The sequence below is a fragment of the Streptomyces sp. NPDC058683 genome (assembly GCF_042716195.1).
Lineage (GTDB): Bacteria > Actinomycetota > Actinomycetes > Streptomycetales > Streptomycetaceae > Streptomyces.
Genome location: NZ_JBHXSK010000070.1, coordinates 1 through 56376, shown reverse-complemented (window position 1 = coordinate 56376; position 56376 = coordinate 1). Strand labels below are relative to the sequence as shown.

Annotated in this window: 44 protein-coding genes and 1 pseudogene; 20 read left to right on the top strand and 25 right to left on the bottom strand. The window is 71.5% G+C overall.

Annotation, left to right across the window (positions count from 1 at the left end):
• Window positions 1–170 precede the first annotated feature (170 nt).
• Both ACFWXC_RS47375 and ACFWXC_RS47370 read left to right on the top strand, forming a co-directional pair.
• A complete protein-coding gene (locus tag ACFWXC_RS47375) occupies window positions 171–1076 on the top strand; it encodes an AraC family transcriptional regulator N-terminal domain-containing protein (protein ID WP_384489505.1) in 906 nt (301 codons plus the stop codon).
• A 398-nt stretch (window positions 1077–1474) separates the two neighbouring features.
• Entirely contained in the window at window positions 1475–2890 is a 1416-nt protein-coding gene (locus ACFWXC_RS47370; RefSeq protein ID WP_384489503.1) for an aldehyde dehydrogenase family protein, read from the top strand.
• Between the two features lie 45 nt (window positions 2891–2935).
• Here the strand turns inward: ACFWXC_RS47370 and ACFWXC_RS47365 are convergent.
• The 4 genes and pseudogenes from ACFWXC_RS47365 to ACFWXC_RS47350 all read right to left on the bottom strand — a co-directional run.
• Window positions 2936–3381 (bottom strand): annotated as a pseudogene (locus tag ACFWXC_RS47365) (hypothetical protein); the annotation flags it as partial.
• Window positions 3382–3524: 143 nt separating this feature from the next.
• On the bottom strand, window positions 3525–4202 hold the full coding sequence (locus ACFWXC_RS47360) for an AIM24 family protein (RefSeq protein WP_384489501.1): 678 nt from the start codon (window positions 4200–4202) through the stop codon (window positions 3525–3527).
• 56 nt (window positions 4203–4258) lie between these two features.
• The gene (locus ACFWXC_RS47355; protein WP_384489499.1) at window positions 4259–5602 is read right to left on the bottom strand and encodes a CAP domain-containing protein; all 1344 of its coding nucleotides are present in this window, start codon (window positions 5600–5602) and stop codon (window positions 4259–4261) included.
• A 268-nt stretch (window positions 5603–5870) separates the two neighbouring features.
• Window positions 5871–7097 carry a serine hydrolase domain-containing protein gene (locus ACFWXC_RS47350; protein ID WP_384489497.1) on the bottom strand — a complete coding sequence of 409 codons (1227 nt, stop codon included), beginning with the start codon at window positions 7095–7097 and terminating at the stop codon, window positions 5871–5873.
• A gap of 314 nt (window positions 7098–7411) precedes the next feature.
• On the opposite strand from ACFWXC_RS47350, the gene ACFWXC_RS47345 reads away from it, so the two are divergent.
• The 5 genes from ACFWXC_RS47345 to ACFWXC_RS47325 all read left to right on the top strand — a co-directional run bounded on the left by ACFWXC_RS47345 (window position 7412) and on the right by ACFWXC_RS47325 (window position 16113).
• On the top strand, window positions 7412–9193 hold the full coding sequence (locus tag ACFWXC_RS47345; protein WP_384489495.1) for a M4 family metallopeptidase: 1782 nt from the start codon (window positions 7412–7414) through the stop codon (window positions 9191–9193).
• A gap of 216 nt (window positions 9194–9409) precedes the next feature.
• The gene (locus tag ACFWXC_RS47340; protein WP_384489493.1) at window positions 9410–10600 is read left to right on the top strand and encodes an ROK family protein; all 1191 of its coding nucleotides are present in this window, start codon (window positions 9410–9412) and stop codon (window positions 10598–10600) included.
• 31 nt (window positions 10601–10631) lie between these two features.
• Complete coding sequence (locus ACFWXC_RS47335) at window positions 10632–12428, top strand: alpha-galactosidase D (RefSeq protein WP_384489491.1); 1797 nt, start codon at window positions 10632–10634, stop codon at window positions 12426–12428.
• Window positions 12429–12541: 113 nt separating this feature from the next.
• On the top strand, window positions 12542–14887 hold the full coding sequence (locus ACFWXC_RS47330) for a glycoside hydrolase N-terminal domain-containing protein (protein WP_384489489.1): 2346 nt from the start codon (window positions 12542–12544) through the stop codon (window positions 14885–14887).
• Window positions 14884–16113 carry an SGNH/GDSL hydrolase family protein gene (locus tag ACFWXC_RS47325; RefSeq protein ID WP_384489487.1) on the top strand — a complete coding sequence of 410 codons (1230 nt, stop codon included), beginning with the start codon at window positions 14884–14886 and terminating at the stop codon, window positions 16111–16113. Before ACFWXC_RS47330 ends, ACFWXC_RS47325 begins: the two co-directional genes overlap by 4 nt.
• An 18-nt stretch (window positions 16114–16131) precedes the next feature.
• Here ACFWXC_RS47325 and ACFWXC_RS47320 read toward each other — a convergent pair whose 3' ends face one another.
• From ACFWXC_RS47320 to ACFWXC_RS47305, 4 genes are all read right to left on the bottom strand, one after another.
• A complete protein-coding gene (locus tag ACFWXC_RS47320; RefSeq protein WP_384489485.1) occupies window positions 16132–18999 on the bottom strand; it encodes an AAA family ATPase in 2868 nt (955 codons plus the stop codon).
• A 141-nt stretch (window positions 19000–19140) separates the two neighbouring features.
• The gene (locus tag ACFWXC_RS47315; protein WP_351737568.1) at window positions 19141–19494 is read right to left on the bottom strand and encodes a UBP-type zinc finger domain-containing protein; all 354 of its coding nucleotides are present in this window, start codon (window positions 19492–19494) and stop codon (window positions 19141–19143) included.
• A complete protein-coding gene (locus ACFWXC_RS47310) occupies window positions 19491–20969 on the bottom strand; it encodes an ATP-binding protein (RefSeq protein WP_384489483.1) in 1479 nt (492 codons plus the stop codon). The genes ACFWXC_RS47315 and ACFWXC_RS47310 overlap by 4 nt, the downstream gene beginning before the upstream one ends.
• Entirely contained in the window at window positions 20966–22642 is a 1677-nt protein-coding gene (locus tag ACFWXC_RS47305; RefSeq protein ID WP_384489481.1) for an FAD-dependent oxidoreductase, read from the bottom strand. Before ACFWXC_RS47305 ends, ACFWXC_RS47310 begins: the two co-directional genes overlap by 4 nt.
• 184 nt (window positions 22643–22826) lie before the next feature.
• Here ACFWXC_RS47305 and ACFWXC_RS47300 point away from each other — a divergent pair, with 184 nt between their 5' ends.
• On the top strand, window positions 22827–23696 hold the full coding sequence (locus ACFWXC_RS47300) for a universal stress protein (RefSeq protein ID WP_384489479.1): 870 nt from the start codon (window positions 22827–22829) through the stop codon (window positions 23694–23696).
• Window position 23697: 1 nt separating this feature from the next.
• Here ACFWXC_RS47300 and ACFWXC_RS47295 read toward each other — a convergent pair whose 3' ends face one another.
• The 3 genes from ACFWXC_RS47295 to ACFWXC_RS47285 form a co-directional block, all read right to left on the bottom strand.
• Window positions 23698–24933 (bottom strand): DUF4032 domain-containing protein, encoded by a 1236-nt coding sequence (locus tag ACFWXC_RS47295; RefSeq protein WP_384489477.1) that lies wholly within the window; start codon window positions 24931–24933, stop codon window positions 23698–23700.
• A gap of 9 nt (window positions 24934–24942) precedes the next feature.
• The gene (locus tag ACFWXC_RS47290; protein WP_384489475.1) at window positions 24943–25692 is read right to left on the bottom strand and encodes an MBL fold metallo-hydrolase; all 750 of its coding nucleotides are present in this window, start codon (window positions 25690–25692) and stop codon (window positions 24943–24945) included.
• A gap of 87 nt (window positions 25693–25779) precedes the next feature.
• The gene (locus ACFWXC_RS47285; RefSeq protein WP_384489473.1) at window positions 25780–26406 is read right to left on the bottom strand and encodes an alpha-ketoglutarate-dependent dioxygenase AlkB; all 627 of its coding nucleotides are present in this window, start codon (window positions 26404–26406) and stop codon (window positions 25780–25782) included.
• 133 nt (window positions 26407–26539) lie between these two features.
• On the opposite strand from ACFWXC_RS47285, the gene ACFWXC_RS47280 reads away from it, so the two are divergent.
• Entirely contained in the window at window positions 26540–27178 is a 639-nt protein-coding gene (locus ACFWXC_RS47280; protein ID WP_384489471.1) for a TetR/AcrR family transcriptional regulator, read from the top strand.
• 17 nt (window positions 27179–27195) lie between these two features.
• Window positions 27196–28869, top strand: coding sequence for an FAD-binding dehydrogenase (locus tag ACFWXC_RS47275; RefSeq protein WP_384489469.1), 1674 nt, complete (start codon window positions 27196–27198; stop codon window positions 28867–28869).
• Here the strand turns inward: ACFWXC_RS47275 and ACFWXC_RS47270 are convergent.
• Complete coding sequence (locus ACFWXC_RS47270) at window positions 28866–29213, bottom strand: DUF488 domain-containing protein (protein ID WP_384489467.1); 348 nt, start codon at window positions 29211–29213, stop codon at window positions 28866–28868. The two genes, ACFWXC_RS47275 and ACFWXC_RS47270, sit on opposite strands and share 4 nt — an antisense overlap.
• A 167-nt stretch (window positions 29214–29380) precedes the next feature.
• Here ACFWXC_RS47270 and ACFWXC_RS47265 point away from each other — a divergent pair, with 167 nt between their 5' ends.
• From ACFWXC_RS47265 to ACFWXC_RS47250, 4 genes are all read left to right on the top strand, one after another.
• Window positions 29381–30784, top strand: a complete 1404-nt coding sequence (locus tag ACFWXC_RS47265) for a M1 family metallopeptidase (protein WP_384489465.1) — start codon at window positions 29381–29383, stop codon at window positions 30782–30784.
• 129 nt (window positions 30785–30913) lie between these two features.
• Window positions 30914–31654: a hypothetical protein gene (locus ACFWXC_RS47260; protein WP_384489463.1), complete on the top strand. Its 741-nt coding sequence runs from the start codon at window positions 30914–30916 to the stop codon at window positions 31652–31654.
• 31 nt (window positions 31655–31685) lie between these two features.
• On the top strand, window positions 31686–32384 hold the full coding sequence (locus ACFWXC_RS47255) for a response regulator transcription factor (RefSeq protein ID WP_384489461.1): 699 nt from the start codon (window positions 31686–31688) through the stop codon (window positions 32382–32384).
• Window positions 32381–34249 carry a sensor histidine kinase gene (locus ACFWXC_RS47250; RefSeq protein WP_384489459.1) on the top strand — a complete coding sequence of 623 codons (1869 nt, stop codon included), beginning with the start codon at window positions 32381–32383 and terminating at the stop codon, window positions 34247–34249. Before ACFWXC_RS47255 ends, ACFWXC_RS47250 begins: the two co-directional genes overlap by 4 nt.
• Here the strand turns inward: ACFWXC_RS47250 and ACFWXC_RS47245 are convergent.
• Both ACFWXC_RS47245 and ACFWXC_RS47240 read right to left on the bottom strand, forming a co-directional pair.
• Entirely contained in the window at window positions 34242–34496 is a 255-nt protein-coding gene (locus tag ACFWXC_RS47245; protein WP_384489457.1) for a WhiB family transcriptional regulator, read from the bottom strand. The two genes, ACFWXC_RS47250 and ACFWXC_RS47245, sit on opposite strands and share 8 nt — an antisense overlap.
• Before the next feature lie 111 nt (window positions 34497–34607).
• A complete protein-coding gene (locus tag ACFWXC_RS47240; protein ID WP_384489455.1) occupies window positions 34608–35822 on the bottom strand; it encodes a saccharopine dehydrogenase family protein in 1215 nt (404 codons plus the stop codon).
• A gap of 134 nt (window positions 35823–35956) precedes the next feature.
• On the opposite strand from ACFWXC_RS47240, the gene ACFWXC_RS47235 reads away from it, so the two are divergent.
• Window positions 35957–36649 carry a TetR/AcrR family transcriptional regulator gene (locus tag ACFWXC_RS47235; protein ID WP_384489453.1) on the top strand — a complete coding sequence of 231 codons (693 nt, stop codon included), beginning with the start codon at window positions 35957–35959 and terminating at the stop codon, window positions 36647–36649.
• A 77-nt stretch (window positions 36650–36726) separates the two neighbouring features.
• On the opposite strand, the gene ACFWXC_RS47230 is transcribed toward ACFWXC_RS47235, so the two are convergent.
• The gene (locus ACFWXC_RS47230; RefSeq protein WP_384489451.1) at window positions 36727–37611 is read right to left on the bottom strand and encodes a LysR family transcriptional regulator ArgP; all 885 of its coding nucleotides are present in this window, start codon (window positions 37609–37611) and stop codon (window positions 36727–36729) included.
• A gap of 85 nt (window positions 37612–37696) precedes the next feature.
• On the opposite strand from ACFWXC_RS47230, the gene ACFWXC_RS47225 reads away from it, so the two are divergent.
• Together ACFWXC_RS47225 and ACFWXC_RS47220 are read left to right on the top strand one after the other, a co-directional pair.
• The gene (locus tag ACFWXC_RS47225; protein WP_384489449.1) at window positions 37697–38314 is read left to right on the top strand and encodes a LysE/ArgO family amino acid transporter; all 618 of its coding nucleotides are present in this window, start codon (window positions 37697–37699) and stop codon (window positions 38312–38314) included.
• A gap of 128 nt (window positions 38315–38442) precedes the next feature.
• Window positions 38443–39753, top strand: a complete 1311-nt coding sequence (locus ACFWXC_RS47220; protein WP_384489447.1) for an MFS transporter — start codon at window positions 38443–38445, stop codon at window positions 39751–39753.
• A gap of 3 nt (window positions 39754–39756) precedes the next feature.
• Here the strand turns inward: ACFWXC_RS47220 and ACFWXC_RS47215 are convergent, their stop codons facing one another.
• A complete protein-coding gene (locus ACFWXC_RS47215) occupies window positions 39757–40206 on the bottom strand; it encodes a cyclic nucleotide-binding domain-containing protein (protein WP_365802840.1) in 450 nt (149 codons plus the stop codon).
• A 398-nt stretch (window positions 40207–40604) separates the two neighbouring features.
• Here ACFWXC_RS47215 and ACFWXC_RS47210 point away from each other — a divergent pair, with 398 nt between their 5' ends.
• Entirely contained in the window at window positions 40605–41048 is a 444-nt protein-coding gene (locus ACFWXC_RS47210; RefSeq protein ID WP_384489445.1) for an ATP-binding protein, read from the top strand.
• A gap of 205 nt (window positions 41049–41253) precedes the next feature.
• Window positions 41254–42081, top strand: a complete 828-nt coding sequence (locus ACFWXC_RS47205) for a SigB/SigF/SigG family RNA polymerase sigma factor (RefSeq protein ID WP_384489443.1) — start codon at window positions 41254–41256, stop codon at window positions 42079–42081.
• Between the two features lie 7 nt (window positions 42082–42088).
• Here the strand turns inward: ACFWXC_RS47205 and ACFWXC_RS47200 are convergent, their stop codons facing one another.
• Together ACFWXC_RS47200 and ACFWXC_RS47195 are read right to left on the bottom strand one after the other, a co-directional pair.
• Window positions 42089–44338 carry an FUSC family protein gene (locus tag ACFWXC_RS47200; protein WP_384489441.1) on the bottom strand — a complete coding sequence of 750 codons (2250 nt, stop codon included), beginning with the start codon at window positions 44336–44338 and terminating at the stop codon, window positions 42089–42091.
• 16 nt (window positions 44339–44354) lie between these two features.
• Window positions 44355–45731 (bottom strand): NAD(P)/FAD-dependent oxidoreductase, encoded by a 1377-nt coding sequence (locus tag ACFWXC_RS47195; RefSeq protein WP_384489439.1) that lies wholly within the window; start codon window positions 45729–45731, stop codon window positions 44355–44357.
• Between the two features lie 247 nt (window positions 45732–45978).
• Between ACFWXC_RS47195 and ACFWXC_RS47190 the strand changes: the two genes are divergently transcribed.
• The gene (locus tag ACFWXC_RS47190) at window positions 45979–46788 is read left to right on the top strand and encodes a methyltransferase domain-containing protein (protein WP_384489437.1); all 810 of its coding nucleotides are present in this window, start codon (window positions 45979–45981) and stop codon (window positions 46786–46788) included.
• Between the two features lie 36 nt (window positions 46789–46824).
• Here the strand turns inward: ACFWXC_RS47190 and ACFWXC_RS47185 are convergent, their stop codons facing one another.
• The 7 genes from ACFWXC_RS47185 to ACFWXC_RS47155 form a co-directional block, all read right to left on the bottom strand.
• Entirely contained in the window at window positions 46825–47259 is a 435-nt protein-coding gene (locus tag ACFWXC_RS47185) for an ATP-binding protein (protein ID WP_384489435.1), read from the bottom strand.
• Between the two features lie 103 nt (window positions 47260–47362).
• Window positions 47363–49267: an AMP-dependent synthetase/ligase gene (locus tag ACFWXC_RS47180; RefSeq protein WP_384489433.1), complete on the bottom strand. Its 1905-nt coding sequence runs from the start codon at window positions 49265–49267 to the stop codon at window positions 47363–47365.
• A gap of 129 nt (window positions 49268–49396) precedes the next feature.
• A complete protein-coding gene (locus ACFWXC_RS47175) occupies window positions 49397–50485 on the bottom strand; it encodes a glutamate--cysteine ligase (RefSeq protein WP_384489507.1) in 1089 nt (362 codons plus the stop codon).
• A gap of 106 nt (window positions 50486–50591) precedes the next feature.
• Window positions 50592–52805, bottom strand: a complete 2214-nt coding sequence (gene glgB / locus ACFWXC_RS47170; protein WP_384489431.1) for a 1,4-alpha-glucan branching enzyme — start codon at window positions 52803–52805, stop codon at window positions 50592–50594.
• A gap of 4 nt (window positions 52806–52809) precedes the next feature.
• On the bottom strand, window positions 52810–54168 hold the full coding sequence (locus ACFWXC_RS47165; RefSeq protein WP_384489429.1) for a maltokinase: 1359 nt from the start codon (window positions 54166–54168) through the stop codon (window positions 52810–52812).
• Window positions 54169–54199: 31 nt separating this feature from the next.
• Complete coding sequence (treS, locus tag ACFWXC_RS47160; RefSeq protein ID WP_384489427.1) at window positions 54200–55918, bottom strand: maltose alpha-D-glucosyltransferase; 1719 nt, start codon at window positions 55916–55918, stop codon at window positions 54200–54202.
• On the bottom strand, window positions 55915–56376 hold a 462-nt coding region (locus tag ACFWXC_RS47155), incomplete at its 5' end, for an alpha-glucosidase C-terminal domain-containing protein (RefSeq protein WP_384489425.1). The genes treS and ACFWXC_RS47155, both read right to left, overlap by 4 nt.

Genomic DNA, 56376 nt, shown 5'->3' with positions numbered 1-56376 from the left:
CGCCGCCCTGTGCATACCTCACCCGCACTGGACTACCGGCTCGGAGGGCCCGATGTCCGACGAACGGGACCGACATCACGCTTTCAGGTTCAGTACGACGAAACTCGCGAGTTCTTGCACGTTCCTCTTGCCGCCGGGAGTCGCCGCGGGTCATGTGCTGGAATCGGACCATGTCTCTGGTCGAGCTTCGCGAACTACTGGGACGGCATGCGCGTCCCGATTTGACCACTGCCATCGACGGCGTCCGGATCTGCAAGGCCGACCACGCCGTGCCGCCGGAGTCCGCGATGTCCGGCACGGTCCTGGCGGTCATCGCTCAGGGCCGCAAGCGTCTGGCACTGGGCGACCGCGTCTACGAGTACGGCGCCGGTCAGTATCTGGTCGCCTCGGTCGACCTCCCGGTGACGGGGCATTTCATCGAGGCCGCCCCGGGCCGCCCCACTCTCGGTTTCGGGATGACTCTGGAACCCGCCGCCATCGCGGAGCTGCTGTTGCAGTTCGAGCCGGAGGATCTGCCGAGGTTCCCCGGCACCGCACGCCCGGGAATCGCGGTCAGTGACGCCCCGGACGAGTTGCTCGACGCCGTCGTGCGGCTGCTGCGCCTGCTCGACCGGCCGCGGGACCGGAAGGCACTGGTCCCGCTGGTCAAGCGTGAGATCCTCTGGTGGCTGATGACCGGGGAACAAGGTGACGCCGTGCGTCAGCTCGGCCTGGCCGACAGCAGCCTGAGCCACATCGGACGTGCGGTGCGCTGGATCCGGGAGAACTACACCCAGCCGTTCCGGGTCGAGGAAGTGGCACAGCTTTCGGGGATGAGCGTCTCCGCTTTCCACCGGAACTTCCAGGCGGTAACGGCGATGACCCCGATCCAGTTCCAGAAACACATCCGGCTGCAGGCGGCGAGATTGCTGCTGGCGAACCATCCGAACGACATCACCGGCGTCGGGCACCGCGTCGGATACGACAGTCCGGCCCAGTTCAGCCGGGAATACCGGCGCCAGTTCGGTGCCCCGCCCAGCGTTGATGCGATGCGTCTGCGTGGCGGATCCGGTCCGCATGCCGCGGTGCTCCCGTAAGAGCCGCCTGGGCGAAGAGGAATGTGCAACCACGCGAGAGGATCTTGCTGGCTCGGCGCCCGCTCCATTGTTTCCATGGAGGTACCAGAACGTTCCATGAATTTCGGGACGTAGCAGGAGGCGGGTAATGAAGGTCGCTGACCACACCGGCATGCCCGGACCTCGCAACTGGTACGCGAACCTGCGGGCCCATCCGCGGTTCGTCGAGCAGCTGCGGACAGCGTCCTCAATACCAGCCGGATAGTACGAACCATCAGTGATCAGGGACGCCGGGCGCAGCCAACCGTGCTGTGCGGGCTCGGGCTGTGACGTGCGCCCAACCGGGCGCGGCGGCCGCTGATCAGACAACCGTCGCCCACTCCGTGGGTTTCGACGGCGAACAAGTCCAGGAGACCACCATGCACGAGAACGTGATCGACAAGATCTACATAGACGGTGAGTTCGTCACCCCGCACGGCACGGAACTCGCCGACCTGTTCAATCCCACCACCGGGAAGGTGATCGGCCAGGTCCGGCTCGCCGACGAGGTGGATACAGCGGCGGCCGTCGCAGCGGCGAAGCGTGCGCTGCCGGCTTGGTCCGCGACATCGAAGGAAGAGCGGCTCGACGCGCTGCGCCGGCTGCAGGCCGCGGTCGCCGCGCGGAGGAGCGAAATCGCGGACGCCGTCCTCATGGAGTACGGCGCACCGGTGCGCAACGCGTGGATGGTCGATTCGGCCCCCGGCGCGATCGCCGACATGATCACGACCTTGGAGGGCTTCGACTTCACCCGGCGTGTCGGCAAAGCAACGGTGGAAATGGCACCGATCGGTGTCGCCGGCCTGATCACACCGTGGAATTCCGATCCGTTCATCATCTGCGACAAGCTCGCGACCGCGCTGGCGGCCGGCTGCACCGTCGTCATCAAACCGAGCGAGATGAGCGCGACGCAGACCCATGTCGTGACCCAGGCACTCCACGAGGCCGGATTGCCCCGAGGTGTCTTCAACATCGTGACGGGGCGCGGCGATGTCGTCGGGTCCGCGATCACCCGTCACCCTGACGTCGCCAAGATCTCCTTCACCGGCTCGACCGCGGTCGGAAAAATCATCTTCCGCGAGGCGGCCGAGACGATGAAGAGCTTGACGCTCGAACTCGGCGGGAAGTCTCCGTCGATCATCCTCGACGACGCCGATCTGGAGGAAGCCGTCACGGGCGCGCTCATGGCCGGGTTCGCCAACAGCGGCCAGGCGTGCGTCGCCGGCACCCGCATCCTCGTCCCGGAGAACCGGCTGGAGGAGATGCTCGCTGTCGCCACGGCGAAGATGGCCGACTTCCCCGCCGGTGACCCGGGCGACCAGGCGACCGCCATCGGTCCGATGGTGAGCGAACGGCAGTGGGAGCGGGTCCAGGGCTACATCCGTCGTGGTGCCGAGGAAGGCGCCCGGATCGTCGTCGGCGGACCCGGCCGCCCGGAGGGCCTCGCGGACGGATACTTCGTGCGACCGACCCTGTTCGCGGACGTCACCAACGACATGACGATCGCGCGCGAGGAGATCTTCGGGCCGGTGTTGTCGATCATCACCTACCGTGACGAGGACCACGCCGTCGAGATCGCCAACGACACGGACTACGGCCTGCACGCCTACGTGTTCTCGTCAGATGCCGCCCGAGCCCATCGCATCGCGTCGCGGCTCCAGGCGGGCCGGGTGGCGATCAACGGTGGCTATGAGCCGCTGTCCCCGTTCGGGGGATTCAAGCAGTCGGGTATCGGGCGGGAATACGGCACCTACGGTCTTGAGGGCTTCCTCGAACCGCGGTCTGTGATGGCCTGACGGGTATGCCCGCGGCGGCGGGGCCGGTTGATGGGGCCGTGTCCAGGTCTCGGCGCGCCCGGCCGGCGAGTAGCCGCGGACGACGACGTCCCCGCCCTGCTCGCCGAGGTCGGCCGCCGGCCCCAGCAGCCGCCGGGCCGGCGGGAACGCGGCGCGCCGCCGGGCCAGGATCCCGCCGCTCCACAACGCCCACGCCATCGCCGCCGGGTCCCCGGCCGCCCGGGCGGCACGGTAACTCGCCTTCCAGGCCCGGTCGGCGTCCCCCACCTGCCCCCGGCGTCGATGCGCCTCGGCGGCGGCCGGCCCGCAGCGGGCCTCCTCGTCGCGGCGGCCGCACACCGCTGGGCCTCGCGCAGCCGCTCGATTCCCTCGGCCGGCACGTCGACCAGCGATGAGTTCACGGACGGGGCGGTCGACGCGCCCTGGTACTCCGGAGCGAATGCCTGGTCGTACCTGGGTGCCTCTCTACGCGAGGCACCTATGCACTCCATCTATAAAATGCATATATACATGGAGTGCATAGTGCGCCCGAATTATGCCCTGGCCGCAGGGGCCAGGGCTTCGCTGTTGTGGATCAAGACGTCGGCACGGCCGTCGACGATGGCTGCGTGGCGTGGATCACCGCGCGAGGGTGTCAGTGCTGCTGAGCCTTCTGCGGGGTCACCTCGCTCGGCCGTACCACGACGAACCCGTCACCCTGGAGCATCAGCTGGACCGCTTCCCCCGAACCGCCGCGCAGCATCGACCCGATGGACTGCGAGCGGTGCAGCGAGGTCTGCAACTGCGTGGTCCAGCCGACCACCGCGTCCGTGTCGACGTACACCGGCGCCTGCGGCGAGACCGGGATGACCAGCGGGTTGCCGTCGCAGATCAGCCCCAGCCTGCCCTGCCCGGTGAACACGCTGTTGAACAGACCGCCGCCGGCGATCCCGGACCCCTTCACGGTCTTGATCTCGTACGACAGCGAGGCGTCGAAACACAGGACGTTGCGGCCGTTGACCGTGAACTGGTCGCCCGGCTCGACCTCGACGATGAAACAGTTCTGTGCCTCGTGCGCGAACCAGGCCTCGCCCTGGCCCTGCACGGACATCAGGGGCAGCCCCTCGCCGGTGACCGCGCGCTTGAGCATTCCGCCCACGCCCTGGCCCTTGCGCTCGAACTTCAGGTTGCCGCGGTGTGCGATCATCGCGCCCTGGCGGGCGTACATCTCGCCGTTCACGGCGTACCGGACGCACTTCGCGTTCTCGATCGTCATGCCCGGCGCGACGGCCGGCTCCACCATGTGCTGACTGGAAAAGAGATCACCCTTCATGCCGGGCATGGTGTCCCGGACGCACCCGTTCCGCCAAGATCGCGGACGGTATCGGTTCAGGCACCGAACAGCTGGGTCCAGTACGTGCCCGCCCGGCCCCCGCCCGCGAAGCCGATACCGATGTGGGTGAAGTCCGGTTTGAGGATGTTCGCCCGGTGGCCGGGGCTGTTCATCCAGCCGTCCACCACCTCGGCGGCCGAGCGCTGGCCGCAGGCGATGTTCTCGCCGATGGTGCGCCGCCGGGAGCCCGCGGCGGCGGCCCGGTCCCAGGGCTGGGTCCCCTCGGGGGAGGTGTGCGAGTAGAAGTCCCGGGTCGCCATGTCCGTGCTGTACGCCTGCGCGGCCGTGGCCAGTTGCGGATCCACCGTGAGCGGCCGCAGCCCGGCCCGGGCGCGCTCCCGGTTGGTGAGGTCGACGACCTCGGCGCGGGTGCGGGTCAGTTCGGCCGGGGTGAGGGGCCTGGCCCACAGCGCGGTCCAGTAGGTGTCGCCGTCCCCCCGGCCCTGGGCGTGGGCCAGGCCGGTGTGGGTGAAGGCCGGGTCGAGCAGGGTGCGCCGGGCGCCCTCGGTGCGCAGGCAGTAGTCGACGAACTCGGCCGGGGTGCGCGGACCGGAGACGAGATGCTCGCCGACCGTGACATAGGCGAATCCGGTGCGGCTGATCCGCTGGTGGAGCGAGACGCCGTCGGGGCTCTCGGTGGCCAGGCGGCCGGCGTCGGCCATCGCGGTGGCGTGGGCGAGGGCGGCGGAGGTGAGCCGGGCGTCCGGGGCCACGGGTGGCCGGCCGGCCCGGGCGCGGGCGGAGTTGACCAGGCCCAGCAGGCCGTCCGGGTCCGGGAGCGCGGCCGCCGAGGGCCGGGGCGGTGCGGCCGCGGTGCGCTGGGTGGGGATCGTGGGCCGCAACGCCGGAGCCGGCTGCCGGTCCTCGACGACATCGACCCCGAAGTCCCGGGCCAGCCCCGCCAGTCCGTCGGCGTATCCCTGTCCGACCGCGCGCAGCTTCCAGCCGGTGCTCCGTCGGTATATCTCGGCGAGCAGCAGGAGGGTCTCCGTCTGCGGGCGCGGCGGGGCGAACCGGGCCACCGTCCGGCCGAGGCGGTCGGTGACATGCAGCGCGGAGGCGGGCAGCCGGCCGAGCGGGGTGCCCGGTTCGGCGGCGGTGACCGTGAGGGTGACGCGCTGGGCGCCGGTCCGCAGCCGGGCCGGCTCGACGGTCAGTGTGTCGCCGCGCAGCTGGACGCCGGGCGCGTCCGGCTGGTTGTAGAAGACGAAGTCGGTGTCGCCGCCGACCTTGCCGCTCTCGTCGGTGATCAGCGCGGAGACGTCGAAGGGACCGGGCACCCGCAGCGTCAGCGCGCCGTCCGGAAGGGGCAGATTGCCCCCGGGGACCAGCTCGCTCATCGCGCCGCCTCCGCGAGATCTGGGGCCGAACAGCGCGCCCGGTGGGGAAGTCGCCGGTAGAACGTCCGGCCCCGGCGCGAGGTTCCCTCGACGAGGCGAGGCGGTACGCCTGCCGCTCTCGCGGCTGGTGCTCTCGCGGCTGGTGCTCTCGCGCGTGCCGCTCTCGCGCGTGCCGCTCTCGCGCCTGGTGCTTCCGCGGCGGAGGCAGGTGGCGCCGCTCCCGCGGTGAGCGTGGCGCCACGCTCACCGCGGAAACGAGGTGCCGCCGCTACTGCTCCCGCGGCGCGGCCGGTGCGATGTCCTCCCGTTCGAGCGGTGTCCCGGCGCTCCGCGTCGCCGCGCGCTTGCCGCAGAACGCCGGCTCCAGCGCGCCCGCCAGCGTGTTGAGCACGGCCGAGCTGTTGGAGGCGTTGGCCAGCGCGGTGAGGCTGCGCTTGCCGTCCTTCGTGGTGAACGCGTACGTGTAGTAGCCCTGCACGGCGCCCGTGTGGCCGTACACCGAGATCCCGCACGACAGATCGCGGCGGCGCAGCCCCAGGCCGTAGGAGGTCGTGGCGTTGACCCGGGTGAAGCGCTCCATCTCCGCGAGACGTGCGGCAGACGTCAGCTTGCCCCGGACCAGCGCCGAGTAGAAGGTGTCGAGGTCCTGGGCGGTGGAGACGATGGCGCCCGCGCTCTGCGCCCAGGACACCGTCTGGTCCGTCGCGTCGACCGGCTTGGCGCCCGCCTCGTCCGCGGTGAGGTAGCCGTTGGCGTGCTGCCCGGGGATCTTCGTGTCGGGGTGGACGTAGAAGGTGTCGCGCAGCTTCAGCGGCTTGAAGACGCGGTTCTCGTACGCGGTCCGCACGCTGTGCCCGGTGAGCTTCTCGATCAGCATCCCGGCGACCACGAAGTTGGTGTTGGAGTAGGAGTAGAGGGCCCCCGGCGCGTTGGTGCGCGGCTTCTTCAGGGAGAGGTTCACCAGCTGGCGGTAGGTGAAGACCTTGTTCCGTACCGCCTCGAAGCCCGACACGCTGCTGGCGAACATGTCGTTGGTGTAGTCGTACAGACCGCTGCGGTGGCTGAGCACGTGCCGCACGGTGATGCGGTCGTCGGGCAGCAGCCCCGGCAGATAGCGGTTGACCGGTGCGTCCAGGGCGAGCTTGCCCTCGTCCACCAGTTGCAGCAGGACGACCGCCGAGAACGTCTTGGTGACACTGCCGACGCGGAACCGGTCGCCGGTGGTGATGGCGCGCCTGGTGGTCCGGTCGGCGACGCCCCGCGTGGTCTTGTAGACCGTCGTACCGTCGTCGATCCGGGCCATCGCGCCGGGCGCGCCCGTCGCCACCACCGAGTTCAGCACCGCGGCCATGCCCGCGGTGTCCGGCGCCGGCAGGGCGGCGGCCGGCCGGGGCTCCGCTCCCGCCTTCATGGGCGCCGCCTGGGCCGGTACCGCGAGCAGCGACAGCGCCACCGCTCCGAGCACCGCGCTTCTACTCACCTTCGCCGAGACCATCCGGACCTCGATCCTCTCTGTCTGTTTTCGATGCGAGATGGGTCACATTCGATTCAGGGAACCTTCTCGCATCCCGTCACATCTCCACAGTCGACGCACAGTTGGTCACTCTGTGATCACCACGCGGTGCGGATTCGCAAAGTATTGCCACGAAACGCAAGAAAAGCGACGAATTACGCTTTACATGGACATGACTAATCCGAAAGGGTTGCGGCCGGGGGCCCGACCAGCCCCCTTGGCGCCTCAACGGCGCCGTGCCGCAAGGCGGTCGGTGAGGGATCCCGGCCGTCTTCGAACGTAAGGAACCCTGATCAGTGCGTAGCGCGCACATACGCAGCGTGGCGGTCGCCGTCGCCGTGACGACGGCCGCCACGGGCCTGACCGGTACGGCCTTCGCCGGTCCCGCCACGGGGGTGGAACAGCGGGCCGCGGCCGCCGCCACTACGGCCGCGCAGGTGGTGACCGCGGCCCGGACCGCGGCCTTCGCCCATTCCTCGGCCACCGGTGTCGGCGCCGGCGACGAGGTCCAGGCACAGGATGTGATGATCGACCCGGAGGGGGCGCGTCATGTCCGCTTCGTCCGCACCCACCGGGGCATGCCGGTGCTCGGCGGCGATCTCGTCGTCCATCTTTCCCATCGGTTGGCCTACACCGGCGTCACCCGGGCGGCCGACCACGCCGTCCGGCCCGCCACCACCGAGGCGAAGCTGACGGCCCGCCAGGCCGAGGAGAGGGCCGCCTCGGCCGCCGACGGGGACGCCGGCACCGCCGCACTCGTGGTGGACGCCCGCGGCGGTGCCTCCGCCCTCGCCTACCAGGTGGCGGTCGACGGCCCGGACGGTACCCGTACGGTCGTCGTCGACGCGCTCACCGGCAAGGTGCGCAGCAACACGCCCGACAACGACGAGTTCCTCTCGCCCAAGGTGCTGGACACCCTCCGCAAGCGCGGCGAGACCCTTGACCCGGCCACCGGCATCGCCGCTCACACCGACGCCTTCGCCGGTGCGTCCGTCTCCGCCGCCGCCCGCTACCCGGCGACCGCGCACGGCTTCGGAAAGTCGCTCTTCGTCGGCAAGGTCCCGCTCACCACCACGCAGACCGCCCGCAAGAGCTTCCTGCTCAAGGACCCCACCCGCTACGGCACCGAGACCCGGGACGCCAAGGGCAAGGAGACCGAGAGCTTCGCCCAGGGCACCAAGTTCACCAGCACCACCGACAGCTGGGGCAACGGCGCCACCAGCAGCCGGGGCAGCGCCGCCGCCGACGCCCAGTACGGCATCACCAAGACCCTGGACTTCTACAAGAAGACCTTCGGCCGCAAGGGCATCGCGAACAACTCCAAGCCCGCCCGCGCCATGGTCCACTGGGGCAAGAAGGTCGGCAACGCCTTCTGGGACTCGGACTGCGGCTGCATGCTGTACGGCGACGGCGACGGGCAGGAGATCAAGAAGCCGCTGGTCGTCCTCGACGTCACCGGCCACGAGCTGACCCACGGCGTGGTGGACGCGACCGCCAGGCTCGAACCGACGTACGTCGACAACGACGGCAACCAGTTCGGCGAACCCGGCGCGTTGAACGAGTCGCTGGCCGACATCTTCGGCTCCAACGTCGAGTTCTCCGCCAACAACCCGAAGAATCCGCCGAACTACCTGCTCGGCGAGAAACTGGGGCTGCAGCAGAAGTTCCTGCGCCGCCTCGACCACCCCTCGCTCGACCGCCTCGAAGGCACGGTCGACTACTGGTCGCCCGAGGTGACGGACGCCGAGGTGCACGCCGGCTCCGGTGTCTCCTCGCACGCGTACTACCTGCTCGCCGAGGGCAGCGGCCGCAAGAAGATCGGCGCCACCACCTACGACTCGCCGACCTACGACGGGTCCACGGTCACCGGCATCGGCCGTGCCAAGGCCACGGCGATCTTCTACCGGGCCCTGACCCGGTACATGGTCTCCTCGACCGACTTCCACGACGCGCGGGTCGCGACGCTGAAGGCGGCCAAGGACCTCTACGGCGCGAGCGGCGTCGAGTACCGCACGGTCGACCAGGCCTGGGCCGCGGTCAACGTCACCGAGGCCGACAAGCCGGCCGCCCGCCACTGACGGGCACGCCACACCGCTGATCCGGGTGCCCTGTCGGGGGGCCGGGCACCCGGATCACTCCCACCGGTGGAACCGGATCGAAGCAGCCGGTGGAACACGAGTCAACGCCCCCACGCCACCCGCTATTTGAAGGCCACGGCAGCCTCACAGTCAACCTTCAGGTGATTCCTGTTTCTTTTATTGACAGCGGAAAATAAGCCACCTAAGTTCCCGGCCATGCGCTCCACCTCCCGTGCAGAGACGTTCCCGGCCCACACGCCGGCCGTCTCGCAGATCTTCACCACGGTCCTGTCCCACGGCCCCCTCACCCGGCTGGAGGCGGCCCGCCGGGCCGGCCTGTCGGCGGCGGCCGTGACCAAGGCCGTCCGGCCGCTGCTGGCGGCCGGATACCTGGCGGAGAACGCCGACGGAGAGGCCCGGCCGGCCCTCGGGCGCCCGGCCAACCTGGTGCGGGTCGACGGCGGGCGCGCGCTGTTCATCGGGGTCAAGGTGACCGGCGACGAGGTCATCGCCGTCCTCACCGACCTGTGCTGCCGGATCCGCCTGGCCCGCCGGCTGCCGGTCAGGGACCGCGCCGCCAAGGCCGTCCTGACCTCCATCGCCGACCTGACCCACGAACTGCGCACCGAGGCCGAGGACTTCGGCGCCCCCGTCCTCGGCCTCGGCATCGCCGTCTCCGGCGACGTGGACCGCGCCGAAGGGGTCGTGCGCTACTCGCCCTTCCTCGACTGGCGGGACGTGGCCCTCGCCGAACTCGCCGTCATGACCACGGGGTTGCCGGTCGTCGTCGACAACGACGTACGTGCCCTGGCCGTCGCCGAGCAGTGGTTCGGCGCCGGGGTCGGGCTCTCCGACTTCGCCGTGGTCACCGTCGGCGCCGGCATCGGCTGCGCACTGGTGATCCACGGCCGGCTGGTCGCGGGTGCGCACGGGGTGGCGGGGGAGATCGGTCATGTGGGCATCGACCCGGCCGGGCCCCTGTGCCACTGCGGCAACCGCGGCTGCGTGGAGGCGATCGCCGGGGACGCCGCGATCGTCACCCGCATGCGCGAGGTGACCGGCCGTCAAGTGGCGGACTCGGCCGAGGCGGTGGTCCTGGCCCACGAAGGCGTGCCCGGAGCGCGGGAGGTGTACGCCCGCGCCGGCGAGGCCATCGGCCGGGGCATCGCCACCGTGGCCAACCTCTTCGGCCCCGAACGCGTGATCATCTCCGGCGAGGGACTCGCCGCCTACGACCTCTTCGCCGAGCAGATCCTCGACTCGTTCACCGCGGCCGCCTTCGGCTCCGCCGCGCAGTGCGACGTACAGACCCGTCCACTCCCGTTCGAGGAGTGGGCGCGCGGGGCCGCGGCCGCCGCGATCCAGTCCTTCATCACCTCTTCTCCCACCCCAACGGGCAAGGGCTGAGCCGCCCAAGACCCCGAACCCTGGAGGGCCCATGCGGTCACCTTCGAATTCCGTCCTGCCCGTACGCGGGCTGAGAACCGTCCTGGTGCTGGCACTCACCGCTGCCTTCGCGGCCGCCGTGCCGGCCGCCGAGGCCCAGACGCCCGCCCCGATCGCCGCCAAGCCCTACATGGGCTGGTCGAGTTGGAGCATGCAGTCGTCCAAGTACCCCGGCCTGAACGACCAGGGCGACTACAGCTATCTCACCGAGGCGAACGTCCTCAAGCAGACCGACGCCATGGCGAGCAAGCTGAAGAAGTACGGCTACGAGTACATCAACATCGATGCCGGCTGGTGGATGGACTGGAACTGGAAGTCCGGCTACGACCAGTACGGCCGCCAGAAGGCCGACTCCGCCCGCTTCCCCAGCGGCATGAAGGCCGTCGCCGACCGCATCCACGCCAAGGGCCTCAAGGCCGGCATCTACCTCCCGGCCGGCCTGGAGAAGGGCGCCTACGGCGACGGCAAGACGCCGATCTGGAACGCCGAGGGCTGCACCACCGCCGACATCGTCTACGACGACCTGCGCACCACCAACGGCTGGGACAGCGCGTACAAGATCGACTTCGACAAGCCTTGTGCGCAGAAGTACATAGATTCCCAGGCCCAGTTGATCGCCGGCTGGGGCTATGACTTCCTCAAGCTCGACGGCGTGGGCCCCGGCTCCGGCAAGAGCGGCGACCAGTACAACAACATCGCCGACGTGGCCGCCTGGAACAAGGCGATCACCGCCACCGGCCGCCCGATCCACCTGGAGGCCTCCTGGTCCCTGGACTTCGGGCACGCCGCCGACTGGAAGAAGTACACCAACGGCTGGCGCATCGACACCGATGTCGAGTGCTACTGCAACACCCTGGTCAGCTGGGAGAACTCGGTCGACGACCGCTGGGACGACACCCCGGCCTGGACCGACAAGGCGGGCCCCGGCGGCTGGAACGACCTCGACTCCCTCGACGTCGGCAACGGCGCGATGGACGGCCTCACCAAGGCCGAACGGCAGAGCTACGCCACCCTCTGGGCCATCGCCAAGTCGCCCCTGTTCACCGGCGACGACATCACCAAGCTCGACGACTACGGCGTCTCCCTGCTGACCAACCGCGACGTCATCGCGATCGATCAGAGCGACAACCCGCCGGCCCGGCCGATCACCCCGTCCGACCCGCAGCAGGTCTGGGCGGCGAAGAACGCCGACGGCACGTACACGGTGGCCCTGTTCAACCTCGCGGACTCGCCCGCGGCGGTCACCGCCGACTGGACGGCGCTGGGCTTCACCGGCAAGGCGTCGGTGCGGGACCTGTGGAACCGCGAGAACCTCGGTTCGTACACCAGCAAGATCACCGAGGCGCTCCCGGCGCACGGCTCGCGGCTGTTCACCGTGACGCCGAAGGGCAGCGCCCTGGCCTCCACCGGCTATGAGGCCGAGGCGAGCGGCAACACGCTGAGCGGCAACGCCTCGGTGGCCGGTTGCGATGCGTGCTCCGGGCAGAAGAAGGTGGGAAACCTGTACGTCGGCGGCAAGCTGACCTTCAACAACGTCGTCGTCGACAAGGCGGGCACGTACCTGGTGAAGGTCGCGTACGTCAGCGGTGACTCGCGGTCGGCCACGATCGCGGCCAACTCCGGGGGCGGTACGAGTCACAAGTTCCCGTCCACCGGGGACTGGGGGACCGTTTCGACGGTGAGTGTGCCGGTGGCTCTGAAGGCCGGTGCGAACACGATCAGCTTCGACAGCGGGTCGGGGTACGCGCCGGACGTCGACCGGATCGACGTTCCCAAGTCTCCCCGGTAGCCGACTCGGTACGTGCGTCGTCGGGAACTGCCGGCCGGTGGGGGCCGGCCGGCGGTTCCCCGCGCCCCCACAAGGGGCGCGTTGTATCGCCCCTCACTTCAAAAGGATCCGTCATGCAGAATCACCCCAGCAGACGTAGCTTCCTCGCCCTCGCCGCGGCCACCGGAGCCCTCGCCGGACTTCCCACCTTCACCGCTTCCGCCGCCCCGCTGCGGTCCTCCGAGCCGCTCGCCTCCACCCGCCACCAGCTCTGGTGGCAGGCGCCCGCCGACGACGGGTCGATGATCACGCAGGGTCTGCCCGTCGGCAACGGCCGGCTCGGTGCCCTCGCGAGCAACGACTCCGGTCGTGAACTCCTTCTGATCACCGACGCCACCCTGTGGACCGGCGGTCTCAACGACACCCTCGACTCCGACGGCCAGTTCCCCTACGGCCGCGCCGACTTCGGTTCGCTCACCCTGCTGGCCCGGCTCGTCGTCGAGATACCCGACCACGACCTGGGCGCCGTCTCCGACTACCGCCGCACCCTCGACCTCGACAACGGCGTGGTCTCGGCGTCCTACGTCCGCTCCGGGGTGACCTACCGGCGGCAGATCTTCGCCAGCCGCCCCGACGACGTGATCGTGGCGCACTTCAGCCAGGACGGCGGCGGGCGCTACACCGGCACCCTCACCTTCGAGGGCACCCACGGCGAGACCGGCGGCACCGCCGAGTCGTTCGCCGGGTCCTTCGCCAACGGACTGAAGTACGGGGCCGCCGTCCAGGCGTACGGCAGCGGCGGCAGCGTGCGGGTGAGCGGCTCGCACATCACCTTCACCGACTGCCGGGAGCTGACGGTCGTCATCAGCGGCGGTACGAACTACGCACCGGACGCCGCCGCCGGCTATCGCGACGCCTCCCTCGACCCGCGGGCGCTCGCCCGCACCAAGGTCAAGACCGCCGCCCGGCACTCGGCGGACTCGCTGCTGCGCACCCACGCCGCCGACCACCGGGCGCTGTTCGGGCAGTTCGACCTCTCGCTCGGCACTTCGACGGCCGACCAGCGCGAGCTGGACACCTGGGCGCGCATCCAGGCCCGCGCCGACACCGGCGACCCCGACCCGGAACTGGAGGCCGCCTACGCCCAGTTCGGCCGCTATCTGATGATCGCCGGGTCGCGCGACAGTCTCCCGATGGGTCTCCAGGGCATCTGGCTGGACGGCAACGACCCGGACTGGATGGGCGACTACCACACCGACATCAACATCCAGATGAACTACTGGATGTCCGACCGGCTGGGCCTGTCCCAGTGCTTCGACGCCTACACCGACTACTGCGTCGACCAGCTCCCGTCCTGGACGGACACCACCCAGCGGCTGTTCCAGGACTCCCGTAACCGCTACCGCAACTCCAGGGGCAAGGTCGCCGGCTGGACCGTCGCCATCTCCACCAACCCCTTCGGCGGAGGCGGCTGGTGGTGGCACCCGGCGGGCAACGCCTGGCTGTGCCAGAGCCTGTGGGAGCACTACGAGTTCACCCAGTCCCGCGCCCACCTGGAGAAGATCTACCCGCTCCTCAAGGGCGCCTGCGAGTTCTGGGAGGCGCGGCTGCTCACCACCACCCTGGACGACGGGAAGGAGGTGCTGATCGCGGACAGCGACTGGTCGCCCGAGCAGGGGCCGCTCGACGCCAAGGGCATCACCTACGCCCAGGAACTGGTCTGGATCCTGTTCGGGAACTTCCGCACTGCGGCCGCCGAACTGAAGAGAGATGCTGGATACGCCGGCACCATCGGCGGGCTCCGCGAGCGTCTCTACCTGCCGGTGGTCAGCCCCAAGACCGGCTGGCTGGAGGAGTGGATGTCCCCGGACAACCTCGGCGAGACCACTCACCGCCACCTCTCGCCGCTGATCAACCTCTTCCCCGGCGACCGGATCCGCCCCGACGGCTCCACCCCCGCCGACATCGTCAAGGGCGCCACCGCCCTGCTCACCGCACGCGGCATGGACAGCTTCGGCTGGGCCAACGCCTGGCGCGCGCTGTGCTGGTCCCGGCTGAAGGACGCCGACAAGGCCTACCAGCTGGTCGTCAGGAACCTCCGCCCCTCCGACAACGGCAGCAACGGCACCTCACCCAACCTCTTCGACATCTACCAGGTCGAGGAAGGCCGGGGCATCTTCCAGATCGAGGCCAACTTCGGCACCCCGGCCGCGATCCTGGAGATGCTGCTGTACTCCCGCCCCGGCCACCTGGAACTCCTGCCCGCCCTTCCTGACGCCTGGGCCGCCTCCGGCAAGGTCACCGGGGCGGGTGCGCGCGGCGGCTTCGTCGTCGACCTGAGCTGGCGCGACGGCAAGCCGACGGAGGCCCGGATCCGCAGCGTCGGCGGACGTACGACGACGGTCGCCTACGGCGGGAAGACACGGACGGTCACGCTGAAGCCCGGCGGGTCCGTCACGCTGAAGGACCTCGCGCGGTGACCGGCCGGTTCGCGCGGCTCCTCGGCCTCGCCGCCGTCTTACTGGCGACGGTCGCCTGCCAGACCGGGCCCGCCCAGGCCGCACCCGTGTGGGAGCCACCCGTGCACACCGCCACCGCCCGGCACGACGTCGTCACCTGGGGGGCCAGCGCCGACCAGATGGGCCAGGGCACCGCCGACCGCGGCTACCGGCTGGTCGTACGCACCAGCGCCGCGGGCAGCGACCTGCGGGTGCGGCTGTCCAACGCCTTCGGTGACCTGCCCCTGACCCTGGACAGCGTCTACGCCGGCCTCCAGAGCCAGGGCGCCGCCCTCAAGCCGGGCAGCAACAAGCGGCTGACCTTCGACGGCGCCCGCACGGTCACCGTGCCTGCGGGGACCACCGCGTGGAGCGACCCGCTGCCCGGCAGCCTGCCCGCCGGCAGCAACCTGGTCGTCAGCCTGCACAGCCCGGACGCGGCCGGCCCCGCCACCGGTCACGGGATGGCGATGCAGACCTCCTACGCCGCCCAGGGCGATCACACCGCCGAGGAGGGCGCCGCCAACTGGACGGAGACCACCGGCTCCTGGTGGTACCTGGACTCGGTCTCCGTACGGCCGTCGGACCCGGCGACCGGGGCCGTGGTCGCGCTCGGCGACTCCATCACCGACGGCTGGGCGTCCACCACCGACCTCAACCGCCGCTGGCCGGACTATCTCGCCCGCCGGCTCCAGAAGGCGGACACCGAGGTCAAGGGCGTGGCCGACGAGGGGATCTCCGGCAACCAGGTCCTCGCCGACGGCGCCGGGCAGGCGGCGCTGCACCGGCTGGACCGCGACGTCCTCAGCCAGCCGGGCGTCCGTACCGTCTTCCTCTTCGAGGGGGTCAACGACATCAAGGCCCACACCGGGGTCACCGCGGCCGACCTGATCGCCGGCTACCAGGAGATCGTCCGGCGGGCGCACGCGGCCGGCATGTGCGTGGTCGCCTCGACCGTCGGGCCGTTCAAGGGCTGGCCGGAGTGGGACCCGGCGGGCGAGGCCGTACGCCAGGAGGTCAACGAGTACATCCGCACCAGCGGGGAGTTCGACGGGACCGCCGACTTCGACCGGATCCTGCGCAGCCCCTACGACCAGGCGCGGATGCTGCCGTTCCTCGACGGCGGCGACCACATCCACCCCAACGACAAGGGAATGCAGGCCATGGCCGACTCCGTCGACCTGGCGAGTCTCGACTGCAAGCGCTGAACCACCCCCCCCGTCCGATCACCCCCGGGCCGTCGGCTCGGGGGTGATGAGGCTTTCCCGGTAGGCGATCGCCACCGCCTCCGTACGGCTCGCCGCGCCCAGCTTGGCGAGGATGTTGGAGACATGGACGCTCGCCGTCTTGCCGGTGATGAACAGCTCCTCGCCGATCTGCCGGTTGCTGCGGCCGAGCGCCAGCAGCCGCAGTACCTCCTGCTCCCGGGCGGTCAGCGGGGAGACCCGGACCTCCGCGGCCCGCCCCGGCAGCGCGTCCAGCCGCTCCAGCAACGGCGCGGCACGCAGCGCCACGGCCGTCTCCCGCGCCACCCGCGCCTGCTCCTCCGCCTCCGCGCGCCGGCCGTCGGCCGACAGGGCCTCGGCGTACCGGAGCCGAACGCGAGCCAGCTCGTAGACATCGCCGTGCGCGAACGCGGCCACCGTCTTCTCCCAGACCGCCGTGGACGGCCCGGACACCGCGCGGGTCCACTCGGCCTCCGCGCGCGCCAGCCAGGCCTGCCCCTCCGGACCCTGCCGCGCGGCCGAGACCCGGGCCGACTCCACCAACTCACCGGCGAGGTCCGCCCAGTAGCCCTCGCCCCCGGTGGCGCGCAGTGCGGCCGCCCGGTCCGCGACCGCGGCCAGCGCCAGCGCCGCCAGCCGGACCGTCACGTCCGGCGGCCGCCCCGACTCGTCGGTCAGTGCTGTGACCGACTCCCGCATCCGCGCCACCGCCTCCTCCGCGTCGCCCCGCAGCGCGGCCGCGTCGGTGAGCACGATGCCGCCGACGAGCCGGCCCATCCAGTCGAAGGGCTCCCCGAGCAGGGTCCGGCCCCGCTCCACGACATCCGGCTCGCCCCGGGCCAGCGCCACGTACAGGGCGGGACCCTGGGCAGAGCCGGGCGCCGGGTCGCCGTCGGCCGAGCGCACGCACTCGTCCCAGTGCCCCAGCGTGTACAGCACCAGCAGTCGCAGATACCGCATCTCCGAGGCGTACGGCGAGGACAGCAGCCCCGAGCGCCGGGCCCGGTCGAGTCCCTCGTCGATCCACGGCAGGCATTCCTGGAACTCGCCCGCCTCGAAGCAGCCGATGGCCAGGGCGAACAGCGCCCGTATCTCCACCGGCGCGTCCCCCGCCGACCGGGCCAGCTCGCGGGCCTCCCGGAGCCGTGCACGCCCCTCCATGCTGCGGCGGCCACCCCCTTCGAGGCGGGCCAGGGAGATCAGCAGATCGGCCCGGGCCGCGGTGGCACCGATCTGCTCGGCGACCGCCAGGGCCTGCCGGGCCACCCGCAGCGCGGTGTCGTCGTCGCCGATCTGGCGGGCCGCCATCACATGGGTGGCCGCCGCCCACACCCAGGTCCGCGACGGCGGATCGGCCGGGATCAGCGCGAGCGCCTCGCTGCTGTAGGCGAACGCGGCGGCGAGGTTGTCGACGGTCATCAGATTCCCAGCGAGCGTGTAGCGCACCCGGGCGGCGAGTTCGGGATCCGCGTCCTGTCCGGTGCCGGCCAGCGCGGCCCGGGTCAGGGACACCGCCCGGTGCGCGTCACCGGCGTGCGCGGCCGCCGCCGAGGCCCGCAGTGTCAAGGTCACCCGGTCGAGGGCCTCACCTGTGGGCCGCGCCTCGCACGGCACGGCCGGCCACAGGTCCAGGGCCGTCTCCAGCTGCCGCAGCTCTTCCGCCGGGGCACCCACCCGCCGAGCGTGGTCGGCCGCTTCCAGGGACGCGGCCAGCGCCTCCGGCAGATCGTGGCTCTCCCGGTAGTGGTGGGCCCGCTCGGCCGCTGTCGCCGCGCCGCCCCCGCCCGCGGCGAGCAGCCGCGCGAACGTGCCGTGCAGCCGCGAGCGCTGCCCCGGCAGCAGATCGGCGTAGACCGCCTCCCGTGCGAGGGCGTGCCGGAAGGCGTACGTCTCCCCGTCACCGGGGACCAGCAGCTGCCGTCCGACGGCCTCCCGCAGCGCCGACTCCAGCTCCTCCTCCGGCAGCCCGACCGCGTCCCGCAGCAGATCGTGCCCCACCCGGCGCCCGGCGACCGCGGCCGTACGCAGCACTCGCTGGGCCGTCTCCGGCAACTGCTCGACCCGGATGAGCAGCAGATCGGCGAGCCCGGTCGGCATCCCCTCCGCGTCGGCGGCGGCCACCAGCTCCTCCGTGTAGAAGGCGTTGCCCTCGGCCCGCTCGACGATGTCGCGCACGGCCGCGTCCGACAGCGGCCGCTCCGCCAGGGCCCGCACCAGCCGCGTCACCTCGGCATCGGCGAGCGGCCGCAGCTCAAGCCGCTCCACGGCGGGCAGCCGTACCAGCTCGGCGAGGAGCGGCCGCAGCGGATGCCGGCGGTGCAGGTCGTCCGCGCGATAGGAGGCCAGCACGGTGAGCCCCCGGGCGAACCCGGCCCGGCTGAGCAGAAACCGCAGCAGATCCCGGGAGGACTGGTCGGCCCAGTGCAGGTCCTCCAGGATCAGGAGCAGCGGTGCGGTCGCGGCGAGATCCGCGAACAGCCCGGCGACCCCCTCGAAGAGCCGCAGCCGCGCGTCCGCGTCCCGGGCGGAGTCCGACCCGGCACCGAGCAGCCGGTCCACCACGGGATGCGCCGAGACGACCGCGGCGAACCGGGAGTCGGCGGCCAGCACCCCGAGGATCTCGGTGAAGGGCAGATACGGCAGCCCCACATCACCGAGATCGACACAGTGCCCGGTGACGACGGTGGCCCCGGCGGCAGCCGCGCGGCCGGCCACCTCGTCCAGCAGCCGTGTCTTCCCGACCCCGGCATCCCCGGCGACCAGCACAGCCTGCCCACTGCCGTGCCGCGCCCGGTCAAGCGCCCTGGCAAGGCGGGCCAGTTCGCCATCGCGCCCGATCAGCGGAGTGGAAAAGGATCTCTGCGACACGCCCCCATCCTCACACGCAGTGCCGACAGTTCCTTTTTGAGAGGGGCGACGGAGACACCCAAGGGGCGCGGGGAACTGCGCGACCAGCCACCATCCACCCGCACCCGCCAAACACACAGAACCTTCCGCCCCCTTGGGCGCTCAACCCCGCAACACCTGCGCCCAGTTCTCCGGCACCCGCTCCGCAGGACCCGGCACCGACTGGTCCGAGGGATGGCTCACCGGTGGCGCCAACTCCGGCCCCGCCTCGAACAGTTCCTCCGTCTCGAAGTTCCAGAACCATCCCTCGCCCGGTTCGTAACTACGGATGATCGGATGCCCCGTGTCACGGAAGTGCGCCGTCGCGTGCTTCGCGGGCGAGTCGTCGCAGCACCCGATGTTCCCGCACTGCGTACACCGCCGCAGATGGAACCACCAGCCCCCCGCCTTGTCGCACTCCGTACACCCGGCACCGCTCGGCGGAACGTTCGGGTCGATCGCGGTGTCGTCGCTCATACCGTCTCCTCGGATATGTCGGGCGCCTCTGTCTCGGGCGCTTCGGCGGTCAGCGGAAGCAGTACCTGGAACCGGGTGTCCCCGGGGACCGACTCCACTCGCATGGTGCCGTGATGCTTGTTGACGACGATCCGCCACGAGATGTCCAGACCGAGACCCGTGCCCTGCCCCACGGGCTTCGTCGTGAAGAAGGGGTCGAAGATCCGGTCCTTGATCTCCGGCGCGATCCCGGTCCCGGTGTCCCGGAACTCGACCAGCAGCTGCTCGTGGTCGAGCGCGGTCCGCACGGTCAGCGTGCCCTGTCCGACGCCGTCGTCGTCCTTCATCGCGCAGACCGCGTTGTCGACGAGGTTGGTCCACACCTGGTTGAGCTCGGCGGGGTAGGCGGGGACCGGCGGGACCGTACGGTCGTACTCCTTGACCACCTGGATGTCCTGCCCGATCTTGGCGGACAGCATCAGCAGGGTGCTGTCGAGGAGTTCGTGCACGTCCACGACCCGGTAGGGCGCCCGGTCCAGCTGGCTGTACTGCTTGGCCGCGTCGACGAGGTGCGAGATCCGGGTGGTGGAGTCGTCGATCTCGTTCATCAGCAGTTCGGTCTCGATGGTGTAGTTGAGCCAGCCGACCGCGTTCGGCAGGATCTCCTCGTCCACCGCCGCCGAGACCTGCTCCAGCCAGTCGACGTCCAGGCCGGCCTGGACGAAGGTCGGCGCCAGCTGCCAGCCGTAGTCGATGCCGTGGTCGTCGAGCCAGTCGGAGAGCGCGTCCTCGCGGTCGGTGGCCTCCAGCGGACTCATCGCCGGGGCCTTGGCGACCCGTTCGGCGGTGCGCTCCTGGATCTCGATCAGACCGGCCAACTGCTCCCGGGAGAACGGCCCTTCGGCGATCACCGCGAGCTTGTGCCGCATCTTCGCGATCCGTTCGCGCAGCGTGGACGTGGCCCGGACGGCCGCCGCGGCCGGGTTGTTGAGCTCGTGGGTGAGCCCGGCCGACAACGAGCCGAGCGCCAGCAGCCGTTCGCGCTGCCCGATCGCCGCCTGGGTGTTCTTCGAACCGAAGAACAGGCCTTCCAGCAGATGCACGGCCATCGGGAACCACTCGCGCATGATGTCCGCGAAGGTGTCCGCGGGCACCACGAAGAACCGCGTCGGCTCGGTCACCCGCATCGAGTTGTTGTACGCCTGCCGCACCCGGTCCCCGAGGTACGCCTGCATGGCGCCCGCGTACACCCCGGACTGCGAGGTCCGGGTGACCTCGACGTCGTCCCCGCCGACCTGCCGGGAGAGCACCACGGTGCCCTCGATCATCACGTAGAAGCAGGTGGCCGGCTCACCCTCGGTGTAGACCGGACCGGGCTCGAACCGCTCCACCCGGCCGGCGGCGCACAGCCGCGCCAACTGCTCCGGCTCCAGCTTCTCGAAGAGGAAGAGCGCGCCGATCTCCTTCGGGCTGCACGGGCACAGCTGCCCGCTCATGACTGCTCCAGATAACGGTGGACGAGCATCACTGCCATGGCTCCTTCTCCGACGGCGGACGCGACACGTTTGGCGGACTCGGCACGTGCGTCGCCCGCCACGAACACTCCGGGCACGCTGGTCTCCAGGTGGTACGGCGGCCGGTCCAGTTCCCAGGCCGTCGGCGGCCGTCCGTCGACCGTCAGATCGGGGCCGGCCAGGATGAACCCGCGCCCGTCGCGCAGCACGGTGTCGCCGAGCCAGTCGGTCAGCGGGGCCGCGCCGATGAAGACGAACATCCACTGCGCCTCGACCGACTCGGTCTCGCCGCTCGTCGAGTGACGGAGCGTCAGCCGCTCCAGCCGGTCGGTGCCGTGCGCGGAGTCGACCACCGTATGGCTGCGCACCGAGATGTTCGGGGCCTCGTTGATCTGCTGGATCAGGTAGTACGACATCGAGGCCGACAGGTCGGCGCCGCGCACCAGCAGCGTCACGGACTTGGCGAACCGGGACAGGTACATGGCCGCCTGGCCCGCCGAGTTGGCGCCGCCGACGATGTACACGTCGTGGCCCTGGCAGGAGGTGGCCTCGGTCAGCGCGGAGCCGTAGAACACCCCGCAGCCGGTCAGGTCGAGGCAGCCCGCGGCCTCCAGCTGCCGGTACTGCACACCGGTCGCCAGGATCACGCTGTGCGCCGCGATCGCCGAGCCGTCCGCGAACCGCACCACCCGCGCGGCTCCGTTGACCTCCAGTGCCGTGACCTCGCGGGCGGTCAGCACCTCCGCGCCGAACTTGGCGGCCTGCCGCCGGGCCCGGTCGGTCAGCTGGGCCCCCGACACCCCGTCGGGGAAGCCGAGGTAGTTCTCGATGCGGGAGCTCTGCCCGGCCTGCCCGCCGGTCGCCGCGCGCTCCACGAGCACGGTCCGCAGACCTTCCGACGCCCCGTACACCGCCGAGCCGAGCCCGGCCGGGCCGCCGCCGATGACGATCAGGTCGTAGAAGTCCGCCGTGGGTGTGGTCGCGAGCCCCACCCGCGCCGCCAGTTCGGGCGCCTCCGGCTCGATCAGGGGCGTGCCGTCCGGCGTGATCACCAGCGGCAGCCGCTGCCCGTCGACCCCGGCGGCCGCCAGCAGCCGCCTGCCCTCCGGTTCCTCGACCGAGTACCAGCGGTAGGGCACCTGGTTGCGGGCGAGGAACTCCCGCACGTCCGAGGACCTGGCCGACCAGCGGTGCCCGACGACCTTGGTGGCCGGCACCGGCTTGTACTCGCTGCACCGCCACGAGTCCAGCAGATCGTCGAGGACCGGGTACAGCTTCTCCTCGGGCGGATCCCAGGGCTTGAGCAGATAGTGGTCCAGATCGACGACATTGATCGCGTCGATCGCCGCGTTGGTGTCCGCGTAGGCGGTCAGCAGCACGCGCCGGGCGCCCGGGTACACGTCCAGGGCCTGTTCCAGGAACTCGATGCCGTTCATCTGCGGCATCCGGTAGTCGGCCAGGATCACCGCCACCAGGTCGCCGCGCAGCTTCAGCTCCCGCAGCGCGTCCAGCGCCGACTCCCCGGACTCCGCGCGCACGATCCGGTACGACGCCCCGTAGCGGCGCCGCAGATCCCGGGCGACGGCACGGGAGACCCCCGGGTCGTCGTCCACGGTCATGATGACGGTCCGTGCTGCGTCGGCAGCCTGTGCCATACGTCTCCCACCCCGAGCCGTTGGTTCCTCGACGCGGCGGGCCCTCCAGGAGGAGCGCGGCCACCGCACCCGCCCATCGTATGTTCGATCGCCCGCCTTCGCTCTTGTACGCCGGTGCACAGCGGGCACCCGTCCGTGCGGAAGACTGATCACCCATACGCGGAACCGACGAGGAGGCCGGTGCATGACACGCCCGATCACGGCAGGGGTCGACGGTACGGAGGAGAGCCTCGCGGCTCTGGACTGGGCGGCCCGGGAGGCGGTGCGGCGCGGTCTGCCGCTGCGGGTGGTGCACGCCTGGCGCTACGAGGAGCAGGAGGCGCTCGGCGCCGACCGGGACACCCAGCACGGGTGGGTGTCCGACGGGGTGACCGAATCGGTGCGTACCGTCACCGAGCGGCATCCGGAGGTCGCGGTGAGCGTCGACGTCGTGGCGGGCGACCCGGTCGAGGTGCTGGTCGAGGCGGCCGCCGGGGCCGAGCTGCTGGCGCTGGGCTCGCGCGGGCACGGACCGGTCGTCGGGTTCCTGCTCGGCTCCGTCGGGCAGCAGGTGATCGCCGAGGCCTCCCGGCCCGTCGTGCTGGTGCGCGCCGGGGACCGGCCCACGGCCGAGGCCGCCGGGCGGGAGGTCGTGGTGGGTCAGCAGGGCGTGGCGGAGGACAGCGCGGCCGCGCTGGAGTTCGCGTTCGAGACGGCGGCTGCCCGTGGCGCGACGGTCCGGGTGGTCCGGGCCTGGACCCTGCCGCCGGTCTTCGCCTACAGTCCGGGCTCGCTGAAGCTGCTGGACGAGACCGGGGGCCTGGAGCCCTTCGAGAAGAAGGCCCTGTCCGAGGCGGTACGGCCGCTGCGGGAGCGGTTCCCGGACGTGCCGGTCGCCGAGCACCTGGAGATGGGCAGCGCCGGCCAGGTGCTGCTCTCGGTGGCCGGACGGGCCCAGCTGATGGTCGTCGGGCGGCGCGCCCACCGGACGGCGGTCGGCGCCCGCATCGGCTCGGTCGCGCACGGGGTGCTGCACCACGCCGACTGCCCGGTGGCCGTGGTGCCGCACGACTGAGTCATTCGGGAGCCACCGGCTCCAGGGTCTCCCGTGCCTTGGGCAGCACGTTCTCGATGTAGTCCTCGACCGCGACCTCCAGGCCTATGTCGTGCTGCGCGCGCTCGGACAGGTACCAGCGGTGTTCGAGCAGCTCGTGGTAGATCTCGGCCGGATCCATGGAGCCGCGCAGCTCCGGCGGGACGGCCCGCACGGTGGGGCGGAAGACGTCCCGCACCCACCGGTGGGCCAGCACCTCGGGCCGGGCGGCGAGGGGGTCGCCGGGGGCGTAGTCGTCCTGGGTGGCCATCCAGCTCTCCAGGTCGTTCAGCAGCCGCCGGGCCTGGTTCTCCTCGGCGTCCAGACCGGTCAGCCGGAGCAACTGGCGCTGGTGGTGCCCGGCGTCGACGACCTTCGGCACGAAGGTGACGGTGTCGCCGTTGGAGGAGTGCTCGATCTGCATCTCGGCCACGTCGAAGCCCAGCTCGTTGAGCCGTCGGATCCGGCGCTCGATGTAGTGGTACTTGCCCGCCGGATACACCGAGGTGCGGGTCAGCTCCTCCCACAGCTCGCCGTAGCGGGTGCAGATCTCGAACCCGAACTCGATCGGGTCAAGCGAGGGGTGCAGCGCCCCCGACGCCTCCAGGTCGAGCAGCTCGCCGCTGATGTTGACCCGGGCCAGATCGAGGTCGTACTCCCGCTGCCCGTTGCTGAGCTGCGGATGCAGGTCGCCGGTCTCGGCGTCCACCAGATACGCCGCGTACGCGCCCGCGTCCCGCCGGAACAGCGTGTTCGACAGCGAGCAGTCGCCCCAGGCGAACCCGGCCAGGTGCAAGCGTACGAGCAGCACGGCGAGGGCGTCCATGAGGCGGTGCATGGTGGCCGGCCGCATGGTCGTCTCGAACATCGAGCGGTACGGCATCGAGCCGCCCAGGTGCCGGGTGACCAGCACCGACTCCAGTGGTTCGCCTACCGCGTCGGTACGCCCGGTGATCACGGCGAGCGGGTCGACCGCGGGGATGGCGAGCCGGTCCAGGTCGCGCAGCAGCTCGTACTCGCGCAGCGCCGGGCGCTCCGCCAGCTCCTTGACCGCGATGACCTCGCTGCCGGCCCGGGCGTAGCGCACCACGTGCCGGGAGATGCCGCGGGGGAGCGGCACGAGGTATTCCTCGGGCCACTCCTCCAGCGGGACGTCCCAGGGGAGTTCGAGCAGGAGAGCGGGGTGCTCCGGATTGGTGGCGCTGATCTGCAATGCCATGGCCCGACCCTAGAGGGCGCGTTCGCGGGCCAGCAGGGCGGCCGCCCTGACGGATCCCCGGTGCACGGGACCGTGCCCGGGCAGCAGCACGTCGGCGTCGAGCACCTCGATGATGCCGAGCGAGTCCACCGCCCGGGAACGCTCGTGGTGGAACATGTCGGGCAGCAGTTGCGGACCGCTGACGCGCGAGGTGCGGTGGCCGCTGACCAGGGCGTCGCCGGAGATCACGATCCCGGCCTCGGGCAGGTGGTAGACGGTGTGCCCGTCGGTGTGGCCGGGCGTGTGCACCGGGACGGGCCGGCCCGGCAGGTCGAGCGGACCGTCGGCGACCGGGAACGCCTCGGGCGTACCGACCGGGTGCTGTTCGGTGCCGCCGACCCGCAGGACGTGCACCAGCCACGGCACCACACCCGGCCGCCAGGCGTTCTTCAGCACCGCCCCCACCGAGACCTGCTGGAGGAACTCCCGCCGTGCGTGCGGTACTTCGGCCTCGTGCAGATAGACCGGGGTGCCGTGGGTGTCGCGCAGATACTCGGCCGAGCCGAGGTGGTCGTTGTGCGCGTGGGTGATCAGGACGGCCGCGACGGCCTCCGGCGAGCTGCCCACCTCCGCCAGGGAGTCGAGCAGCCCCGGCCGGTCCCCGGGGTAGCCGGTGTCCACCAGCGTGACGGCGTCACCGTCCTTGAGGATCACCCAGTTGGTGTGCTGGCCGTGCACCAGGTAGATGCCCTTGCCGACTTCGTGTACCTCTGCGCGCATGATCTCTCCGACGTTCCCGCAGCGTGCCGACCGAACCGGAACACAGCCAACCAGACGGGGCGGGACACCTGTCAACGGGGATCCGGGTCACCGCACCCCGTGCGGCCGGAACTGGACGCTGATCCGCGGCCCGGCGGCCCGTGCCGTCTTCGGTACGCAGTGTTCCCAGGTCCGCTGGCAGGAGCCGCCCATCACGATCAGGTCCCCGTGGCCCAGCGGACGCCGGAGAGAGGGGCCGCCGCGCAGCGGGCGCAGCAGCAGGTCCCGGGGCGCGCCCACGGAGAGGATCGCGACCATGGTGTCCTCCCGCGCGCCCCGGCCGATCCGGTCGCCGTGCCAGGCGACGCTGTCCCGGCCGTCCCGGTAGTAACAGAGCCCCGCCGTGGTGAACGGCTCGCGCAACTCGTCGGCGTAGTGCCGGGTGAGTGCCTCGCGGGCCTCGACGAGCAGGGGGTGCGGGAGCGGGTCGCCCGCTCCGTAGAAGGCGAGCAGCCGCGGTACGTCCACGACGCTGTCGTACATCGTGCGGCGCTCGGCGTGCCAGGGGACGTCCGCCGCCAGCTGTTCGAAGAGAGCGTCGGCGCCGCTCAGCCAGCCGGGCAGCACGTCGATCCAGGCGCCGGAGCTCAGCTCGGTCCGGCCGACGCCGTCGAGGGAGCCGAGCCGCAGCTCGTCGGTCTGGTCGAACAGGGAGCCCTGGAGGTGCGTGGCCATGGAGTCAGCGTACTCCTTAATCGAAAATATGTTCCCATTCGATCAAGGCGACCTTGCGATGACGACCTCGTGCCGAGGGCTTTCGATACATTCATGTATCGGATACGTTCGTGTATGGAACGGAGGTCGGGACATGGAAGTCGGCGGCGCGACGAAGCGGGTCACCCGGCGCCGGGTGCAGACCCGGGCCCGGCTGCTCGACGCCGCGTTCACCGTGTTCGCGGCCAAGGGATTCGGGCGCGTCTCCATCGAGGAGGTCTGCGAGGCCGCCGGGTTCAGCCGGGGCGCCTTCTACTCCAACTTCGCCACCCTCGACGAGCTGTTCTTCGCCCTCTACCAGGACCGTGCCGACCTCATCGCCCGGCAGGTCGCCGACGCCCTCGCCCTGGACCGGCCCGACCTGGACGTACCGGCCTCCGTGGACCGGGTCACCGACGTGCTGCTCCTCGACGTGGACTGGCTGCTGGTGAAGACCGACTTCCTGGTGCACGCCGCCCGGGACCCGGCCGTCGCCGAGGCGCTCCTCGACCACCGTGCCCGGCTGCGGCAGGCCATCGCCGACCGGCTCTTCCGGGCCCGCGGCCACGCCCCGATCCCCGCCGTCCTCGGCGGCGCGGACGGCGCCGCCCACGCGGTGGTCGCCGCGTACGACGGCGTGACCACCCAACTGCTGCTGGACAGGGACGTGGACCGGGCCCGCGCCTGGCTCAAGCAACTGCTCACAGCGCTGCTGACCGACGGCAGCACCCCTTCGGACAAGACCTTCGGATAAGAGAGGCAACGGTCGCCATGGACGCGGACGTCATCGTCGTCGGAGCGGGCCTCGCCGGCCTGGTCGCGGCGCACGAACTCACCAGCAAGGGCCGCCGGGTCGCCCTGGTCGACCAGGAGAACGCCGCCAACCTCGGCGGCCAGGCGTTCTGGTCCCTCGGCGGGCTCTTCCTCGTCGACTCGCCCGAGCAGCGCCGCCTCGGCATCAAGGACTCCCTCGACCTGGCCTGGAACGACTGGCAGGGCAGCGCCCAGTTCGACCGCAAGGACGACGAGGACTCCTGGGCGGTGCGCTGGGCGCGGGCCTATGTCGAGTTCGCGGCCGGGGAGAAGCGGCCCTGGCTGCAGAGTCACGGCATCAGCCTGCTGCCGACCGTCGGCTGGGCCGAGCGCGGCGACCTGCGCGCGACCGGGCACGGCAACTCCGTACCCCGCTTCCACATCGCCTGGGGCACCGGAACCGGCGTCGTCGAACCCTTCGTCCGGTACGCCAAGCAGGCGTCCCGCGACGGACTGCTCACCTTCCACCACCGCCACCAGGTCGACGAACTCGTCATCGAGGACGGCGCGGCACGCGGCGTGCGCGGCACGGTCCTCGCCCCCGACGACGCGCCGCGCGGCGTCGCCTCCAACCGTGACCGCATCGGCGACTTCGAACTCACCGCCCAGGCCGTCGTCGTCACCACCGGAGGCATCGGCGCCAACCACGACATCGTCCGCCGCTACTGGCCCGAGCGCCTCGGCACACCCCCCGCCGAGATGGTCACCGGCGTCCCCGCCTACGTGGACGGCCGCATGCTCGACATCAGCGCCGAGGCGGGCGTACGCCTGGTCAACCGCGACCGCATGTGGCACTACACCGAGGGCATCCAGAACTGGAACTCCGTCTGGCCCGGCCACGGCATCCGCATCCTGCCCGGCCCGTCCTCGATCTGGCTGGACGCCCTCGGCCGCCGGCTGCCCGACCCCTGCCTGCCGGGCTACGACACCCTCAGCACCCTCAAGTACCTGCGCACCACCGAGGACATCGCCGGACACGACCACTCCTGGTTCGTCCTCACCCGGAAGATCATCGAGAAGGAGTTCGCGCTCTCCGGCTCCGAGCAGAACCCCGACATCACCGCCAAGGACCGCAAGGCCGTGCTGCGCGACCGGCTGCTCGGCAAGGGCGCCCCGGGACCGGTGCAGGCCTTCGTCGACAAGGGCGCCGACTTCGTGACCGCGAACTCCCTGGAGCAGCTCGTCGAGAAGATGAACGGGCTCACCGACAAGGCGCTCCTGGACGCGGCCGAGGTGCGCCGCCAGATCGTCGCCCGCGACCTGCAGATCAACAACTCCTACAGCAAGGACTCCCAGGTCCAGGGCATCCACAACGCCCGCCGCTACATCGGCGACCGCCTCGGCCGGGTCGCCGCCCCGCACCGCATCCTCGACCCGGCCGCCGGTCCGCTGATCGGTGTCAAGCTGCACGTCCTCACCCGCAAGACCCTCGGCGGCATCCAGACCGACCTGGACTCCCGCGCCCTGGGCGCCGACGGGCAGCCGATCGAGGGGCTCTACGCGGCCGGCGAGGTGGCCGGCTTCGGCGGCGGCGGTGTGCACGGCTACAACGCGCTGGAGGGCACCTTCCTCGGCGGCTGCCTGTTCTCGGGCCGGGCGGCGGGACGCGCGGCGGCCAAGCAGACCGCCTAGGCGGTGAGGAGCCGCGCCAGCACCGTGGCGTGGCTCTCGTCCGGGGACTTGGAGGCGGTGAGCAGGGTCACCCGACCCTTGCTCGCCGACTCCCGCAGGCCGTCGAGGAGTCCGGCGGCCTCGGGAGCGTCCAGCTCCGCCTCGTAGCGGCGGGTGAACTCCTCGTACGAACCGCCGTCGTGGAACCACCGGCGCAGCTCGTTCGACGGCGTCAGTCCCTTGGGCCACTCGTCCACGTGTGCGTCCGCCTTGGACAGCCCGCGCGGCCACAGCCGGTCGACCAGGACCCGCACACCGTCCTCCGGCTCGGGCGGTTCATAGATCCTGCGGACACGCACGCTCACGGTCGGGCACCTCTCGGCTCGGTGTGGGTGCGGTGAGCGTATGCGGCGAGGCCGGACCACCGCTCGCCGACCCGGCACAGCTTGACCAGAATGAGGGGGAAACGCGGACGCCCGCGCGCCTAGTCTGTGGGCCATTGATCATCGGCCACCCCCCTGAAGGAGCCCATGTGCAGGGTGCAAGCAGACGTACCGCAGTCCTCCGCCGCGAGGCCGTCCTCGCCACCGTCCCGGTCGCCGTGGCGGCGCTGCTGGCCGTCGCCGGACCGGCCTCGGCGGGCACGATCGGCGCAGCGGGCGCGGGCGACACCTATTTCCCGCTCAGCGGCAACGGCGGCTACCACGTCGGCCACTACGATCTGACGCTCCGCTACGACACCGCCTCCCGCCACCTCGACGGCAAGGCCGTCCTCACCGCCCGCGCCACCCAGAAGCTCACCCGCTTCGACCTCGACCTCAACGGCCTGAAGGTCACCCGGGTGACGGTCGACGGCCGGACCGCCCGCTTCAGCCGCAGCGGTCAGGAACTCGTCGTCACGCCGTCGCACACGCTCGCCAAGGGCCGGGAGTTCCGGGTCGCCGTCACCTACAACGGCACCCCCAAGCAGGTCACCGACCCCGACGGTTCGCCGGACGGCTGGATCCGCACCGACGACGGCGCGTTCGTCGCCGGCGAGCCGCAGGGCGCGATGACCTGGTTCCCGGCGAACAGCCACCCCAAGGACAAGGCGTCGTACGACTTCACGATCACCGTTCCCAAGGGACGCACCGCCGTCGCCAACGGCGTCCTCCTCGGGCAGCACACCGCCGGCGGCCGCACTACCTTCCGCTGGCGGCAGAGCGAGCCGATGGCCGCGTACCTGGCCACCGCCACGGTCGGCAAGTTCAAGGTCGAGCAGTACACCACCCGGGACGGGATCAAGGTGTACAACGCGGTCGACCCGCGCGAGGCGAGCGGCTCCGCGGCCGTGCTGAAGAAGCTGCCGTCGGTCCTGGACTGGGAGAGCAAGCTGTTCGGGCCGTACCCGTTCCGCGCGGCCGGCGCGATCGTCGACCACGCGCCGAACGTCGGTTACGCCCTGGAGACACAGAGCCGGCCGATCTACGACTCCGCGCCCGACCTCAGCACGCTGGTGCACGAGAGCGCCCACCAGTGGTTCGGCGACTCCGTCTCCCTCACGGCCTGGAAGGACATCTGGCTCAACGAGGGATTCGCCACGTACGCCGAGTGGCTCTACAGCGAGCAGCACGGGGGCGACAGCGCGCAGAAGTCCTTCGACGCGCTGTACGCCAAGCCGGCGAGCGACGAGTTGTGGGCGTACCCGCCCGGGGATCCGGGGAGCGGTGCGAACATCTTCGGGACGCCGGTGTACGCGCGGGGTGCGATGGCGTTGCACGAGCTGCGCAAGGCCGTGGGGGATCCGGTGTTCTTCCGGATTCTGCGGGCGTGGGCTTCGGAGCACCGGTACGGGCATGGGACCACCGCGGAGTTCGTGAAGCTCGCGGAAGGGCAGTCGGGGCAGGATCTCGGTTCGTTGTTCCAGACCTGGTTGTACAAGAAGGGCAAGCCGTAGCGGTTCGGGTGCGGGCCGGTGGGGGTTGCTCGCGCCCGCGGCGGCAGCCGCAATTAGAGACGGCCCCGCGCCCCTAAAGGGGCGCTGAAGCTGACGAGTTTCTTACAATTGTCGGCCAGAGTCGATCCCATGATCCATCGCAGAACTGCTGTCGCCCTCCTCGCCTCCCCCTTCCTGCTCTCGGGTTGCGGCGGTGGCGCCGAGGCCGCGCCGAGCCGGTCGGACGACGACCGGCCGGCGCGGACGACGGCCACCCCCACACCCGAGAGCAGCAGCCCGCAGCCCACCGGCATACCGGGGCTGGGGCCGCGGACCGCGGCCGCGATACCCGAGCGGGCGGAGCAGGTCGTCGTCGCCAGGGGGCGGGGCAAGGACTCGTCCGTCTCCACCGTCGTCCTGTACGAGCGCGACGACAGTGTCTGGCAGCCCGGCGCCGGCTGGCCCGCGCACAACGGCAGGGACGGCTGGAGCGAGCGCCACATGGCCGGAGACCTGCGCTCGCCCGTCGGCGTGTACGGGCTCACCGACGCCGGAGGCCTGCTCGCGGACCCGGGGAGCAAGCTGCCGTACCACCAGTCGTACGGCTTCCACTCGCCCGGCACCGGCTTCGAGGGTGAGCCGCTGGAAGGCTCCTTCGACTATGTCGTCGCCATCAACTACAACCGGCAGCCGGGCACTTCGCCCCTGGACTGGACCCGCCCCATGGGCGTGAAGCGCGGCGGCGGCATCTGGCTGCATGTCGACCACGGCGGTCCGACCCACGCCTGTGTCAGCGTCGCCAAGGCGCACATGAAGGAACTGCTGCGCACCCTGGACCCCGACCGGCATCCGGCCGTCGTCATGGGGTACGCCGACTGGCTCGCCCAGTAGGCCGCCGGAACAGCGCTTAGGATCCGAACCTGTGTGCGCACATGTGCTGGTCGCCGAGGACGACGAGATGCAGGCCGAGCTGATCCGGCGGTCCCTGCTGGCCGAGGGCCATACCGCGACCGTGGTCCACGACGGGGCCGCCGCGCTGGACGCGGCCCGGCGGCTCGGGCCCGACCTGGTCGTCCTCGACCTGATGCTCCCGGTGATCGACGGCTTCGGCGTGTGCCGGGTACTGCGCGGCGGCGACCCGGAGATCCCGGTGCTGATGCTCACGGCCCGGTCCGAGGAGGACGACGTGCTGCTCGGCCTGGAGCTGGGCGCCGACGACTACATGACCAAGCCGTACAGTCCTCGTGAGCTGATGGCCCGGATCCGGACGATTCTGCGGCGCAGCGGGCGGACGGCCGCGGTGCGGGAGGAGCCTGCCGTGATCGCCGCCGGGATCAGTGTGGATCCGGTGCGGCACGAGGTGCGCTGCGACGGGGTGCCGGTGGAGGTGACCCCGGCCGAGTTCCAGATCCTGCTCGCCATGGCCGGGGAGCCGGACCGGGTGTTCACCCGGCGGCAGCTGCTCCAGTGCACCCGCGGCTTCGACCGGGCCTCCACCGAACGGGCCGTCGACGTCCATGTGATGAACCTGCGCCGGAAGATCGAGGCCGATCCCCGGCGGCCGGCACGCCTGCTGACCGTGTTCGGCGTCGGGTACAAGCTGAGCGGCGGCCGTCCGTGAGGGCCCGGATACCGTGGCGCAAACGGCTGCTCGTCCGGCTGCTGTTCGCCTCGGTGCTGATCGCCGCGTGCTCGGTGGCCGCCACCGCCTGGCTCGCGGTGACGACCACCACCAGCGCGCTGGAGGAGGAGCAGGGCCAGGACCTCGCGGCCGACAACAAGATCCTCGCCCAGCTCAGCGGGTACGCGGCGGACCATCCCGACTGGACCGGGGTGCGGCACACGGTGCGCGCGCTGGCCGCGCAGACCGGTCGCAGGGTCGCGCTGACCACCGCCGACCGCACCCTGATCGCTGACTCGGCGGCACCGGGCACCGCACTGCCGCCCCGGCCGGCCGCCTCCATCGACCCGCTGCACGCCGACACCTACACGCAGTCCGGCGCCCAGCTCAGCGGCATCGACCCGCGGGTGGTCGGTCCGTACCGGCTGACGGCGAAGGAGCGCGGGGAGCTGGACATGGTGGCGGCGAAGGAGCGGTCCTGCTACACCACCTACGGCATCCAGACCACCGTCGCCCACAGCCCCAGCGGGCGGCCCTACCTCGTCGACGACGACGGCACGGACGCCTCGGACTTCCGCTCGATCGGCTGCGGCAGCGGGCTGGACGACTCCCTCACCCTGATGAAGAAGGGGGTCGTCGGTGCCACCCGCACCGAGACGAAGGCCCTCGCCGCGCTGACGAACCTGATCCGGCCCTGTCTCCAGGGCGAGGACCTGGACCTCGAGGGACCGCTGTACCTCACCTACGACCGTACGGGACGCAACCCGGTCACCGGCGGCTTCCTCATCACCGCCAAGAAGGACGGACGCGACCAGGCGCAGGTGGACCAGGTCGCGAAGGGCTGCATCACCAGCGCCCGCCGCACCCAACTCGAACCGTATGCCGCCCCGGCCGCCGAACTCTTCCTCGGACTGGGCGACCAGACCGTGCCCCGGTTCGACATGTCCCGGGCCAACAAGGCGAAGATCGTCGGCGCGGCCGGTCTGGTCCTCGCCTTCACGGTAGCCGTCACCGCCGTGGTCGCCACCCGGCTCGTCCGGCCGCTGCGCGCGCTGACGGTCACCGTGCGCCAGCCGCCCGAACTGCATGCGCGGGCGCCGGTGCGGACCCGGGACGAGACCGGGCTGCTGGCGGAGGCGTTCAACGACCTCACCGAGCGCCGGGAACGCCTGGAGGAGCAGCGCAAGGCGATGGTCAGCGACATCGCCCACGAACTGCGCAGCCCGCTCACCAACATCCGGGGCTGGCTGGAGGTCACCCGGGACGGCGTGGTCGACCCCGACCCGGCTCTCCTGGCCTCGCTGCACGAGGAGGCGCTGCTCCTCCAGCGGATCATCGACGACCTCCAGGACCTGGCGGCGGCCGACGCCGGCACCCTGCGCATGCACCGTGAACCGGTCCGCGCCGCCGACCTGTTCGACCAGGTCGCCGCCGCCCACCGGGTGGCCGCCGACGCGGCCGGGGTCACGCTGCTGACCGACGTCGACCGCACGGCCTGGCTCGACGCCGATCCGGTGCGGATGCGGCAGGCACTGGGCAACCTGGTCTCCAACGCGATCCGGCACACCCCCGCCGACGGAACGGTGACCCTGGCCGCCCGCCGGGACGGCGACGGAGTCGTGCTCACCGTCACCGACACCGGCAAGGGCATCGCCCCCGACGATCTGCCGCACGTCTTCGAGCGGTTCTGGCGCGCGGAGAAGTCCCGCAGCCGCCGCACCGGGGGCAGCGGGCTCGGTCTGCCGATCGTGCGCCACCTGGTCGCCGCCCATGACGGGACCGTCGAGGCCGCGAGCGAACCGGGCAAGGGAGCCGAGTTCACCCTGCGGCTGCCGGCCGCCGAGGCACCGGCCGACGTCAGCTGAACCGGCGCGCGGCCCGCTGCCGGCGCCGGGTCAGCAGCCGGCGCTCCGCCTCGGTCGTACCGCCCCAGATGCCGACGGTCTGCCCGGTGTCCATCGCCCAGCGCAGGCACGGATCCTGGACCGGACAGCGTTCACAGACGGCCTTCGCGCGCCGCGTCTGGTGCAGCGAAGGCCCGGTGGTGCCGATCGGGAAGAAGAGGTCGGGATCCTCCTCGCGGCACTCAGCGTGGTCTCGCCAGTCGTCCATCGAAGTCACCTGCGATCCAAGTCGACTCTGCCGTTTCGTGTGCGTGCTCAGGTTCGGGTCACCGGAGCGGGCGCGGCCGAAACGGCCAAGTCCCAAGAAATTCGCGGGCGGTCACTGCTCGCGCAGGCCCCAGGGCGAGCCGTACTCGGTCAGCAGGTCGAGGAACGGGCGGGCCGGGAACGCCTCCGGACCGAGGACGCCCGAGCCCGACCACGCGCCGGTGGCCAGGAGTTCGAGGGCGACGACCGGGTTGAGGGCCGTCTGCCACACCACGGCCTGACAACCGTACTCCGCCATGGACCACTCGTTGTCGACCACGTGGTAGAGATACACCTCGCGCGGCTGCCCGTCCTTGACCCCGCGCACCCAGGTGCCCGCACAGGTCTTGCCGCGCATACGGTCGCCCAGCGTCGCCGGGTCGGGCAGCGACGCGGCGACCACGTCCCGCGGCGAGACCGCGACCGGACCGTCGGCGCCGGGCACGGTCACCGGGCTGGTCCTGTCCAGCCCGAGCAGGTGCAGCGTCTTGAGCGTCTCGATGAACTCGCGGCCGAGCCCGTACTTGAAGGTGACCCGGCGCGCGTCCACCCAGCGCGGCACGAGCAGCACCTCCTCGTGCTCCACGTTGACGCACTCGACCGGCCCGATGCCCTCAGGGAAGTCGAACACCTCGGGTTCGCTGAAGGGGGCGGTGGTGAACCAGCCGCGTCCCTTCTCGTACACGACGGGCGGGTTGAGGCACTCCTCGATGGTGGTCCAGATGCTGAAGGAGGGCGCGAAGTCGTAACCGTCCACCGTCAGGTCCGCGCCGTCGCGGATGCCGATCTCCTCGATCTCGTCGAAGAGCTCGTCGGCCGCGTACCGGGCGAACACATCCGAGAGCCCCGGTTCCACGCCCATCCCGACGAGCGCCAGCGCGCCCGCCGTCGCCCACTCCTCGGCCAGCGCGAACTGCTCGTCGCCCAGCTTCACCCCGCACTCCTCGTACGGCCGCTCGGCGTGCGGCCGGGACAGCGACATCGCCATGTCGAGGTAGCCGGCGCCGGCCTTGCGGGCGGCCCGGAACAGCGGCATCACAAAGCGCGGGTCGGTGGCGTTGAGCAGCACGTCGCAGCGGTGCCGGGCCAGCAGCGCGGCCACGGCCGCCTCGTCACCGGCGTCGATCCGCTCGGCGACGAACCGGTCGTCGCCGACGGCGGCCACGGCCGCCTCGGCGCGGGCCGGGTCGTAGTCGGCGACCACCATCGCCTCGAAGAACGGGCGGCGGGCCGCGATCCGGGTGACGGCGGTGCCCACACCACCGGCTCCCACGAGCAGTACACGCATGGCGGAATCTCCTTCTCGAACAGAGTGCGAGGCCGAGTACGGGGGCGCCCGGCGGGAATCAAACGCCGGACCCTGTCGTAAGGTCAATGGCGTTGGCATAAGAAGTTCACGTAGGAACCTCAGGGGAGTGCCCGATGCCCAAACCGGTCGTACCGGAGGAGAAGCGCCGCCGGCGCCGGCCCACCCGCGGCGGCACGGTGCTGTCCGAGCGGCTGATCGTGGCGACCGCCCTGCGTCTGCTGCGCGAACACGGCAGCGCGGGCCTCACCGCCCGCCGCCTGGGCCTGGCCCTCGACTGCGATCCCAGCACGCTGTACCGCTACTTCCGGGGCATGGACGACCTGACCCTGGCGATCGGCGACGCGCTGATCGGCCAGGCGCTGGCCGGCTGGGCGCCGACGGGGGAGTGGCGGACCGACCTGCGCACGATCGGTCTGCGCATCCACGCGGAGTACGTGGCCCATCCGCAGGCCGCCCTGCTGACGGCGAACCGGGTGACGGGCCGGGCGCAGGAGCTGGCGGCGGACGAGGCGATCCTGGACGTCCTGCGCACCGCGGGCTTCCCCCTGCCGGAGACCGTCCGCATCTACCACGCCTTCATCGACCAGACCCTGGCCTTCGCGGCCCTGGACGCGGCGTCCCTCGCCCTGCCGCAGGACTCCCAGCGCGCGGACGAGGCCAAGTGGAACTCGACGTACGCCCAGCTGCCGCCCACGACCCATCCCCGCATCGCGGAAGCGGCCCCGCTCCTGGCGAAAAGAATGGTGACCAGCGCTTATCCGACGGCACTGGACATGCTCCTGACCAGCGCAGAACGGTCCTTGTAAGCGCCCCTTCAGGGGCGCGGGGAACGGCGCGACCAGCCCCGACGCACCCGCACTCGCACGACCACCGGCAGCCCCCCTTACGGCTGGCGCAACGCGCTGCTCGCCGTGCTGGCCACCGCCTCCGCCACCACCCCCAAGGCCGGCGAGTCCAGCTTCCACTGCTGCCAGTACAACGGCACGTCCACCCACGACTCCATCCCCCCGAGCCGCACCAGCCGCCCCTGGCGCAACCGCGGCTCCGCCTGCACCTCCGGCACCATCCCCCACCCCAGTCCCGCCGTCACCGAGTCCACGAACCCCTCCGAGGTGGGCACGTAATGCCGTAGCGAACCGGCCCCGTCCCGCCCCAGCCGCCGCACGAACCCGTCCTGGAAGTCGTCCCGCCGGTCGAACACGATCACCGGCGCCTCGGCGAGCGCATCCGGCAGCGGCCCGGTGAGATGCGCCGCCGCGAACTCCGGCGCGGCCACCGGCAGGTACCGCATCCGCCCCAGCGCCCGGACCGAACACCCCGGTACCGCGTCCGCCGACGAGGTCACCGCCGCCATCACCAGCCCCTCCCGCAGCAGCGCGGCCGTGTGGTCCTCGTCCTCCCGGCGCAGTTCCACGAAGACGCGCGGGAGACCGGTCAGCGCCCGCAGGAACCACGTCGCCAGCGAGTCCGCGTTGACCGCGACCGACACCCGGGTCGGCTCCCCGGCGCCGCTCATGCCCAGCTCGCCGCGCGCGTCCCGTTCCAGCCGGGCCAGCTGCCGGGCGAACCGCACCAGCACCTCGCCCGACTCCGTCGGCCGCACCGGCTTGGTGCGCTGGAGCAGGACCCGGCCGGTCCGCTGCTCCAGCGCCTTCACCCGCTGGCTGACCGCCGACGGCGTCACATGCAGGGCCGCGGCCGCCGCGTCGAACGTGCCTTCGTCCACCACCGCCAGCAGCGTCCGCACCTGGTCGAGGGGAAGCTCCACCGTCCACTCCCATCTACAGTTGCGCTAAGGGTACGTAAAAATCTTTAGCTGTACGTCCATAGATCGCTTCCCTACCGTCGAGAGCATGTCCAGCTCTCTCGCCGCCGCTGCCGCAGGTTTCGGCAGCGGCCTCTCGCTCATCGTCGCCATCGGCGCCCAGAACGCCTTCGTCCTGCGCCAGGGCGTCCGCCGGGACGCGGTCCTCGCGGTCGTCGGTATCTGCGCCCTGTCCGACGCGGCCCTCATCGCGCTCGGCGTCGGCGGGGTGGGCGCGCTGGTGGCGGCCTGGCCGGGCGCGGTGCGGGCGGTCGGTCTGGTCGGCGGCGCCTTCCTGCTCTGCTACGGCGTCCTGGCCGCCCGCCGGGTCCTGCGGCCCGGCACCGGCGGTCTGTGCACCGAGGGCGAGGCGGCCGGTTCTCGGCGGCGGGCCGTGCTCACCTGCCTCGCCATGACCTGGCTGAACCCGCATGTCTACCTGGACACCGTGTTCCTGCTCGGCTCGCTCGCCGCCGACCGGGGCGACCTGCGCTGGACCTTCGGGCTCGGTGCCGCGCTGGCCAGCCTGTGCTGGTTCGCCGCGCTCGGCTTCGGAGCCCGGCTGCTCGGCCGGTACCTCGCCAGGCCGGCCGCGTGGCGGGTGCTGGACGGACTGGTGGCCCTGACCATGATCGGACTCGGTGTGATGCTCGTGGCAGGTTCCTGACGCCCCCAGATCCCGGGGCGGCCGCATCTTGAGACAACCGGTTCGGCGGTCACAGAAGTTGCTGGGATAGTGATCCTGCAATCGAAAGATGTAGCGAGCACCAAGAGGACCAGGACACCAGGAACTCCGTGGACACCAGCGAGAGCGGCACCCAGTCCGGTATACAGCCCCCCGAAGACACCACGGCGCCGCTGCCCCCGCCCCGGCGAGGCTGGCGCCGCTGGGCGATGGACACCCGCCCGCTGGCCGTCCCTGCCTACCGCCGGCTGTGGACCTCGACGATCGTCACCTCGGTCGGCAGCCAGCTCACCGCGGTGGCCGTGCCCAAGCAGATCTACGACATCACCGGGTCCTCGGCCTGGGTCGGCGCCGCGAGCCTCGCCGGACTGCTGCCGCTCATCGTGTTCGCGCTGTGGGGCGGCGCGGTCGCCGACGCCATGGACCGCCGCAAGCTGCTGCTGATCACCAACTGCGGTATCGCCGTCACCTCGCTGCTGTTCTGGCTCCAGGCTGCCGCCGGTCTGGAATCCGTGGCCGCGCTGATGGTCCTGCTCGCCATGCAGCAGGCGTTCTGGGGGCTGAACGCCCCGGCCCGTACCGCCTCCATCGCCCGGCTCGTCCCCGAGGGCCAGCTGCCCGCGGCCAACGCCCTGGGATCGACGGTCATGCAGACCGGGCAGGTGATCGGCCCGCTGCTGGCCGGTGCCCTGATCCCGGTCATCGGCCTGCCCGAGCTGTACCTGATCGACGCGCTGGCGCTGTGCGTGACGGTGTGGGCGGTCTACCGGCTGCCCGCGCTGCCGCCGCTGGCGCGCGCGGCGGCCCGCCGGGCCGGGCTGCGGGAGATCGTGGCGGGGTTCCGCTACATCTCCATGCACAAGGTGCTGCTGCTGTCGTTCCTGGCCGACATCATCGCGATGGTCTTCGGCATGCCCCGCGCCCTGTTCCCGCAGCTGGCCGCCCAGACCTACGGCTCCTACGGCGAGGGGCTGGCGCTCGGCCTGTTGTTCGCGGCGATCCCCGTCGGCGCGGTGCTCGGCGGGCTCTTCTCCGGTACGTTCTCGCGGGCGCGCCGGCACGGCTGGATGGTGATCGGCGCGGTCGTCGGCTGGGGCGCCGCCATCGCCGGGTTCGGGCTCAGCCGCAACCTCTGGGTGGCGGTCGCCTTCCTGGCCGCCGCCGGGGTCGCCGACATGGTCTCGATGGTGTTCCGGGGTGCGATCCTGCTGTCCGCCGCGACCGACGAGATGCGCGGCCGGATGCAGGGTGTGTTCACGGTGGTGGTCGCGGGCGGCCCGCGGCTGGCCGACGTCCTGCACGGCACCATGGGGTCCGTGTTCGGGCCGCGCGCGGCCGTCACGGGCGGCGGGCTGCTGGTCGTGGCCGTGATGCTGGCCCTGGCCGCCGCCGTGCCCGCCCTGCGCCGCTACCGCATCTGACCGCTACGCGGGCCGCCGACCCACGTACGCGTCCAGCAGCTTGCCCCGGGTGACCTCCAGCCGGCTGGCGAGGATCTCGGCGACGGTCCGCACCAGCGACAGCCCCAGCAGCGGATCCTCCACGCACAGCGCCAGCACGGCCGCGGCGTCGTACTCGTAGGCCCGCACCTGGCTGAAGGCCACCGCCCCGAAGTCCCAGGTGTACGGCGGGAACAGCCACGACCAGCCGAGCAGGTCGCCGGCGCCCAGGCTGGCGACGGTGACCCGTTTGTGGGACGTCACCTCCTGGTCCAGGTTGACCGCTCCCGAGCGGATCACCCAGAAGCGGTCCGCGGTGCCGCCTGCCTCGAAGATACGGGTGTCCTCGGGGAAGGAGACCTCCTGAGCCAGTTCCATGAGGCGCTCGCGCTGCGCCTGCGGGAGGGCGGTCAGCAGTTTGATGGCTTTGGTCATGGCGCGGGGCTCCTCGCCGGCGAGGGTACGGGGGCTTTGCCTACGCCCATTTCATCCGCTGCCGCCGCGCCGGGCACCTCGAAGGGGATGAGAATCGCCTGCCCGGAGCCGTCCGGGCGTAAAAAAGCCCTGGCTGGACGGGGGAGGCCAGCCAGGGCCGTCAAGCGGTGGCTCGGGAGGACCTGACGTCGACTCCTCGACCACGTATGGATGAACGCTAAACCATCCAGAGCCATTTCGGGTACCTGGGAACAGGCTACGTGACCCGTTTCACTCAGGGGAAGCCCTTGCTGCCCCCGGATGTGTTTGCCGGCGCCCCGACCGGTGAGCCGAACAAGGAGGGACCCGCGCGAACGGGCCCGTCAGACCAACCGGTCCACCATTCAGGGAGCGAAGGGATGCCCGAGACGTACCGGACCGAATCGACAGTGGTACCGACCGACTCCCGCCGGCCGGCGCTGCGGCCGGCCGACGCCCGCAGAGCGGTCCGCGGCGCGGTCGCCCGGCAGGCCGTGCCGTGCGCCGCCGAGGCGCTGAACGACGCGCTGCTCGTCACCTCGGAACTGACCACCAACGCGATCCTGCACGGCGGCGGGATCACCGGCTTCGCCGTGGATGTCGACGGCTGCGCGGTACGCGTGTCGGTGAGCGACCGCAGCGACGCGATACCGGTGACCGAGCCGGCCCCGGACGGGCGCGACCGCGGCCGGCCCGGCGGCCGGGGCTGGCCCATCGTCTGCCGGCTGGCCCGGGACGTGGAGGTCGCCGGACTGCCCCGCGGGGGCAAGCGGATCACCGCGGTCGTGCCCCTGAACCGAGTCGGGGAACCGAAGTTCTCCTGACGGCGTTTGTGCCCGGAGCGAAGGGGCAGGCGGAGTTTCGTGCTTCGGACCGGAGGCGCGCGCCAGTGGGAGCGGTCATATCGCCCCGGGCCCGCAGAGCGGTCCGGGCGGTGCTCCCGCGGCGACTCTGACACCGCAGTTCGGGTCGAGTCCCGGAACCACGTTCCGGTGATCCCTGGAACCCACAGTTCAGGAGCGAGTCCGCATGCTCACCGACTTGTCGCACAGCCGCCCCAGCACGCCCGGCCAGACCACGCATGCCCCGCCCCGGCGTTCGCACGACGACGCCCCCGACACCGCGCCCCTCTTCACCCGGCTCGCCGCCCTCGGCGACGGCCCGGAGCGGGACGCCCTGCGCGACGAACTGGTGGCCGCCTGGCTGCCCATGGCCCACCGCATCGCCGGCCGTTTTCGCGACCGCGGCGAGTCCGTCGAGGACCTGCGCCAGGTCGCCGCACTCGGCCTGGTCAAGGCCGTGGACCGCTACGACCCCTCGCGCGGTGCCTTCGAGAGCTACGCGGTGCCCACCATCACCGGCGAGGTCAAGCGGCACTTCCGCGACCGGATGTGGGCGCTGCGGGTGCCCCGCCGGGTGCAGGAACTGCGCAACCGGGTGCGGGTGGCCCGCCGCGACCTCACCCAGAACCCCGGCTCCTGCGAACCTTCCGTCGCCGATCTCGCCGCCCACACCGGGCTGACCGAGGACGAGGTCCGCGCCGGCCTGGAGGCCCTGGAGAGCTTCAGCACCCTGTCCCTGGACGCCGAACTCGCCGCCGGCGAGGACGGTTACAGCCTCGCCGACACCCTCGGGGACTCCGACGGCTCCTACGACGTCGTCATCGACCGGGAGGCGGCCAAGGAGGGACTGCGCCGGCTGCCCGAACGGGAGCGGGCCATCCTCTACATGCGCTTCTTCGAGGACATGACGCAGAGCCGGATCGCCGAAAGCCTGGGCATCTCCCAGATGCACGTCTCACGCCTCATCAGCCGCAGCTGCGCCCGCGTCCGGGCCGAGGCCCTCGGCCGGCAGTGACCCCCCGTCAGGCGGTGCGCGCCCGGACCGGCACCTTCAGCGGCCGGGCCAGGCCCGTCACGGCCTCGTCGAGGCGTTGCAGATGCCGCAGCACGCGGTCGGTCACCCGGCCGTAGCGCGGAGCGCGCAGGGTGCCCGGGTGCAGCATCGCCGCGATGCTGGGGCCCGTCTCGATCTCGGCGGCGGGCCGCCGGTCGTCGACCTGGGCGGCGATCGCCTCGATGTTGTGCACGATCCGCTGCCCCGCCCCGCGCAGCCGGGGATCCGCCGCGATCGCCGGATGGTTGGGCAGCAGCTCGGCCGTCGCCGCGAGCGAGCGCGCGTGGTAGGCGCACGTCTCGAGCAGCGCCACCACATAGCGCGCGGTGTCCCGGCGGGACCGCAGCGGGGTGATCGGATGCGTCAACGGCTGGACCGCGGCCCGCAGATCGGCCAGCGCCTGGTCCAGGTCGCGGGCCTTCTCCACCAGGTCGGCCGGCGGCGCCCCACTCAACTGGTCGGCGGCGGCCCGGGTCACGTCGGCCAGCCGGTCCAGCGTCGTGACGAGCAGTTCGTCGGTACGGCGGTCGGTGTGCACCGGCAGCACCACCGCGGCCGCGATCACCCCGCAGACCGCGCCGAGCGCCGTCTCCCCGATCCGCAGCACCAGGACGTCCAGGCTGTAGGTGTTGAGCAGCGTGTACAGCAGGCCCAGCATCGCCGTCACGAAGAACGACATCAGGGTGTACGACAGCGGCGCCGAGTAGAACATCGCGAAGACGAACAGCAGCACCAGCCCGAACGCCGTCCAGGTGTGGTGCCCGACCAGCCCCGCCAGCCCGATGCCGGCCACCACGCCGAGGACCGTGCCCAGCAGCCGCCGGTATCCCTTGACCAGGATCTCGCCGGTGGACGCGGTGTTGAGGAACACGATCCAGCACGTCAGCACCGCCCAGTACCAGCGCTGGGCGGACAGGAACTCGCCGCCCACGATGGCCAGCGACGAGCCGACGGCCACCTGCACCGCCGCCCGCGTGGTGGGCCGGTGCAGCCCGGTGGCCTCCTCGCTCTCGCCTTCCTTCTCCTCGGCGACCTCGATGGCCGCGTCCTCGGCGTCCAGTTCCTCACGGGACCGGGACGTGGCCGGGGTGTCGTCGGACTCGTCCTGCGGCCCGTCCAGCGCGATCCGCAGCCCCATGACCGCCCGGGCGGCTTCGCCGACCCCCCGGAAGACGTCCTGCACCGCGGGGTCGGCGGGCGGCAGGTTCTCCTCCTCGCGGTAGCCGAGGAGCCGGTTGCGCAGCCGGGACAGCGCGGTCCCCGGCTGCGGCCCGGCCGGCCGCAGCACCAGCAGCCGCAGCGCCTCCAGATCCAGCCGCAGCTGGTCCAGCGCCTCGTCCCGGGCCGGCAGCGGGGGCGCCGAGGGCAGGTGGGCGCCGGGCAGATGCAGGGTGAGGGTGTCCGCCCGCCGGGCGCTGCGCGCGGTGAGCAGCATCAGGCCGAGCCGCTCGGCGGCGATCTCGGCGTCCGCGATCCGGCGCTGCACCAGCCGGGCCACCGCCTCGTCGGAGGTGCCGTCCGGGAGCCGCCCCTGGATCAGCAGCGCCGTCTCGTGCAGCCGGGCCGTTCTGACCCGGACCTCCTCCACCGCCTTGTCCAACTCGTCCGGCCCGGCGTCGAGCAACTCCGCCTGAGCGGCCACCAGCTGGGCGAACCGGCCCCGGAAGGCCCGCCGCAGCCGGTCGAGGATGCCCGCCGGTGTCTGCGGCACGAGCACGAAGCGTGCCAGGGCCGCGCTGCCGAAGGCGACCGCGATCACGACGTACAGACCCGGCAGTGCGGGCCCGGTCGCGCGCACGAACAGCGAGGCGAAGTAGATCTGGAAGCCGATCAGCCCCAGCGCCGTGCCCCGGTCGCCGAACCGCCGGCTGTAGACCGCGCAGAAGATGAGCGCCACGAAGAACAGGTCACCGATCACGACCTGCTGGTTGAGCAGCGCCCCCAGGGACATCGAGGCCAGTGCCACCGGCAGCCCCAGGGCGAGCGTGACAGCCTGCTGGGAGCGCCCCTTCTCACGGATCGCGAAGGTGGCGACCATCGCCGTGATGGCCCCCGCCACCAGATGGGACACGTCGAACCGCAGGGCCGCCAGGACGGCGAGCGTGACCGCGATGGCAAGGACCGTCCGCAGGCCGGCGGTGAAGCGGAGCAGCCCGGGGTCGGCCGCCGCGAGCCGTCCCCGCACCTCCGCCCGCACCGACCGCCCCGCTGTGCTCACCTGGCCGCGCTCTGCCTCAGGCCGTGGCTTCGCCGGGGCCCTCGGCACGGGCCCGGACCTGCTCCGGGGTCAGATAGGTGTCCGTGTACTCGAAGTCCTTGAGCCGGGCGGGCTTACGGGACTGGAAGCCGGTACGGACGAAATCGTCGCCGGCCAGCGCGTTCAGCAGCCAGTTGGTCGCCACCCGGGTCTTGGCCACGTTGGTGCGCAGCGCCGACCAGTGGTAGCCGCGGGCCACCGCCTGGGCGGGCAGCCCGCGCAGTTCGATGCCCACCGGCTTGGAGACCGCGTCCTTGCCGCCGAGGTCCACCACGAGCCCCAGGTCCTTGTGCACATACGGATGGAGCGCCTGGCCCCGCAGGGTCGCGATGACGTTGTCGGCGACCACCCTGCCCTGCCGCATGGCGTGCTGCGCGGTCGGCGGGCAGACCGCGCCCGCCTCGTCCTTCGCCTTGTCCGGTACGGCGGCCGCGTCGCCGAGCGCGAACACCCCGTCCTGGCCCGGCAGGGTCATCTCGGCGTCGACCGCGAGCCGCCCCCGGACCGTCTCCGCGCCCAGGGTGGCGATCAGCGGGCTGGCGACCACACCGGCCGTCCAGATCAGGGTGTGGGTGGGCACCACCCGGCCGTCGGTGAAGGTGACCTCCTCGGGGCCCGCCTTCTCGATCGACACCCCGAGGGAGATGTCGATGCCGCGGCGGCTCAGGATCTCCTGGGCGCTGCGGCCGAGCTTGTCGCCCAGCTCCGGCATCAGCTTCGGCGCGATGTCGATCAGGTGCCACTTGATCAGCTTCGGGTCCAGGTTCGGGTAGCGGTGCAGCGCCGCGTGGGTGAGCCGCTGCAGACAGGCGGCGGTCTCGGTGCCCGCGTATCCGCCGCCGACCACCACGAACTGCAGCCGCGCGGCCCGCTCGACCGGGTTGTCGCTGGCGTCGGCCAGGTCGAGCTGGGAGATGACGTGGTCACGGATGTAGGCGGCCTCGGCCAGGGTCTTCATCCCGAAGGCGTGCTCGGTCAGCCCCGGGATGTCGAAGGTGCGGGTGACGCTGCCCGGGGCCAGCACGATGTAGTCGTACCGCTCGTTCACCTGCTGGTCGGTGATGGTGCGGACGACGCACACCTTGGACTTGAGGTCCACGCCGATCGCGCCGCCCGGGATGATCCGGGTGCGGTACTTCTTGCTGCGGCGCAGCGAGACGGCGATCGACTGGGGCGTCAGCACGCCCGAGGCGACCTGTGGCAGCAGCGGCAGATACAGCTGGTAGGAGGTCGGCGACACCAGGGTGACGTCGGCCTCGTCCGGAGCGAGTTTGCGCTCCAGACGGCGTACGCATCCCACTCCGGCGAAGCCTGCGCCCACCACCAGGATCCTGGGTCGTGTCACGGTGTCCATCCCTTTCCGCTGCTCCAGGGGCCCGGGTCACGCCGTTCGCATGCCCTGGAACGCTTGCCTCGCACCAGTTCGATCCCACCGTGCCCGACGCCGTTCCGCCAGCCGGGCGGCGCAGGCAGACGAACGCATGGGCTCCAGCATGCCCCTCGATCAAGAGGAGTAACCGGCTGTCGCACAGATATGCGCCGGACTTCCGTCCGGTACAAGGTCGTCCGCGGCGATCACGTACGCCAGTAGAGTGCCCGCCATGGCGCACACCCAGCCCGGAACGGGCTTCCAGCAGCGGCACATCGACCCCGACCGCGTGGCCCCGCTGGTGGGCGCCCTGGACGTCCAGGACGCCAATCCGGGCGTACGACGCCTGCGCGCCTGGGCCGAGGAGGCGCTGGCGGTACGGCTCGGCGAACGGGTCCTCGACGTCGGCTCCGGCACCGGCTCGCAGACCCGGACGCTGGCCGCCGCCATCGGTCCGGACGGCGTCGCGATCGGTGTCGAGCCCAACCCGAGTCTGCGTGCGGTCGCCGAGGAACGCTCCCCGGGCAGCCGGGCCCGGTTCGTCCACGGCGAGGCGGCCGCGCTGCCCGTCCCCGACGGCTCGATGGACCTGGTGTGGTGCGAGCGGGTGCTCCAGCACCTCCACGACCCCGACCGGGCCGTCGCCGAGATGGCCCGGGTGCTGCGGCCCGGCGGCCGGGTGGCGCTGCTGGACACCGACTGGGGGACCACTCTGCTGCACCCCGGCGACCCGGCGGTCGTGCAGGCGCTCATGGCGGCCGCCCTCAACGGCGCCAACCCCTACTCCGGGCGCCGCCTGGTCGGCCAGCTCAGCGCGGCCGGGTTCGTGGTGGACGACCGCGGCTCGCAGGCCCTGCTCCAGGACCACCGCACGGTCGCCTGGCCGCTGATCCGGATGCTCGGCGAGTCCGCCGTGCGCACCGGCGCCCTGACCGAGGAGCAGCGGGACACCCTGTACGCCGACCTCGCCGAGGCCGCCGAGCAGGGGGCGCTGCACATGTCGGTGACGATGTTCGGGGTGGTCGCACACCGCCCCGACTGAGCGCGCCCGCCGCGCACCGGGGCCGGAACCCGCCGCTCACCACGGCAGGAAGACGTGGATGTCCTTGCCGGTCTCGGTGACGACCACGCTGACCTGGTCGCACAGGGTGTGCAGCAGGTGCCAGCCGACGCCGCCCCCGCCGTGCCGCGGATGGAAGGGGCGCGGCTCGGGCTCGACCCGGCTGGTGTCGTGCATGGTGATGTGCACACCGTCGTACGTGCGTCGCATCCGCAGCTCGAAGGGCCCCGGCGCGTACTGGACGACATTGGCGGCCAGCTCCGTCACCACCAGCAGGATGTCGTCCCAGCACTCGGCGGCGGTGGGCGGCGAGGTACGGGCCAGGTCGGCGAGGTAGCCGTCCGCGGCCAGCCGGGCGCCTGTGACGTTGCGCAGCTCGCCGGGGAAGGAGACCGTGCGTTCGGGGGTCTCCTCCGTGGAGCGTCCGCGGTCGCGCCGTGGCCCGGTCGGCATGTCGTCTCTCCCGGCCCCGGGGGGATCTCAGGGCCGTGCTCACTGTCGGATCTCTCCCCCTCGCGGCGAGTTCCCACTGCCGCACCCGCTAAGCGTGCCGTACTCAGCGGAACACGTCGTCCGAGTCCTCCCAGTCGGCCGGCTCGGCCGTACCGGGCCGGCGTACGGCACGCGAGCGGGCCTGGTACATGGCGTCGATCTCGGCCGCGTAGTGGCGCGCTATGGCGTCCCGGCGCAGCTTCATCGACGGCGTGAGCATGCCGTTGCCCGGCGCGAACGGTTCCTGGATCACTCGGTAGACCCGGATCGACTCGGAGCGGGACACCGCACTGTTGGCGGAGGCGATGGCCCGGGCGATCTCCTCACGCAGCGCGTTCTCCTCGCGCGCCTCCCGCCCGGGCGAGTCGCCCGGCAGCGACAGGGCACCCCGCCAGTGCGCCAGGAAGTCCGGGTCGAGGGTGATCAGCGCACCCACACAGGGCCGGTCGTCGCCGACGACCACCGCCTGGTGCACCAGTGGATGCATCCGCAGCCGCTGCTCCAGCGGGGCCGGGGCCACGCTCTTGCCGCTGCTGGTGATGATGATGTCCTTCTTGCGGCCCGTGATGGTCAGATAGCCCTCGGAGTCGAGCCGCCCGATGTCTCCGGTGGCCAGCCAGCCGCCGCGCAGCGCGGCCCGGGTCGCGTAGTTGTCACCGACGTACCCCTGGAACACCGACGGCCCGCGCACCAGGATCTCGCCGTCGTCGGCGACCTGGATCTGGGTGCCCGGCAGGGCCTGGCCGACGGTGCCGGACTTCTCCCGGCCCAGCGGCTGCATGGTGATCCCGCCGCTGGACTCGGTCAGCCCGTAGCCGTCGTGCACGGGAACGCCGATGCCCTCGTAGAACAGGGTGAGTTCACGGCTGAGCGAGGAGCCGCCGGAGGTGGCCCGCAGCACCCGCCCGCCGAGCGCCGCCCGCAGCTTGCGGTACACCGTCCGCTCGTACAGGGCGTGTTGGAGCCGCAGATCGAAACCCGGACCCGCCCCGGTGCCCAGCCGCCCCCGCTCCTGGGCGGCGGCGAAGTCCCGCGCGGTCTCCGCGGCCCGCTCGAACAGGGTCCCCCGGCCTGTCTGCTGGGCGGTGCGCAGGAACGTCTTGTACAGCTTCTCCAGCACCGACGGCACGGCGTACAGGTAGGTCGGTCTGAAGGTGCCCAGCGCCGACGCCAGCGCGATCTCCGACATCTCCGGCTCGTGGCCCATCATGATCCCGCCGCGCAGACAAAGGACCATCACCATCAGGCCGTACACGTGCGAGAACGGCAAGTAGGCGAGCACGGAAGCCTGTTCGCCGGGACGAGCGGCGGTGTGCCCCCAGCCCGCGAGCAGCGTGTCGCACGGGTAGGCCAGACCACTGTGGCTCAGCGCGCAGCCCAGCGGACGGCCCGAGGTGCCGGAGGTGTAGGTGATCGCCGCCGTGGAGTCCGGCATCACGATCCGGCGCAGCGACTCCACCGTGGTCAGCGGGACGAACACGCCCTGCTGCACCAGGTCGGCCAGCGCCCCGGCGTCCAGCTGCCAGACATGCTTGAGCCCGGGCAGGGCCTCGCACACCGTGCCGACGGTCATCACCGCCAGCTCGTCCTCGACCACCACGGCCACACAGCGGGCGTCCCGCAGGATCCATTCGACCTGGTCCCGGGCGGAGGTCGGATGGATCGGCACCACCTCGGCGCCCACCGACCACAGCGCGAGACAGAACACCGTCCACTCGTAGCGCGTCCGCGCCATCATGGCCACCCGATGACCGGGTGAGATACCCGACGCGATCAGGCCCTTGGCCAAGTCGACCACTTCGTCACGCAGTTCGACCGCAGTGATCTCCTCCCAGCCCGCGGCGGCCGCATCGGGCCGGCGCGCCAGCACCGGCAGGGTCGGGTTCCGGTCCGCCGTCTCGAAGATGCTGTCGGCGAGCCCGCCGGTCAGGGTCGAAGCGGTAGTCGGAGCGAGGGCGTAGTCGCGCATGCGCTGCTCCTGGTTGTACGGAGGGTGACCCCACCGATCGGTACTGTTGTCGACGCGGGTCGAATCTAGCCCAGGGGAGCGCGGCCTGTGTCGGGAATGGTCAACTAGTGTCTCCCCGGTGACCAGAGCTCAGCCCTGGGTACGGCGCACACACTCAACGACGACATCCCGCAGGCTGCCCGTGCTCTCCAGGAACGATCGCTGCTCGCGGGCTCCGGTTCCCCTGTGCACTACCTGTGCGACGGCCTCTTCGACACCGCCGGCGTCACCGCTGGCGGTGAGCGCCTCTTCGGTGTGCAGCAGCAGGGCGCGCACCACCTCGACGGCCGGCCGGGGCCGCATGGTCGCCGGATCGAGCAGTTCCTGTTCCAGGCCGGAGCGGGCGGCCTGCCAGGAGGCCAGCCGGAGCATGCTCACACTGTGGTCGAGCGGCGGCCGGCCGACCCGCCAGTCGCGGGCGGCCGTCTCCACCAGGGCACGGGCCAGGGTGGCGACGAGGACGGTGGTGTCGGCCCGCAGGCACACGTCGGCCACCCGGATCTCCACCGTCGGGTAGTGCACGGCCAGCCGGGCGTCGAAGTACACCATCCCCGTGTCGAGGATGACCCCGCTGGCCACCATGTCCGCGACCCGTCGCCGGTACCCCTCGGCCGAGCCGAACAGCTCGGTCGGCCCCGCCGACGGGCCGCGCGCCCACAGCCGGCTGCGGAAACTGGCATAACCGGAGTCCCGGCCCTGCCAAAAGGGAGAGTTGGCGCTCAGCGCGCGCAGTACCGGAAGCCACGGCCGCAGCCGGTCCAGGACGGCGACGCCCTCCTCGTCGGACTCCACCGACACATGCACATGGCAGCCACACACGAACTGGTCCAGCGTGGCGCTGCCGAACCGCCCGGCCATCCACCGGTACCGCTCGTGCGCGGTGAGCGCGGGCGTGACCGGCAGCGGGCAGGTGGCGAGCGCCGCCACCGCGCAGCCGATCTCCCCGGCGAGCCGGGCCGCCTCCTTGCGGCAGCGCGCGATCTCGGCGCCGAGGTCCGCCATGCGCAGCTGCGGACTGGTGGCCAGCTCCAGCATCTGCCCGAACAGTTCCTTCTGGAAGACGGCCTGTCCGGGATCGTCCAGCGCGGCACGGTCCAGGACGGCCGCCGACCGGGGCATCGGCTCCCCGCTGTCCGGGTGGACCAGCAGAAGTTCTTCCTCCACTCCGACGGTACGCAGCACCGAGGACCGCCCTCCGGCCGGGCCGCGACCTGGCGCGGCGGGGTCTTTCATCCCGAACTGCCCCGGCCCGGCCGCCCGGACACGTGACGGCGTCCCCGGCGCCCTACGGGGCGACGGGCTCCAGCCATACCGTGCCGAGCGGCGGCAGCGTCAGCCGCACAGCGCCCTCGTCGGTCAGCAGCGGCCCCCGGCTGACGACGTCCCCGCCGCCGTACCGCGCGCTGTCGGTGTTGAGGATCTCGCGCCAGACGGCGGCGTTCCCAGGCACGTTCAGCCGGTAGTCGGGACGGACCACGGGGGAGAGGTTGGACACCGCCAGCAGCGGCCGGGCCTCGGCGTCGAACCTCAGGAAGGCGAAGACGTTGTCCTCGGCCGCGTCCCCCACGACCCACTGGAAACCCGCCGGGTCGGTGTCCCGCTGCCACAGGGCGGGGTGCGTGCGGTACACGGAATTGAGATCGCGGACCAGATCCCGGACACCCCGGTGATCGGCCTCGGCGCCGTACTCCGGGTCGAGCAGCCACCAGTCGGGGCCCTGGGCCTCCGACCACTCCGCGCCCTGGGCGAACTCCTGCCCCATGAAGAGCAGCTGTTTGCCGGGATGGGCCCACATGAAGCCCAGATAGGCGCGGTGATTGGCGCGTTGCTGCCACCAGTCGCCGGGCATCTTCGACACCAGGGCCTGCTTCCCGTGCACGACTTCGTCGTGGGAGATGGGCAGCACGTAGTTCTCGCTGTACGCGTACACCATCGAGAAGGTCATCTCGTCGTGGTGGTACTTGCGGTGGACCGGCTCGTGCCGGATGTACTCCAGCGAGTCGTGCATCCAGCCCATGTTCCACTTCAGCCCGAACCCCAGCCCGCCGCTGTCGGTCGGCCGGGTCACCCCGCCCCACGCGGTGGACTCCTCGGCGATGGTCACCACGCCCGGCGCACGCCGGTACACGGTCGCGTTCATCTCCTGGAGGAAAGCCACCGCGTCCAGGTCCTCACGCCCGCCGAACACGTTCGGTGTCCACTGCCCGGAGTCCCGCGAGTAGTCGAGGTAGAGCATCGAGGCGACCGCGTCCACCCGGAGCCCGTCGATGTGGAACTCCTCGCACCAGTACACCGCGTTGGCGACCAGGAAGTTGCGGACCTCCACCCGGCCCAGGTCGAACTCGTAGGTCCCCCAGTCCGGATGCTCGGCCCGCCGCTCGTCCCCGGGCTCGTACAGCGGGTCCCCGTCGAAGCGGGCCAGCGCCCAGTCGTCCTTGGGGAAGTGGGCCGGCACCCAGTCCATGATCACGCCGATCCCGGCCCGGTGCAGGGCGTCGATCAGGTATTTGAAGTCGTCGGGGGTGCCGAGCCGCGAGGTCGGTGCGTAGAAGCCGGTGACCTGGTAGCCCCAGGAGCCGCCGAAGGGGTGCTCGGCGACCGGCATGAACTCGACGTGGGTGAAGCCCAGGTCGTTGACATACGCGGGGAGTTCCTCCGCCAGCTGCCGGTAGGTCGATCCCGGCCGCCAGGACGGCAGATGCACCTCGTACACCGAGAACGGGGCCTCGTGCACCGGTGTGTCGCCCCGGTGCGCCATCCACCGCGCGTCACTCCACTCGTGGCGGGAGACCGCCACGATCGACGCGGTCGCGGGCGGCACCTCGGTACGGCGGGCCATCGGGTCGGCCTTGAGGAACCGGCCGCCGTACCGGGAGGTGATCTCGAACTTGTACCGGGCACCCTCGCCCACACCCGGCAGGAACAGCTCCCACACTCCGGCCGCGCCAAGTGAGCGCATCGGGTACTGCGTGCCGTCCCAGCAGGTGAAGTCCCCGGCCACCCGCACGCCTTGCGCGTTCGGTGCCCACACCGTGAACCGGGTTCCGGTCACCCCCTCGTGGGTCATCGGCTCGGCACCGAGCGCCTTCCACAGCTGCTCGTGCCGTCCCTCACGGATCAGATGCAGGTCGAACTCACCGAGCGCGGGCAGGAAGCGGTACGGATCGTGCACCTCCTGCTCGCCGCCGTCGCCGTCCTCGTACGTGACGAGCAGGGTGTACGACGGGAGTTCGGCGTACGGGAGTACGGCCGCGAAGAACCCGTCGTCCTCGGGTGTCAGGGGGATGCGCGCCCCGTCGACCAGCACGCTCACGGCACGCGCGTGCGGACGCAGCGCGCGGACCAGGGTGCCGCCGTCCACGGGGTGGGCGCCGAGCACGGCGTGCGGATCGTGGTGGGACCCCGAGAGCAGGCGGCCGCGGTCGTCGGCGTCCAGCGGCGGGGCCGTGGGACGGGACGGGCCGGAGGGCTCGGGAAGCGAAGAGTCGCGCAGTGCCATGAGGTCAGCCTCCCCAGCGGGCGAGCCGCTCGATCGCGGCCATCGGAACCGGAAGCCAGGCCGGCCGGTGCCGGGCTTCGTACACCACTTCGTACACCGCGCGGTCCGTCTCGTGGGCGCGCAGCAACGCGTGCTTCTTCCGCGGGTCCCAGCCGGCCCGGGCAGCGTAACCCGCGCAGTAGGCCTCCCGGCAGCGGCGGGCCCACTCCGGGCGCCAGGGGCGGCGCTGCCGGGCCGCGTAGTCGAAGGACCGCAGCATGCCGGCCACGTCCCGCACCGGGGACTGGGTGCTGCGCCGCTCGGCGAGCGGCCGGGACGGCTCGCCCTCGAAGTCGATGACGAACCACTCGCGGCCCGCCCGCAGCACCTGCCCGAGATGCAGATCGCCGTGGATCCGCTGCGTGTGCGGTCCCGCGTCACAGGTGGCGAGCGCGTCGAAGGCGCCCCGCAGCCCCGGCACGTACGGCCGCAGCGCCGGCACCGCGTGCGCGGCCGCTTCCAGCCGTGCCGACATGGCCTCCGCGGTACGCCCGTGTTCGTCGTGGACGGCGGACGGGAAGGCTGCGGCGAGCGCGAGATGCACGTCCGCGGTGGCCCGGCCCAGTTCGTGCGCCTCGGTGGCGAAGTCGTCCCCGGCCGCGAGCGCGCGCAGGGCGAGGGTCCAGCCGTCGGCCGCGTCCGGCAGGAAGGGCTGCAGCACCCCGAGGGTCGCCGGGCTCGGTTCGGTGGTGCGGAACCAGGCCACCGGCGCGGGCACCCGCGCACAGCCCTGCGCGGCCAGCGCCCCGGGCACCTCCAGGTCCGGGTTGATGCCGGGCTGGATCCGCCGGAACACCTTCAGGATGTAGGCATCGCCGTACACCAGCGAGGAGTTGGACTGCTCGGCGGCCAGCAGGCGGGGCGCGAGGCCACCGGGTATCCGGGTCCGCGGGGCGCTCTCGAAACGCAGCGGGCCGACCGTGCCGGGCATCCGCAGCCGGTCAAGGAGCAGTTCGGCCGCACGGGGGTCCTGCAGGGCGTCGTACACTGCGAGTCCGGCCAGCGGGCCCTCCTCGGCGCGGCCGATGTACGCCCGTTCCAGCCGGGGCGTGCGGTGTTCGCGTACGCCGAGCAGGAGCTGGTAGCAGTCACCGGAAGGGGCGCTGTCCCCGCCGGGGGAGTGGTCGGCGTGGACGAGCAGATGCAGACAGCCGGGAAAGAGCTCGGTCAGGGACAGTACGGAGAGATCCGTTACGGGCCGGTCCTTGCCCGCGAACCAGCGCTGCCGGGGCAGCCAGTCGCGCAGCAGCCCGCCGAGCGAGGCCAGCGGCCGGTCGAGGCCGGTGGTCGTCGTGCTCCGGGGGAGGTCAGCGGTCTTCGTCATCGTGACGCGTCCTTTCCTCGGCTCCGCACGCTCAGCGCCGACGGCCGATGCGGGAGGCGACTCGGGAGAGCCGGAACCAGTAGAAGCCGTGCCCCGCGAGGGTGAGCAGATAGGGCAGTTCACCGATGGCGGGGAAGCGCACCCCGCCGATCAGCTCGACCGGATGCCGGCCGTCGTAGACCCGCAGATCGAGTTCGGTGGGCTGGGCGAACCGGGAGAAGTTGTGCACACAGAGGACCAGGTCGTCCTCGTGCTCCCGCAGGAACGCGATCACCGCCGGGTTCGACGACTGCAGCTCCGTGAACGTGCCGAGCCCGAACGCGGGGTTCTGCTTGCGGATCTCGATCATCCGGCGCGTCCAGTGCAGCAGCGAGGACGGGGAGGACATGGACGCCTCGACGTTGGTGACCTGGTAGCCGTAGACGGGGTCCATGATGGTCGGCAGGTAGAGCCGTCCCGGGTCGCAGGTCGAGAAGCCGGCGTTTCGGTCGGGGGTCCACTGCATGGGGGTGCGGACGGCGTCGCGGTCGCCGAGCCAGATGTTGTCGCCCATGCCGATCTCGTCGCCGTAGTAGAGGATCGGCGAGCCGGGCAGGGACAGCAGCAGGGCGGTGAACAGCTCGATCTGGTTGCGGTCGTTGTCGAGGAGGGTGGCGAGCCGCCTGCGGATGCCGATGTTGGCGCGCATCCGCGGGTCTTTCGCGTACTCGGCCCACATGTAGTCGCGTTCCTCGTCGGTGACCATTTCGAGGGTGAGCTCGTCGTGGTTGCGCAGGAAGATGCCCCACTGGCAGCCGGACGGAATCGCCGGGGTCTTCGCGAGGATTTCCGAGACGGGGTAGCGGGACTCCCGGCGGACCGCCATGAAGATGCGGGGCATCACGGGGAAGTGGAACGCCATGTGGCATTCGTCGCCGCCCTTTTCGTAGTCGCCGAAGTAGTCGACGACGTCCTCCGGCCACTGGTTGGCCTCGGCCAGCAGCACGGTGTCCGGATACATCGCGTCGATCTCGCGCCTGACCCGCTTCAGGAACTCGTGGGAGGCCGGCAGGTTCTCGCAGTTGGTGCCCTCTTCCGCGTACAGATACGGCACCGCGTCCAGCCGGAAGCCGTCGATGCCCAGGTCCAGCCAGAACCGCAGCGCGGCCAGGACCTCCTCCTGTACCGCCGGGTTCTCGTAGTTGAGGTCGGGCTGGTGGGAGAAGAAGCGATGGAAGTAGTACTGGCCGCGCACCGGATCGAAGGTCCAGTTGGAGGCCTCGGTGTCGACGAAGATGATCCGCGCGTCCTGGTACTGCTTGTCGTCGTCGGCCCACATGTAGTAGCCGCCGTACGGCCCCTCGGGGTTCTTCCGGGACTCCTGGAACCACGGGTGCTGGTCGCTGGTGTGGTTGACGACGAAGTCGATGATCACGCGCATGCCGCGCTGGTGGGCGGCGTCGACGAACTCCACGAAGTCGGCGAGGTCACCGAACTCGGGGAGGACCGCGGTGTAGTCCGAGACGTCGTAACCGCCGTCCCGCAGCGGGGACTTGAAGAACGGGGGCAGCCAGAGGCAGTCGACGCCCAGCCACTGCAGGTAGTCGAGCTTCGCGGTCAGGCCCTTGAGGTCGCCGATGCCGTCACCGTCGCTGTCCTGGAAGGAACGCACCAGGACCTCGTAGAAGACGGCCCGTTTGAACCACTCCGGGTCCCGGTCCTTGGCAGGCGTGTCCTCGAAGGTGTCCTGGACGGGGTCGTTGACAGTCATGACGCGCTGGGCCCTCCGTTCGCTGGTGTCGGTCGCCCTACCTGGAGCACATGCGCCGGCGCCCGGCCGGGTGTCAGACGTACATAGTTGGTCCTGCCCCACGCGTAGGTCTCACCTGTCAGTTCGTCCCGCACGGACAGGGCGGAGGTGCTGTCCAGGCCGAGTTGCGGCATGTCCAACGAGACCGTGGCCTCCTGGGTGTGGTGGGGATCGAGGTTGACGACCACCAGGACGGTGTCCGCTCCGGCGCGCTTGCTGTACGCGATGACCGAGTCGTTGTCCGTGTGGTGGAAGTGGAGATTGCGCAGCTGCTGGAGCGCGGGGTGCCGGCGCCGGACGGTGTTGAGGCGGGTGACGAGGGGGGCGATGCCCGCTGTCTCGGCGCGGGTCCAGTCGCGGGGTTTGAGCTGGTACTTCTCGGAGTCGAGGTATTCCTCGCCGCCGTCTTTGAGGGGGGT

Bases quoted from the DNA above. Each gene is read 5' to 3' on its own strand.
- ACFWXC_RS47375 (WP_384489505.1), top strand. From the start codon at position 171: ATGTCTCTGGTCGAGCTTCGCGAACTACTGGGACGGCATGCGCGTCCC.
- ACFWXC_RS47370 (WP_384489503.1), top strand. From the start codon at position 1,475: ATGCACGAGAACGTGATCGACAAGATCTACATAGACGGTGAGTTCGTC.
- ACFWXC_RS47360 (WP_384489501.1), bottom strand. From the start codon at position 4,202: ATGAAGGGTGATCTCTTTTCCAGTCAGCACATGGTGGAGCCGGCCGTC.
- ACFWXC_RS47355 (WP_384489499.1), bottom strand. From the start codon at position 5,602: ATGAGCGAGCTGGTCCCCGGGGGCAATCTGCCCCTTCCGGACGGCGCG.
- ACFWXC_RS47350 (WP_384489497.1), bottom strand. From the start codon at position 7,097: ATGGTCTCGGCGAAGGTGAGTAGAAGCGCGGTGCTCGGAGCGGTGGCG.
- ACFWXC_RS47340 (WP_384489493.1), top strand. From the start codon at position 9,410: ATGCGCTCCACCTCCCGTGCAGAGACGTTCCCGGCCCACACGCCGGCC.
- ACFWXC_RS47335 (WP_384489491.1), top strand. From the start codon at position 10,632: ATGCGGTCACCTTCGAATTCCGTCCTGCCCGTACGCGGGCTGAGAACC.
- ACFWXC_RS47330 (WP_384489489.1), top strand. From the start codon at position 12,542: ATGCAGAATCACCCCAGCAGACGTAGCTTCCTCGCCCTCGCCGCGGCC.
- ACFWXC_RS47315 (WP_351737568.1), bottom strand. From the start codon at position 19,494: ATGAGCGACGACACCGCGATCGACCCGAACGTTCCGCCGAGCGGTGCC.
- ACFWXC_RS47310 (WP_384489483.1), bottom strand. From the start codon at position 20,969: ATGAGCGGGCAGCTGTGCCCGTGCAGCCCGAAGGAGATCGGCGCGCTC.
- ACFWXC_RS47305 (WP_384489481.1), bottom strand. From the start codon at position 22,642: ATGGCACAGGCTGCCGACGCAGCACGGACCGTCATCATGACCGTGGAC.
- ACFWXC_RS47300 (WP_384489479.1), top strand. From the start codon at position 22,827: ATGACACGCCCGATCACGGCAGGGGTCGACGGTACGGAGGAGAGCCTC.
- ACFWXC_RS47295 (WP_384489477.1), bottom strand. From the start codon at position 24,933: ATGGCATTGCAGATCAGCGCCACCAATCCGGAGCACCCCGCTCTCCTG.
- ACFWXC_RS47290 (WP_384489475.1), bottom strand. From the start codon at position 25,692: ATGCGCGCAGAGGTACACGAAGTCGGCAAGGGCATCTACCTGGTGCAC.
- ACFWXC_RS47285 (WP_384489473.1), bottom strand. From the start codon at position 26,406: ATGGCCACGCACCTCCAGGGCTCCCTGTTCGACCAGACCGACGAGCTG.
- ACFWXC_RS47280 (WP_384489471.1), top strand. From the start codon at position 26,540: ATGGAAGTCGGCGGCGCGACGAAGCGGGTCACCCGGCGCCGGGTGCAG.
- ACFWXC_RS47275 (WP_384489469.1), top strand. From the start codon at position 27,196: ATGGACGCGGACGTCATCGTCGTCGGAGCGGGCCTCGCCGGCCTGGTC.
- ACFWXC_RS47260 (WP_384489463.1), top strand. From the start codon at position 30,914: ATGATCCATCGCAGAACTGCTGTCGCCCTCCTCGCCTCCCCCTTCCTG.
- ACFWXC_RS47245 (WP_384489457.1), bottom strand. From the start codon at position 34,496: ATGGACGACTGGCGAGACCACGCTGAGTGCCGCGAGGAGGATCCCGAC.
- ACFWXC_RS47240 (WP_384489455.1), bottom strand. From the start codon at position 35,822: ATGCGTGTACTGCTCGTGGGAGCCGGTGGTGTGGGCACCGCCGTCACC.
- ACFWXC_RS47235 (WP_384489453.1), top strand. From the start codon at position 35,957: ATGCCCAAACCGGTCGTACCGGAGGAGAAGCGCCGCCGGCGCCGGCCC.
- ACFWXC_RS47225 (WP_384489449.1), top strand. From the start codon at position 37,697: ATGTCCAGCTCTCTCGCCGCCGCTGCCGCAGGTTTCGGCAGCGGCCTC.
- ACFWXC_RS47215 (WP_365802840.1), bottom strand. From the start codon at position 40,206: ATGACCAAAGCCATCAAACTGCTGACCGCCCTCCCGCAGGCGCAGCGC.
- ACFWXC_RS47210 (WP_384489445.1), top strand. From the start codon at position 40,605: ATGCCCGAGACGTACCGGACCGAATCGACAGTGGTACCGACCGACTCC.
- ACFWXC_RS47205 (WP_384489443.1), top strand. From the start codon at position 41,254: ATGCTCACCGACTTGTCGCACAGCCGCCCCAGCACGCCCGGCCAGACC.
- ACFWXC_RS47195 (WP_384489439.1), bottom strand. From the start codon at position 45,731: ATGGACACCGTGACACGACCCAGGATCCTGGTGGTGGGCGCAGGCTTC.
- ACFWXC_RS47190 (WP_384489437.1), top strand. From the start codon at position 45,979: ATGGCGCACACCCAGCCCGGAACGGGCTTCCAGCAGCGGCACATCGAC.
- ACFWXC_RS47185 (WP_384489435.1), bottom strand. From the start codon at position 47,259: ATGCCGACCGGGCCACGGCGCGACCGCGGACGCTCCACGGAGGAGACC.
- ACFWXC_RS47180 (WP_384489433.1), bottom strand. From the start codon at position 49,267: ATGCGCGACTACGCCCTCGCTCCGACTACCGCTTCGACCCTGACCGGC.
- glgB (WP_384489431.1), bottom strand. From the start codon at position 52,805: ATGGCACTGCGCGACTCTTCGCTTCCCGAGCCCTCCGGCCCGTCCCGT.
- ACFWXC_RS47165 (WP_384489429.1), bottom strand. From the start codon at position 54,168: ATGACGAAGACCGCTGACCTCCCCCGGAGCACGACGACCACCGGCCTC.
- treS (WP_384489427.1), bottom strand. From the start codon at position 55,918: ATGACTGTCAACGACCCCGTCCAGGACACCTTCGAGGACACGCCTGCC.